Below are 56724 nucleotides of genomic sequence, written 5' to 3' on the forward strand. Positions count from 1 at the left end.
ACTTCGTAATCATGGGGTAACGGTAGTCCGGCTCGTATAGCCAATCCAGAGAGATTTTTACGAGGAAAAGTTCCGGCAATTGCCGGTCTGTTGGTTCCTTACAATCCTTGAGCTGTGAATACGCTCTTAGCTTCCGCGTTCTCCGGCGTGTCTGTTTTACGGGATAGCAACAGCCGGAATAAAAGGCTCTGCGGATTCATTAAATTCATGGCAATCGGTTTGGTAGTGTCGCTGACACAGGTGGAGGATCGTCTCTCTCTGCCTCTTGAATCTTTATAAATAGCAGTTGCCAGGTCTTCTTCAGTGATTCGTATTTTTTGATTTTTTCGAAGCATTTGTTCTATTTCTTCATCCATCATCAAATCTATACACGGAAGAACACCATCATCGCACCATTTGCCAAATGCGATATTGTCTAGTCGCTTGCTATTCTTCGGGGCTGCTTTTTTCTTTTCTTCGAAAAGCTTACGAAATGCTGCCTCCGCTTCTGTATATGGAACACTCGTATCTACGGTGAAAAATGTTAGAGGGGCTAGGGCTTCATCTCTATCAACTGGATCGTTCACAAATTCAGCCAATCGATCAAAGTCTCTTTCTGCGAGCAACGCGTCCAAATGTACCGCACTGCGCATGCCCCGACTTATTTCTTCTCGATATCGTGCAAGCACATCTTGAGTTGGAGTTGATCGCGGGTGCGTAAGGTCTTCACTACTTTCCATCATCATCGAAGACAAAACCTCTTCATCCAGCGCGCTATAGAATTCAACTTCTGGGTAAGGAACATCCTTCTCTAGTCGCGCATTGCATCTATGCAGCCATTCGCGTCGGATTGGATCAATCAGGTGTTCAGTCATATATAGATCGACGATTGACATAGCCCGTACAGGCCGAAGCCCCCGACTGACCAATTTAACTGTTGGGAAATCTATGTCTGGGTCGGTGAACTCTTTCACAACTGCATCAACAGGCACAATCGGATTTTGGTGAATCACAAAGAGCATTTCGCGAAGCTGAAACTCTTTGAGAGACATCATTTTCTCTGGCTCGGGAGAAACGTGATCCAGCGAATAAATCTCTCTCCAATGATTCATCAAGTCGATCCTAATGGACACTTGTTCCAACCACTGTCGCGGCAGAGTAAACTTACGCGTTTCATCATAGGCTTCGAGTCTGAACCACTCTGGAACGCTGAGCTTTTCATCTGCTTTACGATTTGCCATCTGCATCCCCTTCAACGCCCGTTGAGCTACTGCCTATGAGGCATCCGATCTAGCTTTCCGACCAAATCTTCAGCGCGGAGATGGGTGTAGCGCTTCAGCATTTGCATCGACTTGTGTCCACTAATCGCTGAGACTTCTTGATCAGAAAAACCGGCCTCAACAAAGCGGCTCACGGCTTCATGACGCAGATCATGAAAGCGAAAGTCCGTGATTCCTTGTTCCCGCTTGATGTCCTGCCACATCCTGTCGAACGCATACGGCCCTCGCTTCCCATTACGGCCAGGCTCCCCGAAAAAGATCAGATCGGTATCGATAGGGCGGATGGGATGCCCGAGCGCTTCGCGGAACTGGTTTACCGCCGCTGTACTGAGCGGCACGGTACGTGGACTTGTGTTTTTCGTATTCACTAAGCGTACGATCCGGCGGCTGATATCTACCTGAGGTCGGCGCAAGGTTACGATCTCCGAAAGCCTCATCCCGGTTGCTAGAGCTATGCGTACGATCCAGCTCATCATCGGGTTTGAGTAACGATCAACCGCATCGAGGAGCCGTTTCTCTTCATCTGCTGAGAGCCGACGGTTGCGCCCTGCACCAGGGGCTGGTCGCCTGATGTTCATCACAGGGTTGGATGTGAGTCCCACGCCCCATTCCTTGATCGCTACAGTGAATAAATGCCCGAGCAGGGCGAGATCAAGACGCACCGTATTGTTGGTTCTCGGCTGGGGACGACCATCGTCACCTTTGCGGTCTTCTCCGGCGAGGCGCGTGTCCCTGAACTTTGCGACGACTTCTGGAGTCAACGCGGCGAGAGAGTATTTGCCAAGGTGCTTGGTCAGGATTCTGGCACGCTTCAGGTCGGCGACCTGGGAGGTGGGACGCTTTGTCGGCACGATCTCTTCCAGATACCGCTTGAGCGCCGATTCCACTGTCAGGCGGCCGGCGGTTGCGCGCTGGATATACGCACCGCGCACCATCTCATCTTCGGTGCGGCGTGACCAGTCTTCCGCATCTCGTTTGGTACGGAAGGTCTTCACGGTTGTCGGCCAGCCGGACTTCCGGATGACCGCTTTCCACGTAGCGGAGGGGGTTTTAACGATGGTCGCCATGAATCTCCAGTACAGTGCCGAGCTGCATCACTGTACTGAAATTGTACCTAAGGCCTTCCGGTACAGTTCGAGACGGGTCAAACGAGCCGTCAACCCACTGGCCCGCTTCTCGTGTAAATCATTTATTTTGAATGAATTGGATCTGATTGATACTTGGTGCCGGGAGGGGGGGTCGAACCCCCACGAGGTTGCCCTCGGCGGATTTTGAGTCCAAAAAACCGCCTTTTTGCACTCTCTCGCACCGTGCCGCACTGAGCGGAACAAACTGCTTATTATCAATTACTTACATTGCATTTTGGGCTCGCACAGAATCGCACCAAAGCGCACCAAATCTCGGTACAAAGTGACACCAGTAGTGACACCAGAAATCACCCTTCGCCTCGGCGGACTTTCGGTCCGCCGAGGCACATAGAATGGCTTATTCTTCGGTCCCGTCGGTTGGTGTCACTTCTGGTGTCACTTAAGGAAGAAATCGCCGGTCTTTATGCGGGTTTTAACGACCACGCATCATTGATTCGAGAAGGATAGTCTACCCTCTTCGTTGATCGAAATCTCCGGGATATTGGAAGCAGGGAAATTTAGCGTGTAACGTGTGTGCTTCACTTCTCCTGAACGGATGAGGGCACCCACCTCCACCAGACCTGCCAGGTCACGAGTAGTGGTGGCTGGAGCCGTCCCCGCGATGGCGCTGTACTTCTTGGCACTCATGCCTCCCTCGAACCCTTCTGGCCCTTCTCGAAGCATCCGCAACAATACCTTCTCCTGTCTAGCGTTGATATGTCCCTTCACGGCGTCCAGCAGTTTCGCTTTATGAATGACGAAGTCGATCTGAGCGAAGGTTCGATACTGCGCCTCAAGGGCGATGGCGGAAAACCAGCGGAGCCAATCGGTGACATCGTTGGTCTTGTTTGCGTTCTCTAGAGCCCGGTAGTAGTCCGCGTGATGCACGAGAATCGAACGCGCAAGCGCGACGATGACGGGCTGTCCGAATCCCTGGACAAGCGCCTTTTCAGCAACAGCGCGTCCCATGCGTCCGTTCCCGTCCTCAAACGGATGAATCGACTCGAAGTAGAGGTGGGCGATGCCTCCTCGCGTCAGTGCCGGCAACGCAGATGCGGTTCCAGGCGCAGTGCCGTTGAACCACTCTAGGAACCTTCCCATCTCATGGCGCACGCGAGGAGATGGAGGAGCCTCAAAGTGGACTTTTGGAGCGTAGTTGGCCCCCGACACTACTTGCATCGGTTCATCACTTGTTCGATAGCGGCCAACATCTCGAAGGTCGGTCCTACCGGAGACCACCATCCGGTGCCAAGAGAACAACTGATCCTCGGTTAGGGCTTCATCAACACCTCGATAGAGTTCAACCATCAATTCCGAGATGCCTTGCTCAGCTGGCTTGACCTTGCGACGGTCTGAGAGGAAACCCAGTTGTCGTTGTATCGAAGACTGAACGCTGGCGCGATTCAAGATCTCACCCTCGATTTCGGAGGTGGTCAACGCTTCAATACTCATCGCTTCTACGAGTAGTTGCTGCCGAGCGTCCTCATCCAGATGTTTGGCCGATCCAATCAAGACTCCCGAGCCCCGCAAGAATGCGGCTTCAGCTTTCGCGAAGACCTTCTCTTCCCACCGAAAATCGGGCCAATCGGCTTGTTGCCAGTTCCAGCGCATGATTGATAAACGTGAATCCTATCCATCAATAATAAGCCATATTCTGATTGATAACATCCGCCGGGATATGCCCGATTGTTTTATTCGATCTTCAGGTCTTCATATCCGACTACGAAGCCATCGGTCCGATCTCTGGGAGGACCGCGAGGAATCGCCTCGCGTCTCCGTGTGGGATGCGCGGCTGCTTACATGTCGGACCCGGCTAAGGAGACTTACACAGGCGGTCGATTCTGTGACAATGTAGCGCTCTGACCAACTGAGCTACGTCCCCAGATTGTTTTCAACAACTTGGTTATATGTCACATAGAATCAGGCGTTTCGCAGCTTTCGCTATTTTCGCTTGTTTCTACCATTTCGCTGCTGTGGACTCAGTTTTGGGGTTGTCTGGACATCAAACAGAACTCCAAATTCCACGGCAACGACAAGATCAAGTCTTCCAGATGAACGCCGCTTTTGGTGTCGATGTCGCCCTCTCACAGGAGGAAAATCTACCCCTCAGGATCGGTAGTCCTCACCGACACGGAGCATCAATGACTCTGATGCCTTAACGGTTGCCCCTGACCGCATGCGAACCCAAGCGTTCAGCCCTTCCCTGCGGGCAGTTCAAAGCCGGAGAGCTGTTCCACCTGACGCAGAAACACCGATGGTTTCATCTGAAGCGAACCGCAGATGTCGAAGATGCTGCGGAGCGAGGGGTTGGTCTTTCCCAATTCGATGAGGCTGATGAAGGCACGCTCGTAGCCTGACTTTGCTGCCAGGGCCTCCTGGCTCATCTTCTGCCGTAACCGATGCTTCCGCAGCAGTTGTCCAAAGGCTGCGGATGGATCGAGTTTCGGATTGTTCTTTCCAGAAGATGCCACATCCAACTGTGGCATCGCAAGTATATTACGCGCTGCTTATAATACTTGCGGAAGCTCTAGCTGACGTTTGGAATGTCCCTATACTTTCGGTATCTCAGATAACGAGACCGTGTGTTGAGGCAACGAGGATGACTCGCAGATATTCATTGGCTATTCTGGTTCGGTGCAGCTAATCTCGGAGAGAATCCCCGGAGACACTTTTGATGGAGTTTTGGGCGCAAACCATCGGTCAAACGCGAAATGTGGAGGACCACGCACAATGCAGGTGAGGATGATTATCTTCCCAGGCGAAGACGGCCTTGACGTGGTGATCTGGGGCAGGTGGACGCAGGGATCGATGCGCTTTCGTCACTTCGACGAACGAACCGGCATGATTGCCATGCTGGAGAGCCTACGACTCCTCAGCTCAGAGGAGGCAAGGAAGCTAGAAGATTTTGTGTTTCTGGACCATTGCCCCATCTATTCGTCTCAGATCGAAGAGGCCGTACTCGCGGCCCACGGTTTCCTGCCAGCCTAAATGCCGTGACCTCTCACATGGAAGTAGTATCGCTACTGGGTGTCGCCAGAAGCTTTGCCTGCACTTCGATCATGTAATGCCACAGCCTCCCGGAAGGCTTTGATGAGGAATTGCCCCTCTTCCGTCAACTCCACTTTCCTTTGCCTCGGTTTGAAGATGTGGAAGTATAGCTGTGCTTCAAGCGCGGAGATTTGCTTTCGCAACTCGGTGTGCGGAATGCTTAAGTGTTCCGCTGCTCGCGCGTAATCCAACTCGTCTGCAAGGATGATGGCTGCTCGTTTCAGGCCGATTGCAATAAACTCAGACACTCTCAACTCCTCAATGTGGCGGCTGACCTGGGACAAGTAGATACATCGGTAGTTCTTCTGCTCTGTGTGACGGCTGGATGGAACCATCATCAATGCTAGCGACCGCTATGATTGTACTGGAAGTGTCATATTTCGGAAAGCCATGCCGCTCAACATTTTTGGGCGGCAGAACGGATCTTCGATTCGACACTGAGGGGGGTTGGCTTAGACATCCATAAATCTCAATGCCATTTCGACAGAACGCTTCATTTCTGATCTTGTTGCTCCGTTTACCGCCTGAACCGCAAGACCAGCTAGAAGCATGGAAATGTACTGAGCGAATTCAACGGGGTTAATCGACTTGTCCAAGTCTCCGTCTCGTTGAGCCTGCTGAGCACGCTTTCTTAGGGCAGCCTCACCCTGCGTCCGCCACTCAATCACCAGAGCCTTCGCAGATTCGGATTCCGTCCCGCAGGCTATTGCTCCCGTTATCGAGAGACATCCGTTCGGATTGCCGGGCGTCCCGAAGAAATCCGCGCTGTTTTGTAGCAGCGCGACTATCACTTCTCTCAACGTCGGCTGCGCTAAGGCTGCTCTGACGAATGACATAGGTCCCGCCCTGTAACGCTCGACCGCACGGCGAAAGAGGTTCTCCTTATCTCCAAATGCCGCATATATGCTGGAGCGGTTGATACCCATTGCTTCGCTCAGGTCTGCCATCGTCGCGCCTTCGTAGCTTTTCGCCCAAAAGACACGCATGGCCGCCTCCAACGCAGCGTCTTCATCAAAGCCGCGCGGTCTGCCAGTCCTGCCGCTTGTTTTCGTCTCGGCACTCATACAGGCTTTAGACGCACTTCTGGAACGAAAGGTCGAAAATAATTGCTGCTCACGGTAGCCAGCGGTTGAGAGCATTGCGGGTCTCGCGCAGAATTTCGTCGGAAAGCTTTTGGTCACTGACTGCACGGGAGAGCGCCACAGCTCCAACCATAGCCGAGAGACGTGCGATGTCCTCTCCGCGCTTACCGTCCATAGCCTTGATAATTTCTTTGAGCTGGATGGTGAAGGCCGTCTGGGCTTCGGGCTCGTGACGGAGTTCGCCGCAGAATGCGGCCATAGCGCAACCGAGACCCACGTTTTCGCGATGTTTCGGGCTGAGATAGCGGTCTAGCTGCTGTTGGCGCTCTTTCTGCGAGCCTCGACTATCCTGAATGCTTCGCAGAGTGCCCTGCATCGCATACTCGACGGCTGCGGCCACAAGAGCTTCCTTGTCCGAGAAGTGGCTATAGAAAGCGCCGTGGGTTAAGCCTGCGGCTTTCATGACCTCAGCGACAGTAACATCCTCAAAGCCACGCTCGCGGAAGAGGCGAGAGGCTTCGTGGATGATGCGTTCATGTTTTTCGGCGGTGTCTTCGGCGGGATAGCGCATATAGAACTCTCAGAGAAAAAGAATCTTGCAAATATGATTACCATCATACATGACGACCATCATATTTCAACCATTGGAATGTGCATGTGCGAATTGGCATTTGCAGAAATTCAACATAACCAGGAGCGATTCAATGAGACGTAGAGACTTCATCAAAAGCGGAGTTGTTTCAGGCTTGATAACTACTCTTCCCATCGCTGGTGCGGAAACGCTCCAGCAATCAACTACTGCTTCGACGAAGCCGGACGCACAGAAAAGGGCTAATTCACGAACGGACACATCGACACAGACTGAGCCTTCGGCCCCGTTTCCGCCTACCTACTACCGTACCGCAATGATCGAAGGGATTTCCGTATCCTACCGTGAGGCGGGTCAGCAAGGGAATCCAGTCATCCTCCTGTTACATGGTTGGCCGTCGTCGTCCCGAATGTATCGGAACCTCATTCCCCTACTGGCTAACAAATATCATGTGATTGCACCCGACTATCCTGGGTTTGGACACAGCGGAGTCCCACCCCGTGGCGAATACAACTATAGCTTTGATCGCATGGGTGAGATTGTAGAAGCCCTGATAGAAAAGCTTCAGATTGAAACCTTCGCACTTTACATCATGGATTTTGGCGCGCCCATCGGCTTTCGCCTGATGTTGAAAAAGCCTGGGCGTGTAACGGCGCTCATTGCACAGAATGCGCCAGCCTACCCCAGTGGAAGCGAATGGTTTAAGGTACTGGCGCAGTATTGGAAGGACGGCTTGCCGCAAAGCCGTCAGAATGCGCGTGCCTATCTCGATCCTGAAGCGATAAAGCAGCACTATCTGACAGGGGTTCGGGATGTTTCCCGAATCGATCCCGACGATTGGCTTATTGATACTTGTCTTATGAATCGGCCTGGTCTCGATGAGATTCATCTCGACATGCTCTACGACATACGAAGCAATGGTCCCGTTTTCAAGGCGGCCCAGGAATATTTCCGCACCCATCGTCCTCCGACCCTCATCGTGACTGGTGCTAACGATGTGGTTTTCTCGGGTGAATACATGAAGAGATACCTTGCCGACCTTCCCGGCGCGGAGTTTCATCTTCTCGATACCGGCCACTTCGCGCTGGAGGACCACTGCGATGAGATTGCATCTCTCATGCGTGACTTCTTGGAACGCACGGTGAAGAACGTATAGGCACTCCGTTCAAAGAAACGCTAGCGAGGGTGCTCGGCTCAAGAAAGCAGACGAACCCTCGCTAGCCAAATACAAGAAGTTAAAGCCTTCTGCGCCTCAACGCACCTTACCAGTTATCCGACCCTAAGAAGCACGCATAGCCGCATTCAGCGCCGTAGCTGTCAAAGCGCCTAACCCTCCCACCGCCTTTCCTCTCAGTGCCGATACCCCTTCAAATCTACTTCTGGAACGAAAGGTTGAAAATAATGCATCCGACTCAATCATGTCACATCTGAAACGATAGTTCCACAAGAAGTGCAATTCGTGGATTGTCCACATACAGCCATTCAATCCGCGCGGTTTGAACTCCCGCGCTGAACAATCAAGGAGTCGGATATGAGCAAGCTCAAAGGAAAAGTCGCCATCGTTACCGGTGCCTCAAAAGGCATCGGAGCTGGCATTGCGAAGGCCCTCGGTACGGAAGGTGCTTCTGTCGTCGTTAACTATGTGTCGAGCAGAGAAGACGCGGATAAAGTGGTGGCGGAAATCGTGAGCGCCGGCGGAAAGGCTGTCGCGGTAGGCGGCGATGTATCAAAGGCGGCAGAAGCTCAAGCCCTGGTCGATGCTGCGATCAAGAACTTCGGCCATCTCGATGTCCTGGTGAACAACGCCGGAACCTCTGATCTAAAGCCGCTCGACGCGGTGGGCGAGGCCGATTTCCATCGTGTGTTCAATATCAATGTCCTCGGGCCGATTTTGGTCACTCAGGCCGCGATTAAACACCTTGGAGAAGGCGCAAGCATTATTAATATCGGCTCCGGCGCAAGCCGCATCACCCCCGCGAATTCAACGGTATACACAAGTTCCAAAGCCGCCGTCGATGCCCTGACCGGAGTTTGGGCACGGGAGTTCGGTGCGCGCAAGATTCGTGTCAATTCGATCAATCCGGGACTGGTTGAGACCGAAGGCTCGGTTAGCAGGGGGTACATAGGTTCCGATTTTGAAAAGTGGATGATTGCGCAGGCTCCGCTCGGAAGGACCGGACGGGTCATCGACATCAGCTTGATTGCATTGTTCCTCGCTTCCGACGATTCTGCATGGCTTACGGGAGAAATTTTGCTCGCGTCGGGTGGCATTCGTTGATGGATGACGCTTCCTGCCTCCGGGTGTTCTGAAGGCTTAAGATCAGCGCCGGGGTAGCGGTAAGGCTACCCCGAAACACAAATGCTCGACTGTCACGTGGGCAATGCTTAAGGAGCGAATATGAGCAAACTCAAAGGAAAGGTCGCCATCGTCACCGGTGCCTCGAAGGGGATCGGAGCGGGGATAGCGAAGGTCTTCGGTGCGGAGGGCGCTTCGGTCGTTGTGAACTATGCGTCGAGCAGAGAAGGCGCGGATAAGGTTGTGGCCGAAATCGTGAACGGTGGTGGTAAGGCTGTCGCGGTACGCGCGGACGTAACAAAGGCACCGGATGCTCAAGAGCTGGTCGATGCCGCCATCACACACTTCGGACATCTCGATGTCGTCGTGAACAACTCTGGAGTTTACAAGTGGCAGCCGCTTGAGGAAGTCACGGAATCCGATTTCCACTGGATGTTCGACATCAATGTCCTTGGAACGATTCTGGTAACTCAGGCTGCCATCAAGCACCTCGGAGAAGGTGGGCGCATCATCAACATCGGTTCGGGCGTGAGCCGCACCACCTACGCAAATTCGACGGTGTACACGGGCACTAAAGCCGCAGTCGATGCCCTGACCGGAGTATGGGCTCGGGAGTTTGGTCCGCGAAAGATCCGCGTCAACTCGATCAATCCTGGACTGGTCGAGACTGAGGGCACGGTCAGCAACGGAAACATCGGCTCCGATTTTGAAAAGTGGCTGAGCACGCAGGCTCCTCTCGGACGGACCGGCCGAGTGACTGACATCAGCCCGGTCGCGCTGTTTCTCGCTTCCGATGATTCTGCATGGCTCACGGGTGAGCTTCTTCTTGCAACCGGCGGCATTCGTTGACCGATGCCGTCCCTAGCCTTTCGGAATTTTGAAGGCGTCCAGATCAATCCGGGTAGCGCGCCAATACTACCCCGAATCCAAAGGTCCGAGTGTCGCTCATGCAAAAGCTATCAGGAAAGATTGCCGTCATCACTGGCGGTTCTACGGGAATAGGATTGGCCACCGCAAAGCTCTTTGTGAGCGAAGGGGCCTACGTCTTCATCACTGGCCGTCGTCAGAAGGAACTCGACGAAGCTGTAAAGGAAATCGGCAGCAATGTCACCGGCGTTACCGGAGACATCTCAAACCTGGCCGACCTTGACCGTCTTTACGAGGCTGTCAAGTCAAAGGGTCGCCTGGACATCGTTTTTGCCAATGCGGGCGCTATGGAATTCGCATCTCTGGGCTCGTTCACAGAGCAGCATTTCGACAAGATATTTGACACCAATGTAAAGGGCACGGTGTTTACGGTACAGAAGGCCCTTCCATTGTTGAATGATGGCGCTTCGATCATTCTGAACGGCTCCGTTGCAGGCTCGAAGGGCACTCCTGGCTTCGGCTTATACGGCGCGAGCAAAGCTGCACTTCGCAATCTCGTGCGGGGTTGGACAGTGGAGTTGAAAGACCGAGCCATCCGCTCAAATGTTCTTAGCCCCGGCCCGACCGAGACGCCACTCGTCGCAGGCGTGCCCCCGGAAAGGGTCACTCAAATGATAGCCACGATCCCTATGGGGCGTATGGGCAAAGCCAACGAAGTTGCGAAGGCTGCATTGTTCTTGGCTTCAGATGATTCCAGCTACGTGACGGGTATCGAATTGTTCGTGGACGGTGGCCGGGCGCAGATTTGAGCGCTGAGGAAACCATTACGAGGCTACATTCGTTTGGTCTTGACCCAAGTAACCATTGGAGGAACCTCTTATGAGTGACAAGAAACCTGTCCTGGTAGTCGGTGCCACAGGATTGCACGGTGGCACAGGGCCTTTCATCGTGAAGGAACTGCTTCGCCACGGGATGCCTGTGAAAGCTCTTGTGCGCGGAGAAGACGAACGCTCACTCGCTCTAACAAAGCAGGGTGCGGAAGTTGTCGTTGGGGATTTGCGTGACCGCCGCACGCTCATCCCCGCTCTCGATGGCGTCGAATTGGCGTACTTTACCCATCCGGTTGCGGAGGGAATTGTAAACGCGGCTGCGAACTTTGCTTCTGCGGGGCGAGACAGGGGCCTAAAGCGACTTGTGTCCGTTTCAACGGGAACTGCGGCCCCTGAAAGCATCGGTCCTCTAAGCCGCGCAAGCTGGCTTGCGGAGGAGCTATTTGAAACGTCTGGTTTCGACTGCATCATTCTTCGTGTCGCTGCCTGGTTTTTTGAAAACTTAGAACTATTACACAGGCAAGAAATCTTCGGCGACGGCGTTCTTCGCTCATCTTGCCGAGACATACCCTTGAACTGGATGGCCGGGGTGGATGCTGCAAAGCTGGCCGTATTTGCTCTATTACAACCGGAGAGGTTCGCCCCGAAAGCCACCTATTTTTATCCTACTGGTGACGACAAGATGACCTACTCCGAAGCAGCGGCGATCGTTGGTCGCCATCTTGGTCGAAAGCTAACCTATGAGACCGTTTCGGCGGATGCCTGGTATGCGCACTTGATGGAGTTGAGTCGAAGCGATCGAAGAATAACCGACGGCTTAGCCCGGCAGGTAAGCATCGTGGGAGCTTCGCTCAAAGAAGGACTCCCTACAAATGAGCTTTTCCAATCCGTAACGGGTGAACAACCTATGACACTTGAGGAAGCACTAAGATCCTCATACTTAACCCTGGCGCTGTAGCTACCGGTCAGATGCAACGGGAGTGCGATCTGCATCGGCTGTTGGGGAAACCAATACGAGTTTCTTCTTTGCCGATTTTCTCGACCGGAGACGATGGATGGCTTCAAAGAGACCCGAGCGAATAATGTCTTCTCGCATTTCGGAAAGAGAAGTTAGAGCTATGGCTCGTTGCCTGACGTGCTACAGCCGACAGACAATCCTCCAGGAACTAGGAGCGGGGGAGAAGGTGCCTTTGGCTCAACTCCGGCGACATCTCTCCGTCACACCTGCAACGCTGTCCCACCATGTCGAACAGCTCGAAGCCGCTGGATTCATCGAGATTGAACGGATTGGCAAGCAAGCTTTCGTCAGTTTGAGGCGAGATACATTGCAGTCGTTTGGCGATTGGATCTTAGCTCTTGTCACTCGTCCTCCCACCCTTCACTAACCACGGTCTACGAGTCGCCAGAATGCGCCTACGGCGACGATAGAGTCAATGGCGCTATCTCCAGTTCCTGAAAGGATCATAATGTCGAATCAACCTCTGCTGCATACATACCAGATGGGCGACCTGGCTCTTCCGAATCGCATCGTGATGTCTTCGCTCACTCGGATGCGGGCCAATTCAACCAACCACGTTCCGACCGCTTTGCAAGCTGAGTATTACGCTCAGCGAGCTTCTGCCGGACTGATTATTTCTGAGGCTACCGCCATCAGCGTCGATGGGTTTGGATGGGCTAACACGCCGGGACTGTGGAGCAAAGAGCAGGTCGCGGGTTGGAGGCAAGTGACCGATGCCGTACACCAGCGTGGCGGAAGGATTATCGCACAGCTCTGGCACACAGGCGCAATGTCTCATCCGGAACTTCGGAATGGAGATTTGCCAGTATCCGCCTCTGATGTTGATCCGCTTCAAATCTCGGTAACGCCGACAGGACGTAAACCAACTGTAGTGCCTCGCCCTTTGACAAAGGAAGAGATTAGGGCGACTGTGCAGGATTTCGCAAAGGCGGGGCTAAATGCAATCGAGGCCGGCTTCGACGGCGTTCAGATTTTAGCCAACTATCTCTATCTGATTCCTCAGTTTCTCAACATGAAAACGAATCGACGAACGGACGAATACGGCGGCAATCTTGAGAACCGCGCACGATTCTTGTTTGAAATCGTTGAGGAAGTCGCGAGCGCCGTTGGCAATAAGCGCACCGGGATCAAGATCAGCCCGATGCATGAGGGCGGAGAGTTTAGCGCAAATGAGGAGACGCTTCCGGTAACGGAATATGCCATCCGCAAGCTAAATGATTACGATCTGTCGCACCTTTTGTTGATGGGCAATTCAACAGACTTTACGGGGACTCCCCTGGAGGCGCTTGCCGGAGACCAGATGTTTGAATACTTCCGCCCACTGTATAGCGGAACACTTATAGCTAATGCCAACATGGATCGAGAGCGCGGCAATCACCTCATCACCTCCGGATTGGCGGATTTGGTTGCTTTTGGGCGGGCATATATCGCCAATCCGGATCTGGTACACCGCTTTCAAAATGGAGCACCACTGGCTGACATCGACTGGGAAACGGTCTATGGATCAGACGGTGGTGGTTACTCCGATTACCCCTTTCATCAACCAATCGAATATACCGGCCAGCCAGCCTCGTCACTCTGAATGAAGTGGCGAACAATACATATAGAGAACAGGAGAGTGATATTAATGACGACGGACGAGCTGTTCGCAGCAGTGGCGGTGACCGGATGGAGACGCGCGATAGGGTTCACTGAAAGATTGTTGTCCTCGCTCAGCGATGAAGGGTTATTCCTGGAGGTGGCACCTCACCGAAACCGCGTCTACTACATCGTTGGGCATCTGACCGCAACCCATGATCGACTTATCGATATGCTCGAACTCGGACAGCGCCTCCACCCTGAATTCGATGAGTTGTTCCTCGATAATCCGGACAGGACATTCCCGGACGAACTCAGCCCAACGCAGTTGCGTGACGCGTTCAATACGGTGAATGAAAAGGTAACCCACGGCGTAGAAGCAATGTCTCCTCTCGATTGGTTGAAGCGACACTCTGCTGTTTCTGAAGAGGAGTTTGATACCGATCCTAAAAGAAACCGGCTCGCTGTACTGCAATCTCGCATTGGACACGTCATGTACCATAACGCTCAAATCCGGCTCTTAGCTACGTCCTGACTGCACTGGTCTTGGGCACATTCGTAAAGAAGGGCGGCGCTTTGCGCCGCCCCATACTGCAATGAATAAGCTCTTATCTAAAACCTAAGCCGCTTTTATCTGCTTCCCTTACGCATGTTCATAACTTGAAGACACAGGGCGTTCGATAGCAGAGTCGAAAATGGCACGGTGCTTTTCGACATAAGCCTGGACTGTCATGGGAGCCTGCCCCGTTAGTTCTCCGATGATTCCGTCCTGGCCTGCAAAAACTCCATTCTGGTAGTCCTTCGAGACCTCCGCAACATGCTGGTGGATAAACTCGCTCCAACCTTTCAGCTGCCCTTCCTGGATGAACTGCTCGGCGGTTACAGGCTCATAGTGGACCTCGAAACCCAGCGCCTTGCTCATCTCTTTCGCGATCTCGTGGTGGTTCATCTCTACCGGGCCGTGGACCGTGTAGCTCTTGCTGGCATGAGGCTCGGGATTCTTCAGGATAGCGGCCACCAATCGTCCGATGTCTTCTGCGGCGATAGGAGCGTGGCGTCCTTCGCCCATCGGAAGCTTGAGAGCACCGGTCGCGCGGAGTTCGGCGGGATCGACCAGGTATACAAGCCATTCCGCGAAGAAGGTTGGCTTCAGATGCGTTGTCGGGATTCCGGACCGGTCAAAGATGCGCTCCGCCACCCAGTGGTTAAGGGCGGCGTGGCTCTTTGCAGCGCGCCGCGCCGAAATTTGCGAAATGTTGAGGAGAAACTTCAACCCTGCCTCTTTCGCCGCAGCCGCAAAGTATGCAGTTGCGTCGATCAAACGCGGAGCCACTGGGTAGCAGAAGTAGGCACTCTCGATCCCCTCCATTGCCCGGACGATTCCGTCGAGGTCAAAGAAGTCCCCGACCACGACATCGGCTCCTAGCTCTCGGAGACTATCTACCTTCGGTCCTTCGCGATGGGCCAAAGCCCGCACGGGAATTCCCTGCTTTAGTAGAGTCTCAGTCGCGACATATCCTGATTTGCCTGTGGCACCTGTAATGAGAATTTTCGGCACTTTCATCAATAGCTCCTTATCTCCGGACCATTTAACCGGGATGATGTCAGAATAGTGGCGACCGCTAGCATTGTCAATCATAGCGACAGCTATCATTGAAGATACGATTCGAGAGACGCCATCTTTTCACTGATTTGTTGGCATTGATGGGATTGCGTCGTTGTTCTAACGCAATTCCCTAAGCAGCTTGGAACGGGTGACTGAAAGTATGCGGTCGGAGAATTCCGGGTCGTCTACAGCACGAGCCAGAATCATCGCACCGACCATCGAGGCAACTGTGGCAAGCATCTCGTCCTTGCGTGCGCGAGGCGTCCCTGTCGGCAGTTTCTCCGCCAACCGTGCCGCCGCGCCTTTGACGATGCGCGTGAAGGAGCGGCGAACGACCTCTCCTTGCCGGGGCATGTCACCTCCCAACGCGGCCATGAAGCAACCTGATCCCGGATTCTCCCGATGCTTTGGACTAAGGTAGCGGGAGACTAATCCTGAAACAGTATCCACAGGCGCGGCCAGGGGGCCTTCGCGCTCAAATCCGTCTTCGAGCGCTTCGGCGAGAAGCTTTTCCTTCGAGCCGAACTGACTGTAGAGACTTCCGTGCGTCATTCCCGCTGCTTGCCCGAGTGCGTCCACGCCGACTCCCGGTACGCCGCGTTCGCGGAACAACCTGGCCGCGCTCGTAAGGATCAACTCCCTGTTCTCGGCTGCTTGCTTCTTGGAAATCTTCATATAGGCCCTCCTGTGTCGCAGCGTCCGCCACCACTGTCTAATAGTAGCGGACACAATGATTGATAGGCTAGTCTTAGTCCAGTCCGACCAGTTCGTCCCACGACCCTATCGCGAACGGACAGCTATTAGGACCCATGAACGTTCAAGGCCGCTTACAGCGTCACCACACTTCGTTTCAGAACTTGGTGATCCAAGCCGGTAAAGGAGCCAAATACGCTGAGATGAAATGTTCCTGGACGTGGCATTGGGCTTCATGAGGTTCTAAACAAGCTGTGCGAATCGCGCTGAAGGCGGTCTGTGCAAACGATTAAATTGTTCTTCTTAAACGGAAAGGTCCATCGTGTCTCAAACTTGGCTAATCACAGGTAGCTCTCGCGGACTCGGGAGAGCGTTCGCAGAAGCGGTACTCACGGCGGGTCACAATTTAGTCGCGGGCGCCAGGAATCCACAACAACTGGATGATCTCAAGCACAAGTTTGGAGAGAGAATTCATCCGGTCGTTCTCGATGTGACCGATGAGGCCCAGGCTAAAGCCGCAGTCGATGCTGCCATGAGTCGATTTGGCGCTCTCGACGTTCTTGTGAACAACGCCGGATACGGCAACGTGGCTCCAGTCGAAGACACATCGCTCGCAGAATTTCGGGCACAAATCGAAACTAATCTCTTCGGCGTCATCATTATGACGAAGGCTGTACTTCCATACTTCCGGGAGCGCAGAGGCGGATATATCGTCCAGGTCACGTCAATCGCAGGACGGCTCGGCCCAATAGGACGTGCTCCCTATGCGGCCGCCAAGTTTGGCGTTGAGGGCTTTTCGGAGTCGTTGGCGAAGGAGATAGCACCGTTCGGGGTCAAGCTGACGATCATCGAGCCAGGAGGCTTCCGCACTGATTTCGCCGGTTCTTCTACTTCACTTCGTGAGGGCCGCTCGGAATACGCATCAACCGTGGGGGCCACCATTCGTTTTCAGCGAGACTACAACGGCAAGCAACCCGGAGATCCCGCCAAAGCGGCTAACGCTCTTCTCCAACTCGCTTCACTACCTGATCCTCCGTTACGGTTGCTGCTAGGCAGCGACAGCTATAACGCTGCCGAAGGCAGTGCTCTAGCCAAACTCGAAAGTGACAGGAAATGGAAAGAGCTTAGCCTTTCCACGGATTATTCGTCGTGAATACTTCATATGCCGTGCAGCAATGGGAGGACGAGGACAGACGAATCTAGGTGCATAGCGTATGCACGTAGGCGCGCTGTCCACGCTACCTGTAGCCGTGTACGCGGGATGAGGGTGCAGGGAGAAACCAAAGCGGGTTCTCCCTGCGCGATTTTAGCGGCAGCATAAAAGAAGGGGCGACTACGAGCCGCCCCCACCTGAGACTTGTTTGCTACGCTGCTTTCTTCGCGGCTTTAGTTGTGGACTGCGCCGTCTTCTTTGCTTTCTCTTTCGCGACGAACTCCTGCTTGACCTTGGAAGCGATGGCGTCGGTATCCACCTTATAGGCTGTGGCGGCCTCTTTGAGCACAGAAGGAGCATTGTTGCGGGCGGCGGCAAGAACGATGGTCAACTCGACCGTCAACCGTCCCAACATGCTCTCTTCGGCACGACGCAGGAAGGCGGCAAACAGCTTCTCGATGGAGTCGCTGTCCTTGGCCTTCTTGATGCCGTGCTGCTTGGCGACGATGGCGAGACGGTTCTCGTCCAGCATCGCGGCCAGCCTCTCGACGACAAACAGCAGGTCGCGTTTCATTAGCCGCACCGGGACGGCTGCGCCGATGGCAGAGAGTACGCGGATGCCGGTCGTCTCGGAGATGGCCTGTTCCTTGCGCCGCTTCTCCTGCTCGGCCTTCCACTTGGCATTATCCGCGACGTTCTGCGGCGTCTGCTTCTTGGCCTTGGGGTGATGCACCGGGCAGTCGGCGTTGGTGCATACCTTCTGCAAGGTGCCTTGCCCTTCGCCTTCGGCAACGATGGCCTCGGTGGTGTGCTTGCACGTTTTGAACATCGGAGACTTCGCCTGTTCCTTGTCCTTGGGCTTGTCCTCCCGAAGCTCAACATACTTGCTACGGGAGAGCACCGGGCTACCTTCCGCCTGTGGCCGGTAGTCGGTGCTGATTTGTACCAGCTTGGGCTTCGCGGCTACGATGACGGCGATGTGCGCCTGTACCTTCGCCTGATAGCAGCGCGGGTCGGTGCAGGCGTCCTGCTTGCCAAGGTCGGCAAACAGCAGCTTGTTATGGCCGGTACGTTTGGGGCAATCGACGCAGCTTCCGGCAGTGACGATAAGCTCTGCGCTGCGCTTGTCGAAAGGTGCGTCCTTCAACAGCAGCAGCACGTTCGTCTCAATCCAGAAACGCAGATTGCGGACGGGCAACAGTATCCGTGCAGGCTTATCGCCATTATTGGTGTAGACCTCTTTGAAGCAAGCGGTTAGACCTTGCTCCTGCACCTCCGTTGGCAACTTCGCCAGCAGCAGCGCATGGCCCACGCCGATGTCGTTGCGGTAGAACGCAGCGGCTACGGCATCGCAGAGGTCGGTGAGTTTGAGGCGTGTGGTGATGTAAACCGGCGTCTTGCCTACCTTCGCCGCCATCTGCTCGACGGTGTAAGTGGGATCGGACAGGGAGAGAAGCCGCTTATAGCCTTCGGCCTCCTCCATCGGGTGAACGTCGCGGCGCTGGAGGTTTTCGACAAGCTGCGCTTCGATGACTTCGGCATCACTCATCTCGCGGATGACCGTGGGAATGGTTTCTTTCCCGGCCAACAGCGAGGCACGATACCGCCGCGCCCCGAAAACAATCTCCAAGCGTTCGTCCTTGGGGCGGGCGAGGATGGCCTGATAGACGCCGACCTTGCCGATGGTTTCAGCCAATTCTTTCAGGCCGCTTTCGTCGAAGTGCTGACGCGGATTGGTGGGTGATTCCATGAGAAGAGTAAGGGCGACTTCCTGCGTTGCATTGTGGGTGGCGATGGCGGTTGTTTCCATGATGACAAGCTCCTTTCGAGCGGGTTGAGGGTGAATGGAGACAGAGCGGACACGCGCTGACCGTATCCGCTCCAAGAGAGCGGACTAGCAACGAATCGACTTGTCCGTGAAAGCGTCTGTGAATCTCTGTAAGCGCAGGTTGTTGTCCCACGTCTTCGCAAAGCGGACGTGCTGCTCGTGCAACTGAATCAAATGCACGTAATGGTCGCGGACGATGTTGCGGCTCCACTGCTCGACGGCCATGTAATCGTTACGCCAGTACCAAGGGTCAAGGTGTGCGCCTCCCGCGAGTCCAAGCTCAAAGCACATCTCCGGGTCGCGCATCGGGTCGCCGTTCTGTTCGCCATAATGAGCAACAGAGATTGCAGGCAGTCCCATCGGCCCCGTTCCGATGGCCTCGATGACAAGGGCCATATAGGGAAGGTTTTCAATCTTGAGGTAAAGCGTGGGCCGATAGCCTCCGGCCAGTTTGAGAATGTCGAGGATGGTCTGCATTACGCCACCTCCGCAAGTTCCGCAGTACCGTTGTTCGGCGGTGGCAACGTAACGAGGTTGGCGGCGTCTTCTTCCGTCTCTTCCGCAAACGTACTGCCGAGGATGAAATCAACGGCTCTTTGAGCGTTCGCGGCGGCGTGAACGATCAGGCGGTTATCCTCTTCCAGCTTGGAAATCCAGTTCTGGATATAGGCGGTGGTGTTGCGGTCGGTGTGCTCGTTGGCAATCTCCGCGATGGCGCAAAGGAAGGCCGCGCCCATCTCGGCTACTAGTTCTTCCTTGCTGTAGAGGTCATCACCAAAGCGGTCGCCAAAGGTGCGGTGGAGGCGGCTCTCGTGGCCGGTGCTGTGAATCAATTCGTGGAAAAGGGTGCTGTAGTAGTGGGGCGCATCCACGAAGCGGGAGCGGACGGGCATGTGTACGGAATCGTTAGAGGGCCGGTAGTAAGCGCGGCACTCGGTGGGGCTGTCGAGATGGAGCGCGGGGCGATTCTCCCATCCGGTAACGATGGCCTCGCAGGTTTCGTCCGTGTCGATCTCCGGGGCGGTCGTGGGCTGTTCAATCTCGGGTAGCGTGAGGCCGTCGCACTGCTCCACGTTGAACACGGTGTAGTAGCAAAGAACGAACGGGGCGCGGTCGTCTTCTTCGCCGTTTTCATCTTCCTTCTTGCGGTCGCGTAGCTGTTTGAAGAAAACAATCTGCGTCCCTTTCTCTCCCTTGCGTACATTGCCCTTTAGCTCCTGCGCCTGTTTGAAGGTGAGCCAGAAGGGGGATTGATAGGGGCTGGACCAAAGCAGAAATACATTGATGCCCCGGTACGGTTTGCCGGTATGGAAGTTGCGGGGGAACGGGCCTCCGGTAAAGTGCGGGGTCTGCCACGGCTTCTCCCACGGAATGACGCCAGCTTTCAGGCTGGCAAGGATGCGGTCGGTGACGGTCTGGTAGATGCTGGGCTTGGCGATGCTGGCTGACTTCTTCATGCTGCTTCCTCCCTGTGGTGGCTGTTGCCGTTGCACGTCCGCGTTGAAACGCGGCATGTACATGCCGAACGCCTCCTGGCGAAGGTGGGGGGTAGCAAGTGCAAGCCGAGGGGTATCCCCACCCCGGAACGCAGTGGAGGGGCGGAGCGCAGCGGAGGTCTGCACAAGCGAAGCGCGGAAGATTGGGGAGTGGCTTGCAGGCGCGAGGGGCGAAGCTCCCCTTAGCAGTTTTTGCTTGTTCTACCCGGTGGGGCGTTGCGGGGAGGGTGGACCTCCCCGCTGAGATTCTCTCTCGCCTGTCTAGGCTTTTCCTTTCTCTTTAGGGGTGTCCAGAGGGGATATTTCTCTTTTCGGAGGGAGCGCAGCGAGATCATGAAAGCAAACGGATTGCTGATCTCAGCCGAAGAATTTACCCAGCGGAATCCGATTTCCGCTTGCCGAACACGGCTAAATGAGTGACTCGGCGATTATTAGCTCATCGAGAAACGGAGGATTTTGGGGCGATTCAAGAGGAGTTCGGCACGGATATGCCTATTGTTCGTCTGATTGCTGCGCAATCAATCGAGTCGATACCGCACAAGACCACCGACGGCAAGTCTTACGTTTCTATTGAGGTTCCTTGGACTTTAGGAGATAGCGCTTCAGGGCGGGCAAGATAAGCGTGGTACGCTTACGCACGAAGCAGCGAGAACCCACCCAAAGCATATTGGAAGGGCGTGTATCGGCCGTCATTCGGGAGAGTACAGTGAGCATTTTTGACCCTTCAAAGCTATTGAGTTATGGCGCGATCGGATTGGGTTTTCTACTCGCGTTCCTCGCGTACCGCCTGTTGTCCGATGAAGGAAAGCGAGAACCCTACCCACGCAAAGAGATGGTCCGTGCGATCTACGCGTTTATGGTGTTCGCTTTTCTCTTGTCATTTCTGGGTTTTTCCAGCGAACTGGCGAAATCGCTTTATGTACCAAAGTCTCTGGCTAGTGCCCCTAATACAAAACCAGTCGACATGCAATCCAGCGACACCAAGCCGCTGGAACCTAAAGTCAGTACCTCGACGGTTGTGCCGGCGAAGAAGGTGGTGGCCGCGAGAGTCGTGAAATCGGTGGATTTCACGCTTCTGACTCCGGTGCTGAAATCACCAATAATTGGCTCAGAGCTCGATTCCTTTCCTAGGGAAATCACGTTTGAATGGGCGGAGGTTCCCGGAGCAGTTGCCTACAAGGTGCAGGCGGAGATACTAAAACCCTTGGACCCCAGCACCCACGCGTCCATATGGGTTCCTATCTGGCAAACTCAAGTTACTACAACGATGAAGCATGACCAATGGTCGGGCGGCGGACAGTATCATTGGCGTGTCATCGCAATTGATGAGAAAGGCCGAACGAGTCAGCCTTCTGACTGGTGGACCTTCAGTTTTCGAAGCTAATTGAAATTCGCTTGACGGCACCCGATGGCCCGGGGAAGATCAAAACGAACTTTCCGTCTGGCGAGCAAGAGCGGATCAGTTGTCCGGGCGCCTACTTGCCCGCCGGTGCAATCAAAGGATGGCAAACAAATGTATGGCACGAAAGTGGACCAGAATGTAGTTTTGGTTGCAAAGCCAACTAAGCTAGGGCCGATCACTATCTAGCATTCACAACGGGGCAGAGATTGTCACCCGTGGAGTTGGACCGCTTTGATAAGAAACTGCTTGTGCTCCCAATTTACTTAGGCTATCGTCACTGTCACTACATCCAGAGCAATCATGAGCCCTTATATGCATAAGTTTGCGGTCTCCCTGCCTAGCCTTCGCCTCTTTACTCTTAGCTTTGCGCTTCTGACATCCTTTCCTGCCTTATGTGCACCAACGGCGCCGACGAACTGCACCCCTCCGCGTGGGTACGGCCAAGCGGCTTGCACCGAGGTGACAGTCGGTGTCCAGACGTGGACCTATCAACGCCTCTACCCTCTTCTCTCTTCCCTATACAACGACCTGATGAACAGCACGGCGGCCCTCAATCCGAATGCCGCCAATGGTACGAGCACGGACGCGCTCATCCAGAGCCTCCAGGTTCAGTTCGGATATAGCCAATTGTCCGCAACACAGAATCAGGCAGCCGCTCAGATGCTGAGCGCAAACACATCGTTCCAATCGCAACTCATTCAACAGCAGGCGAGCCTCCTGCAGTCTTCCCTAGCAGCACTGCAGCAGCAGAACCAGGATCAGAACACATTGACGGCGGACACTAACGCAGCCAAACCGAGCGCTGTGCTCACGGCCGATCAAGCAGCATTAACAGCGGCGCAAGCTAACGTAAGCACCGTGGCCGCTCAGATGGCTCAAGTCACAGCCCAACTGAAGGCACCTACCTACGCACCTGCTTTTGCTTCAGCCGCTCCCGTCACAGCCCTTACAAATCCCACTGCTCTTTCGTCCAGTGCTGGCGCACCGTCGTCAGGTACTCCTGCGCCCAACTTCCCGGCGACCAAGCAGATCCAGAACGACGTGCAATATTATTGGACCCGGCTGCTTACTCTCGTGGGGGTGATGGTGAAGCCGGATAACGCTGACCGTGACGACCAGATCTATATGCTCCAGTTCGATACCGGGATCTTTCCGGTCAAGCGAAAGCACCAACTACTTGATGTGAGCTATTCGCTTCGATGCACCGACACGGGCAGGCCCGCTCCGACGGTGCTCGACGTCTTTCCGAGGATGGCGGCAGTCAACATCACCGATACTAAGTACCGCGATACTCAGACCGGCTTTGGAGCGCTCATCAGTTGGCTGGGCTTCGGCCTGAACGCCTCCTACAATCGAGAGCACCTCCGGATGTCGCAAGTTTTGGGACAGTCGTCCTACATCACAGGTTTTGGGGTTGGACAGAGCTTGTTCGGCTGGAAGTATGGGATCTCTCTGGGAGATGATGAACTCTCTTCAGATACCCGCACAACATTCGCTCTTGTGAGTGTCCCTAGAGGATGCGTGCCTCACGTGGATCGCCAGAGCACCACCTGGATCAGCAGTGATGGAAAGGAACAGAAACGTCAGGATGACCCTCCGAGCCAAGCCGAATTGAAGGCATGGGCAAATATCCCATCGTCTTCCATGACTGCGCCGACAGAGCTCGTCGCCTCGATTGAGTTCAATCGCCTGGAATTTGACCCATCAACGGTGACAGCAGCCTCCCCCGCCGTTGTCAGCGTCATTCTGACCCTTAACAAGGACATCGATCAACAGTTGACGGTCACGGCAAATGGCACGCCGATCAAGCGAGTACGAGACACAGAAGGCGGCGCGACAGGTACGAGCACGGTGACAGGAGTGCTTGAGTCCGGAACGCTTGGCGATAATACATGGACGCCGATCAGTGCACGAACGCTCCTGTTGAACCTCGACGGCACCTTATTTGGTGCGAGATTCCCTGAGATCATTCTCGCCGCCCCGACCGTCACCGATGACTTGACAGGCCAAGTCGCTGCGTCGCAAACATGCCCCGCGATTCTGGTTTCCGGAAAAACGCTTCTCGGCGGAGCGAACTGCCTGAATCATCTACCGTCACTTGCGTATAAGAAATCAACCACACGGACCGTGACAGCCGCACGGATTCTGCAAGGGCTCGCCGACGGCAAGCCCCGCATCATGTTCACAGTGCTCAGCCCGAACAATCCTCTGGCAGCGTCAGCCTCGACGTCGAGTTCGAGCATTCAGGTCGCATCTGATGCAACCAGCAGTGAATGGGGAGGGGCGACGGAGGTCTATCAAACTTCCGATGCCTCCTCACAGAATATGACACGGCTGGACTGTGATAGACCGCAGGGCTCCAAGCTGCTGTGCAGCATGCCGGCGACGCAGGGGACAGTCGATATTTCTTCTGGAGCAAAGTATCAGATCCTGGATTTGAACCACCAGCTCGACAGCAGCACAACCGGTCCATTAAGCGCCTGGGCCAGTCTGGATCCCTGCTACGACGCTAAAGCTAATGACACTCGGCCCGACACCTGCAAGATTCCGACCTACTGGAACATCATCGGTCCGCAACCCGTATCCAATGGTAGCGGCTGGGACCTGAAATTTGAGTTCGTGAATGTCGATACGTCGAACACTTTCCAGCCGAAGACTGCAACACTCGGGTCGCAGGCCCTATCGTTCGATTCAAATGGTGAGACACAGCCCGTCGCTCTCGATTTTGCGATTACACCGGCTTCGCTTGCCGCCCTTCAAGATGACATGACTCTCGTCTTGAGCGGCGCTCTAGTCAATCAGTCAGTCAGAATCACAAACCTTTGGTCGAAGTTAGCCCCAACAACAAACGCCCAAACGGATCTCACGAACTGGACGGGATCCAATCTCATCAGCGCCTATAACAGTGTGCAAATTGGCCTGAATGGTCCGCTCCACAAGATCGTGTGCACGAGAAATGTGTATTGTCAGCTTGACCCCTCAGAAACTGATGCGATGAAGAATGAGACGAAGTCTGGGCTGATTTACTTAGTAGCACACTCAACGATCCCAAACGCAAAAGATTCGCTTCCGGTGCCGCTCATGCTTAATGGAAGTGGAGCCATGTCGATCGCCACCTATACGCCGCCTCCAAAGCCGGGAGCAACCGGACCATCCGGTACGCCGGGAGCGCCTGGGAGCGCACCAATAACCAATCCCCAACCTACTGTCCCGCCTAGTAACAATCTGGGACCGGCCCCGCCCAATAATTCGAAGGTAGACGTCATTGGAACCCAAACCTTGCAGGCTCCTCCACAGTGAGCCTTCTGCTGGAACCGGCGTCTCGGGAGGCAAAGCCGGTAGCGAGCTGCACGGCGGGGATCGAGCAGGTGGCGAAAGACGCTCTGCGGCTGGAGACAGGGAGGAGCCATCCTCCCTCCACAGGAAGTCGGTCGTACTTACCAGCGATGCTGGAACCGAATAGGAGAGGCTAAAAAGATTACGTTCTGACTGCAGACGAGAATCGCGGTCAGGAAATCATTTCTACGGAGTTAAATATGACGTTGGATGAACTCGAAGCCAAGACCCCTGGAGCAACGGAACAGTGGAATCGTATCGCTCGCGACTCGTGGATTTATACGGTTACGCTGTTTGCGCTGTCCACCCCTTCGACGGGTGATGTTCTGACGCTGGCAGGGACCGGCACTCTCATCGCGTACAAAGACGCCCACTACATCCTTACAGCGGCGCACGTATGGCACAACGTTCTCAAGAAGGTCGATCAAGTCGGGATTACTCTCAGAGAAACATATGATCACACCTGCCTAATGGAACCAGCGACGATCGTCGCCTCCGGACCCGTTGTGCAGAACGATTGGACTGAGTGGGGGGCCGGATATCGTTTTTCTCCGCATTCCGGCTGTGCGCGTTGGCGAAATCAAGGCATTCCGGGTCTTCTATTCGTTGCCGTCTGAGGACAAATCACTCTTCAAGGATGAGCACGTCGAAGCGGGTCTACTGCTGGGTACACCGGAAGCGCTTGGTACCTACAAGAAGAACCATGCCAGTGTGCAAATGACGCCCTTTTGGGTCGCCCCGCCAATCTGCTATGTCGAGAATGGATTCGACTACCTCGACGTCAACGCGCGTCTGCCGCCTCCGAGCGATGTGAATAGCTTTGGTGGCGTGAGTGGTGGAGGCTTATGGAGAATAAAGGTCTACAGTGATCCGACCAATGGAGAGATTCATTCCGAAGCTATCCTCAATGGTGTGGCATTTTGGGCGTATGAGGTCAAAGGCGGCGCTGGCAGGGTTCGTTGTCATGGTTCAGAAAGTATCCGCGTTGCGCTAACTATGGTGTAGGAGATTGAAACGCTATGGCAATCGATGATCCAGTTGGGACTGTGATCCAGCAAGCCAAGGAAGACAAGGAAGCCGAGTCCTACCTGCCCGACCGATTAGCCAGACTGGGATTGTCTGCTGCTGTCGCGGCGGCATTTGCACACATGCCATTTGTCGCCCAGATTTTAACTAGCCTCCTGAGTAACAGTCCCGCTCGTTTTGAGGAACACTTCCTTCAAGTGGCTACCGAACTTCACGCGCAACAGAAGCGAATCGAGGACCGGATTTCCGATATGAATTATTACGAATCCGAAGAGTTTCATTCCCTGTTGACGCTGATTCTCGAAAGACTTCACGCGACTCATCAGAAAGAGAAATTGAAGATGTTTGGCGACGCTCTTGCCAATAGTGGGAGCAGCGATTTCAAGGGAGACGATACGGAGCAGTACATCAGGACGCTACGCGATCTGAGCCTGGAAGATTTGCAACTTCTTAAGGCGATCTGGGCGGCCAAAAAACTTCCTGAGCCTTATCGCAATCTTTCATTTAAAGAAAGCGCGAAGCCCAGCGTTGCTCGGTTGGTGGGTTTCGGCCTAATCAGTGAAGTGCATGGGCTTAAGAAATTCAATCTGACTGTTCCTGTTACCCCAACGTCATCCCAGTCGCCGGAGCGTTATGCGCGGGGGCTTGCTGACGCGTTTTCAAAGTATTTTGAGCAAGCTCCATTCACGACACGGCGCATATCGGATTTTGGAGAACGATTCCTAGACTTTATCTCCGCTGACGAAAGTGGCGATATGGCGTCTAATTCGTAACGCAATGGGATTAGCTGGAATGAGATTCAGTCGCCCGAAAATTTGCCTTGTTGGGATTTTCGCTACGCCGCCTGAACGCCGCCGTTCTGGCTCCGCTGTCCGGCACGTGCTTTAGGGTGCGCTGGTCTACAGCGGAGGCTTCCTCGTAGTCTCCCATTTTGCCTTTACAATTCGGAGATATTTCTCGAACTCCTCTCTGTCGTCGTACTTTTTTATAGCCCTCTGCGCTACTGACGGGAGCCCATCTAATGCAGTCACAACGAAGTCATCCGGGAGTTCGCCCCCGACAATGACTTCGACGAGCTTTCGGATGTTCCACGAGCCCAGGGACGATGGTTGTGCGAGGAAGTGACTGATTATTGCCTTCTTTCGCTCGATGTTGACGCGAGGGTAAATCTCTTTCAAAACCCTCCAAATGTAGAAATCCTTATTGTGCGACATCTGCTCTTCGACGCGTGGCCACGCAGCGTTCTCGTCTACCGTTAGCAGCAGGCCAATAACAGACTCCGTATCGAAATCCGAAAAGAATCTGCCCGTGCTTTCGAGTGCTACGACTCGATTAAAGGCTTGTTTAGAATCGAGTCCCTCTATGATTTGCGATATGTCCTCAGGTCTTACGAGGTCCGAGATGGTGTCAAGCACGTTTAGTCGCACGTCAGGAGAGTATTTCCTAATGGCGAGTGCCGCTACTTTGCCGGTCGGGAAGCGTGGTTTGGATGATGTGCGACGCGGATACAGTCCCGAAACCAAGTATGGAATTGAGGACTCGTGGACGATCTCTCCCAATATTTCGTAAGCGGTTGAAGATACATCCAATCTTCTGCTGCCCAGTGCCTCATGCAGGATTGGAAGTGCGCTTTGGCCGAGTCGAAGGGCTGGCTTGATGGCTTCCTCTTGATGGAGTCGGTTATTACTACCGAGCAGTTTCCGTAAAAGGGCTTCGTCTGTGTCTGAGGTTGAGGGCGCAGCATCCGGTACGTCGCCAATCTCCAATCGCGCCCAGAAGATCGCCTCGATTGCCTCGTCTAGATAGCGGTAGCGTTTCTGTGGATCATGCGCCATCATCCTGCTCAATATCTTGTCAAGCGGTTCCAGCCTTTTGTCTAGAACCGCTAATGGCGGTAGATTGGGTCGGGTTGGCGAGATTCCTGAGAGGAGCTCATAAAGAATGCAGCCGAGGGCATAGATGTCGGCACGAGCATTCACTTTCGTGGCGTCGCCATGACGTTGCTCAGGCGCATAGTAATCTTTGTTCATCAACCTCTCAGCCGGGAGTGTCAATAGACTATCGTCGGTAGACTCGGGCATGACATGCGCTATTCCAAGATCCGATACCTTGGGAATGCCATCAAAAATCAGCACATTCGGCGGCTTTAGGTCTCGATGAACAATTCCCTTGTGATGCAGGTAACTTACTCCCTGAGCTACTCGCAGGAATGTTTTGAGTTCGCGCAGGTTACCTATGCCGAAGCCGTGCGGCAATAATTCTCTCCAGGTCTTGGACGCCCGGCGCATCAGGTAAAACGGTATCTTGTAAGCGCCGACAGTGGCCGTCCCGATGCCTTCGGAGGCAAGGACGTAAGGATGGTCCACCTTAGCCGTCAGGTCAGCCTCGCGTTGAAACCTCTTGAGGGCTGATTCGTCTAGGTCACGCGCGTCGGGCGGGATATAGAATTTTGCCACCAGCTCTTTTGTTGCAGATTTGACGACGAAGGCCACTCCGTTACCGCCCCGCCCAAGCTCCTTCGAAACTTGATAGGTAGTCCGCTGCTTGTCCGCCTGAATTGTGGCCTTCGCAAGCTTGTTGATGATCCGGTTGCGATCCATTTGCCAAAGTCCTTCCTTCTCAGCCATTGTTCCGGGAGCGCCCTCCCGCGGCATGGCCTCTCTATCCGAGGGAGCTTGCGGAAAGTCTAAGAGGGCTGTGGGGCCGTGTAGAGATACCGTCTGATGGTATCTGATTTAGTGCTTTTTCCCCTGGCCACTACCTGTCGACACGCGGCCAGTCAGATTAAGGCCTGGGAAATACACCACCGACCTCTAACCCACATCCCAGGATGTCACCTATCATGTACAGGCCGAGTCACTCATCCAGTCCGGTTTTATGACCGCAAATCGGTCAGATGCGGATGAGTGCCGAAAGGCATGCGTTTCTGAAGGAGATTGGGTCAGGACAACGTGATCCTTGGATTGCTGATGTTAACTTCCAATCGTGGCCTCAGTCCTCATAGCTTGATTCAGCCGAACGCAGAGTGACGGGACCCTGCCTCAACTCAAGTCGCAGCTTGTTCATATCGGGCTGGGTCGAAAACGGATGCGATTGATCGTACCAATGCGTCCGAAGCCAGAGACTAAGATCACCGTCCATTCGCTCATAGATATATGTCGCCGAGGGGTGGCCGTCGCCTTGCTCCCTCAACCCGAAGGATTCCGCGGCTGTAACGGCAGGAGCGAAAGAGCATTCTTCAGCAGCCGTCGTTAGTGTCTTTGCGATGGCTTCGAATGCTTCCTCGAATTCTGTTCGTCGATCGTGGGAAGGATTTTCAAAAGTCATGCGAGCCATCCTAACAAAATGCACTCTCTTCGGCTCTCATTCTTTGCGGTACAGCATCATCTACATTTCGATAAGAATCTATCGGGCCACGAATGCTTTGAGCGGCAAGTATGCACTACACTGGGTGCAACGTCGTAAGTGATTGAATTTGTATTTAGATTCCTTTAACATGCGACGGCACTACCAAACTTGCACGGGGTAGTACCTGATGCCGTTGATGCCTCTCGATGAGTTTTTGCGGCTCTTTCCAATTCGCGCTTCGTCCCTGGCATGGTTCTTAGGTGCGGGCGCTTCTGCCTCAGCTCGATTGCCTACCGCGGGTGATCTAATTTGGCGGTTCAAGCGAACGCTGTACTGTACCAGCGCGAAGGTTGATCCAAGGACCTGCGATGACCTCGGCAATGAGGTCGTCCGTGCGCGTTTACAGCGATACCTCGATGGTACGGGCAAATATCCTGCGTTGAATGCGCCTGAGGAATACGCCTCCTATTTCGAGCAGACCTATCCTGCTCCTGAAGATCGGCGACGCTTTATCGAAACGATGTTGCAGGGGGCAACACCCTCGTTTGGGCATCACATTCTCGCTGCGTTGATGAAGGCAGACAAGACAAGGCTGGTGTGGACGACAAACTTTGATCGGTTGGTGGAGGATGCCGCGGCGACAGCCTACGGTTCCACATCTGCATTGACTGTCTCCACGATTGACTCCAGCGCAGTCGCTATCCGTGCGCTCAACGATGGAAGTTGGCCATTGCTGGGAAAGCTCCACGGCGATTTTCAGTCTGTGGCTCTCAAAAATACGACCGATGAGCTGAAAAACCAAGAAAGTGCGCTACGGGCCGCGCTCATCGAATCATGCAAGCGGTTCGGTTTGATCGTCGCTGGTTACAGTGGGCGCGACGAGAGCGTGATGAATGCCCTCGAAGAAGCGGTCTCCTACCCTAATGCCTATCCAGGTGGACTGTTCTGGGTGTTGCGTTCCGGTTCACCCGTATACTCCCGCGTAGAGGCGCTTGTGGCTCACGCGCAAAGTGCCGGCATCCAAGCGGCCTTGATCGAAACAGAAACATTTGATGAGTTGATGGGCGATTTGGCACAGCAGGTCGAAGACCTTCCGTCCGGCCTCTTGGAAACCCTTAATAAGATGCGGTCGAAGGTCAGCAATGTTTCGCTCCCGGCACCAGGAACTGGCTGGCCTGTAGTGAGAATGAATGCGGTCCCAATCTTAAGCTGGCCGAAGGAGTGCCGGAAATTTGATGCCAAGATCGGGGGAGCCAAGGAGCTACGCGAGCTACTTCGAGCGGAGACTGCAGAACTTGTTGCTGTGCGTTCTCAGCATGGCGTCCTAGCGTTTGGCGCCGATGCAGAAGTTCATCGCGTGTTTGCTGCCCACAAACCAGACAAGTTAGATCTGCATTCGATAGAAGCAAGCCGATTGTGGCGGGAGACAAATGAACTGAACCTCCTGCGGAATGCTTTGGTTCATGGATTGATTCAGAACATGCCTCTGATCGTCTGGGCAGGAAGGGGTGTTCACGAGATTCATATTGACCCTGCGTCTGCGAATGCGCCGCAGCTTGCGCCGCTTCGCACCGCACTCAAGGTGATTGCCGGAACGGTACCGGAGACGGACGTGAAGTGGTCTGAGGGTGTGTCGATCCGTATCGAATATCGGTTGGGGCGTTTATGGATGTTGCTGGAACCTACGGTTTGGTTCGAGAAGACCAAGAGCGACGACGAGCGATACATCTGCGGAGACTTCGTGAGGGAGCGGCAAGCGCGAAGATATAACCGGGTTGCAGACAGCATTCTCAATGCCTGGTTGCAGGTTTTGCTGCCCGGAACGCAGGATGCCGAGATTCGTGCCTTTTATGGTCAGGCGGGAATCGAGGCGCGCTTCGTGATTTCACGACGGACGGCATTTACGAGGAGGAGTTTATGAAGCAAGATCGTTCGGCGCTTCCAGGATATGGGAAATCTGCGGAACCCCTCTTGCTCTTCAGTCCAGAGCGTCCGGGGGATCGTGATGTGCATCCGTTGCGTGGGCTTGTCCAATACGGCCCGTACAGCAAGAACTTTATCAATAGAGTTTTTGATCCAATCCGAGTAGCCACGATATTTCCCGACGGCATGAATGCACGCGTGAGAGCATTGTTCGATGAATTTGAACGCTCTCATAACCCACAGGAGCGGAAGGACTATCTGATTCCGTTTCCGGGCTTCCGTACAGTCTTTGGCATCAATCTGAAGCCTGCTGCGGGTGGATTGCACGTTGTGATCCCAGAGAACGCCGATGAGATCATCCACAGTAGTTCCCATCCTCATATCGCACTTGCGCAACTAATCACGGATGCGATGACACGGTTAGACACCCGGCGCAATGAGTATGATGTGCTCCTGATTGTGTTGCCCGACCGATGGGAAGATGCCTTTGAGGGAGAAGACGATGGGTTTGACCTCCATGACCACATCAAGGCAATCAATGCGTCTCGCGGAACGCCGACTCAATTCATCACCGAGAGCGGCGCATTGGATTACCGATGCCGTGCGAGTGTCATGTGGCGGTTGAGTATTGCACTGTACTGTAAGGCGGGTGGCATACCGTGGAAGCTTGCCGATGCGGACCCTACGTCGGCGTTCATTGGGGTCAGCTACGCGCTCAAATTCGATCCGAGCGGGAAGGTGACTTTCGTGACGTGCTGCAGCCAGGTCTTCGATGCGGATGGAGCGGGACTCGAATTCGTTGCGCATGAAACCCGCGATGTACATCAGGACGGTGACAATCCGTTCCTAAGCCGTAGCGAAATGAGGCGTATCATGGCCCGCAGTCTCAGTCTTTATCAGAGGCGGCATGGTGGCCAGTCTCCGCAGAAGATCAGTGTTCACAAGACGACGGAATTTAAGAAGGATGAAGTCGAAGGCTGTTTCGATGCCTTTGACTCGATTGCCGAAGTGGATCTCTACCAGATCAAGCAGGAGGTTCCGTGGCACGGCATTCTCTATGAGAACGCAACTTCACCTGCGATGTATCCCTGTGAACGCGGGCTCTATCTTCCTGTGGATGAGAGAGAACTATTGGTGTGGACACAGGGGGACGTTCCCCAGGCGTCCAGTGGAAAGCACTTCTACAAGGAAGGCAAAGGTATTCCGCATCCCATCGCCATCCGACGATTCGGCGGACACGGGAGCTGGGATGCTCCGGTTCAGTCAATCCTCGGGCTGACCAAGATGAACTGGAACAATGACCAACTCTATGACAGAATGCCGATCACATTGCAGTATGCCAGCAAGCTCGCTGCGACTATGAAATCTATGCCGATTGTCTCCTCACGTCCTTATGAGCTTCGTCTGTTCATCTAAAACAAAATTGCTGGATTGTGCGACTTATTTGAGACCGATCTGAAATTGAATCCCTGAGTATGAGAATTCAACTCGGCTGACTTGTGATTGAGAGAAGAATGCAGTGATGGAGATATATGAAAGGACACTCGGGAGCGAGTGTTCCAACCCATCGGTTGGACGAAACCTGGCCTGCGGCAGCTCTAGAAGGGTGGAAACCGTCGGGCGAAATCTTCGACGCTTTATGGGAGCGAGTTTTAGACTTTATCGGAGTGCGGCGCGCTTCATGTTCGTTTGGATTCCAAGCTCGAACTCATCGACGAGCTCTGTCACGATCTTCGTGATTGTGCTGAAAAATTCGAGTCATCTGCTAGCATGGGCCTTCGATAGTTAAAGGATAGGTGTCTATGGGAATTGCGCTGATCTTGGGCGCTGGCGCGAGTCGAGGTGTAAGTTACGCCAAGACCAGGGATGTTCCATCTCCATTGGATCGGGATTTCTTCGACCTCCTGCAACGATTGGAGCCCAACGGGAAGGACGAGCAACAGATCGATAGAACGCTGCGGTGGGTGCAACAACTCCCGATAGAGTATTGGCGGTCCATGGAGAAGTCTTTTTACACGTTGCATCTCAGGGCGTATCTAAGGGACAAACTCAACCGGCCATCTCAGGGGAAGTTGATCCCGAAGGATGATGAAGACGTAGTCAGTACGTTCGTCATTGCGATTGGAGCGTTGCTTCGAGCCGCGCACGGCACCGAAACGTGCGACTTCCATAGGAAGTTGCTGTCAAAGCTCTACCTCAATGATGTCGTCGTTTCCTTTAACTATGATCTTGTAGTCGAGCGAGCGATGAAAGCGTTGCCGCGCTTCAGTTCGATCCCGTTTGGCAATTGGCTCTACGGGTTCTCGAACCGCCCGAAGAAGTGGTTAGGTCCGACCGTCTTCAAAATGCACGGGAGCTTCAACTGGACAATGCCGGAGACAACGGGTGGCAGCTTTGGGGTACGAACCCGAGGCTGGCCGGAGTTGGAGAGTGCTCCAGGCTTCACACGCTTCAAGCGGGAAGGAACTTCGTATCCGATTTTCTTGCCATTCTGGGACAAGCGGGTCGAGGCCGATCCCTGGAGAGAAGTGTGGGTAAAAGCCTTCGAGAATCTTGAAAAGATCGACAGCGTGATCGTGTGGGGCTATTCCTTGCCGCCTACCGACGTGAAAGCGCAACTTGTATTCCAACTCGCGCTTTCAGACCGAGTATTCAATCTTTGTGTGATCGATCCTTCAGGGCCTGTGAGGGATCGATGGAGAATGATGCTCCCTGATGCGAAATTCTGGGAGTTCGAGACGGTTGAGAAGTTCTTCGATAACGTGCCGCGCTGGTGGCGAGACCATCCGGACGGCGATCCGGAGGACTAGATGAATCGGATGCATACCGTCATCCGATTCAGGTCCGTCCCGGATTTACTGCCATTTGGTGGGATCATTCGCAATAGAAATGGCGGGAACGGTTTCCAGGTAGAGCCGTTTGTCAACGGAGTGTCCTTTTTCTTGAAGCTTCGCCACCAGAGAGTCGTAGTGCAAATACCCGCAAATCGCAATCGTCGTCCCAGAGGCGGATTGAATCAACTTCTCGACCCAGGCGTCCTCCCGGATGTCGTCTGAGGAAACCCTCACTGTGATTGCCTCTTCAAACATGCGGGGACGATTGCGCTGCTCTTCCAAGATTCCAGCACTCTGCTTCTCTTCGATTGTCATATCGAGGTTGTACCAGCGCAATCCATACTCTGCGGCGAGTCTCTGAGCGACTGAGGAGTAGCCGATAGCCTCGTGGTATTCCTCGGCAATCGCCGTAAGCGGCTCAACATAGCGGACGCCAATCCAAGCTCGCAGAAGGCCCTCAAATCCTGCTTCTGAGTGTTGCATTCTGTGATCAGTGCCGATTACCACAAAGTTCAACGCCTCGATCTCCAACGCTGCCTCTCATAGCTGATCGCTCCTTACGAAGGAAACGATCGCCGGTTTCGTATCCACTCACTTTGTGGCTGATTTCACCGGTATGACTTTTTTCCCGATTGCGGGCATCGAAACGACCTTTTGAGCGCCCGCCTTTTTCAATTCCCGTTGCTCGAACGTAGGCTCTTTGCTCTCCCGTTTATTTGCGAGATACGCATTCCACCAGTTCTCATCGACTTTCTTCTTGTTGCGAAGCTGTTGCACCGCAGTGGTTGGATGCACGATGGCCACGTACTTGTAACGCTGGTTGCCGACTTGCAGCGTCCGGATAAATCCGTTGTCCTCTAAAATCTTCATACGCTCCAGCCAGGTGCGGACTGCACGGCTGCCCACATATCCCGACGCGAATGCGTGCTCCGTCTCATGCCCCATCTCGATGACGCCTTCGCCGCGTTGTCGGCTGAGCAATTCCAAATATACGGAGGAAGGATCATGCTTCTTGCTAATCTCCTTCGAGGAAAGAAGCGCCAGTACAAGCGGAAGTGTACGAGGCACCGAGAACCAACCCTTCTCTCCTTCGCCGGTCCAAAGATCTTCCTTGGCAAAGTGCTGTACCCGAATTTCCTCTCGACGTTTTGCTACTCCTGATTTGTCGGTCATAATCGTTCACTCCCTATCCATCGGCCATGCCACGAAGCGCGCTTTCGTGGCATGAAACCTTCGCAGGACGGCAACCCTCACGATGGGAGAACGTCCTGTCGATGGTTCAAGTATCCTTTGTTGGGCGAGCCATATCAACGACATAGGTTCGCACAATGGGAACGCAATACGCTGATGATAGCTCCGTCCGCTACGGAATCGGCTCTTTTCTGCACTTGGGCACACGCAGTTCGCGATTAATCGCGATCCTAGAGCCCTCAAAGCCCAAAAATGTCACTGAAAATGCGGCGGCGGAGTGCGAAGGAGCGGCGGATCGGTGTCCAACGTGTCTGGTGTGTCCAGCATGTCCATAGGTGTCCAGCGGTTCCTGGTGTCCACGTATGGGGTGACGAGGGGAAGCGGGTGGACCTTATCTCTCATGAACGAGGGGGTGAGCGTATCGGGCGAACCTATGCTGCGCTATCGGGCCGCCGTCCCAATTGATTGGCTGGCTCACGCCGATTAGCCCGACTCGCTATCGAATCAGTCGGTGCTCGAACGCGGCATCGCGGTGTTCCGCATCGCCAAGAATCCACTCCGTCTCGACCTTCCCGCTCGTCAGGGGCCAGTGCGTGAACTGGAGGTAAGGGACTTTGGGAAACCAGTTCGGATCGAAGGCAGTGGCGGGTTCAGGATGGAGCAGGCCGACGACTCTCGACTCATTGGGATGGATGGTGATCAACAGAATGGCGGAGATGCTCTGTCGGCGCGGGGTAATCATCTGGTTGCCGGAGGCATCTAGCAACCCCAGACTACAGAAGGCAGCGTGGGCGAAGTCCGTCGTCACGTACTCAGGCCGCCCATCCAGCGGAACATTGATCTGGGGGGCGGAGGTCATCAGGTATTGAGCGGCCATGCGATCCATGAGCAGACCAGCGAAATCGTAGTCCGACGTAATGGCGAGGACTCCCGGTAGACTGCGGCCTCCGAGTTGCCGGGCCTTGTTCTTCGCCGAGGAGAGCAGCTTTTCGGTGATGAGGCCGAAGGCACCGCCGCCTGCGCCGGTCATCGTCCGCGGGAGGGCGGACTTCTTCGACATGGAGTCCGAGTCTAGCGAGGTGACTTCCACAAGAAACGAATCGGTGGACGATGGATGGCAGAGGAAATCTGGCCCTCCGGTGCCGGGGTCCTCAAAGATGTCAGGATTCTGCTTTTCCGCCCGGAGAAGAGAAAAGACAACGGCCTCTGCCTCGGCGGCCTTTTGGTCCGACAGATATCGCTTCTTGTACTGCTCGAAGTGTTGGGCGTATTGCTTATTGCGGGACAGAAAGCGCCAGTAGATCTCGACGATCTCATTGACCGACACCCTCGGTGCTGTTACTGATTGCCGCATACGCTTGACACCTGCTTTTATTGTAGTTGCCGCCCAAATGGGCAGACCGAGCGCAGCGTATCAAAGTTTCGATAGAAACTCCATGAGTGCGGGATTGTCCCGCCAGCGACGCTTGCCGCGTTTCGGACTGAGCTTGTCGAGTTGGGGACGAAAACGGTCTGGTGTCAGCTTGAGGAAGCGGGAGGAGGCACTGAGATTCATGTAGCCCATATACACCGAGAGGGCCGGAATCATCCGGTTAAGGTCAGCACCATGGCGATGCCAGGACGTGAGGCGGTGAACGGCAAATGTGTAGCGCAGGTCGTGCATACGAGGCGGCTGAGTGACGCCGTCGTTGCGGGTAATTCCCGCGCGGAGACGAAGCCGCTGAAAGGTGCAGTTCAGATAGTCTTCGGCTAAACGCTTGCCATCTTTGTGCAAAAAGAATTGCCTGCTTCCAGGGCTTTTTCCATGGTGGGAGTTGCAATAGCTTCTTAGGATTTCGTGCATATCTGAGCCAAGCGGGAGGGTCCGGGTAGGCTCCAAACGGTTGTTTCTGATGATAACCACCTTGCGTTTTAGGTCGATGTCGTCCCGTGTGAGTCTCACTGCCTCGCTCACGAGAGCCCCTGTGCCGTAAAGGAACAACAGGAAGGTGCGCAAGGTGCGCCCATCAATCCGACAACTGGGGTTAGCTTGGGAGGTGCGTATGCTTTTGAGCAATCGGCGAATCTCTTCCTGCGAATAGATGTAGGTGATGTTGGGTCGTTTCGCAGGCCGGCGTGATGGCGGCATCGGAAGAGAGCACATCAGGTCGCGTGCTACCCAGAAAAGGAAAAATTGGCGAAGCAGGTTGTACTTGGCAACCCAGGTGAGGTCCGAGGTGCGTGGGCCATCGAGAAAGTTTCTGATCTGGTCGGGGCGAATCGTGTCCAGCGAAACATCGCCTATCTGACGGCAGAAGGAAAGGAGGCGGCTGCTTCCGGTGGTGAAGCTCATCCCCGCGGTCCGCTTCGCTTCCACGTACTGTTCGATGCTTTGATGGAGTTTCATTGGACGCCTGCCAAGCTGAAGGCGGCAACTTTACGAAGCGACCGCGTATCATAGCGGGCATAGATACTGACGGAATTGAGATCCCGGTGGCCCAGAAACTCCGCGATCTCCTGAAGTGACGAACCTTGATGCAGGAGCCGCGTAGCGCAAGCGTGGCGAAGAGCATGGGGTCCAAACGTCACCGATTCGACACCGATACTCTTCATTTTGTCGCTGACAGCTCGCCATAATCCCTGCAATCCAAACGGAAGATAGGGCGGGACTAACGAAACGAAGAGGTGCCGACAAGCGCATTTCGGACGACCGTGTTTCAGATAGTCGATGATGGTTTCGCCTACCTCATATTGAATGGGGTAATGCTGAAGTCCTCGATTCTTGGCTCGACGTACCAAGAAGGTCTCGCTGCGCCAATCGAAGTCGCTCAGTTGCAAGCGTGCCACTTCGCTTCGACGCAGTCCATAGACTGCCAGCAACAGGAGGATGGCGCGTGCGCGGAGTCCCTTGGTTCCGGCATCTCCTGTAGTTCTTATCAGTCTTCGCACGTCTTTCCATGCCGGTCCCCGGGCAGGCCCGCGATACTGCGTAATTCTGGGACTGCGAATTCCGGCCGGAAGACCGAGAACGCACCAGCCCATGATTTCCGCGTGTGCGAAGAACGAGCGGAACGCCTGGCATAGAGCTGCAATGGTGTTGTTGACGAGGCCGGACGCGCGCTTTTCTGCCAGGTATTCCAGCACATCGGGCAAGCGAACGGTTTCGAGTGTGCAGTGCCTGGGAGAAAGCCACCGTAAAAAGGCTGCCGTGATCCTGCTGTAGCCTTCAATCGTGGCCGCAGCAAGACCGTGAATTGAGCGCAAAGCATTGGTGTAGTGTTCGATCTCCGCAGCAAAGGGCCGAAGCGAAGTTAGCGCGAGACTGCCATTGAAGGTGAACCACTGTTTCGCAGCGCGGACGAAATACTCCGTGGTGCCTTGCATCTGACATCTTCTGTCTGGTCCGACGTAGGAAGCCCAAACCTGACCCGCTGCTGCTTCAATTTCTTCAAGAGAAAAACTGCGAAGCTCGGTGAGTTCCATGATGCGAACGATGTGCAGCAGATAGGCTGCCGTCATACGCATCGACACGCGGCACCGCCCGCCCGCTGAAAGGTATTTCAGAAATTGCTCTCGCTCTTTCAGCAAAGGAGCGCTGATATGACGTAGGCGAACACTTGGTAAGTGGGAGAGTCCGTCGATCATGGCCTTATCCTCCATCAAAAATCACATAGTACGTCCTACTTATTAACGGCAATACTTGACCGCATACCTAACCAATTGTGTTGACTCAAATATTGGCAGTTGGAGAAATCAGGTTAGAGGGATGGGCCTGCTGCAACCATTTGCTCGACTGAGAGAGATGAAGATTTGGTAACGACATGGCTTAGATTCGACGCAAGCGAAGCAGCGGAGTCCGTATACAGTTGGGCATCGTATGCGGCGCGAGAAATAGAAACATATGCAAACCTGTCGTTGACGAGGTTTGGATGAACCTTGCTGTCGATGTTCACCAATACCCGGTCTGCGGTAAGTCCCTGGGAACTGTGGCTGGTGACAGCGTAGCCGTGGTCGAAGTGCCGCATTTGGTTGGCGTCGAAACTGACGGATTTACCGTTGTCCATCTTCACGGAGAGATGGCCGTCTTTGTCGATGCGCTGCACCGTTCCGAGGTCGCGGTTGGCAACACCTAACTCTTTGGACGGGGCAGTGAAACTTAGACGGTCGCCCACGGCAAACTCCCGTTCCAGCTCACGGTAGACGGTCACGCCGTATAACCTCGCGGGATTGTAGGTGACAGTTTTTCCGTCCTCTTTTTGAACGGTTAGCAGGTTGTGTTTGGGTTGGGTAGCAATGACCTTCGTATAGCTTTGCTTTTCAATGCCGATGTCCTGACTGCCGCGCGGGTAGTGGAGTACGTCATTCACGGCATAGCGAGCGGCCCAGGTCCTGTCGGCGCCGGTCATGTCGGAACGGGGAGCAAGGACACGCATTGCGTGATCCTCCGAAGCGACCGTGCCGTGAGCTTGCAATTCGGAACGCACGGCCTGATTGATCTGACGGCGCGAGGCGTTGTCGGGCGAGACGACGATGGTGTTATCCGGGTTGGCAGCGTAGCTCCGCGCAATCGCCGCGATACGCTGCTGTGCATCGGCAATCTCCGTAACGCGCCCCTGTTGTTCCAACAGGGCGATGCCCTCGGCGACTTCGCCACGCGACAGATGCTCGACCGCTTTAAGCAGTTCCGGGGCATCTCGTTGACGCACGATCTGGTCAAGCTGGGTGGTCTTCATCCCGGCATTGACCAACTGCTCGAAAGGTTTGCCCGCTTCGACGCCCTGATGCTGGCGGGTGTCCCCGATGAGCAACACGCGGTCGTTGGATTCGAGTTTGGCGAGGAAGTCACGCACCTGTTTCGTACTGGCGAGACTGGATTCATCGACCAAGTAAAGGTGACCGTCGGAGCTTGGCTGGCGGGTACGGGCAAGGAAACCCTGTAGGGTGTCGGCAGAGATGCCAGCGTCGCGGAGCTGGTTGGCGGCGCGGGATGTCGGGGCGAAACCTTCGACGACATAGCCGCGTTTTTCGGCTGCTTCACGAACCGATTTCAACAGGGTCGTCTTTCCGACACCAGCCCGTCCCTCCAGCCCTTGCACGACATCGCGTGAGGTCAGAATATCCTCGGCGGCGGCCCGCTGTCCGACGTTCAAATGCTGCTGCTTTTGGGTATGGGCGACGGCAGCTTGTATGGACATGATCTGCTCGGCGCGACCCTGCCCCTGCTGCATCTTGCGTAGGATTTCTCTCTCGGCGCGGATCGTCTCTGCGGTCGTGAAGCTCCGGCCGGAGTCGTGCTTTTGTCCTGGCACAAGCTGGAACTCCCCTGCGGCAATGCGGGCCTCAAACCCGGCGCGAACTTCCGAGTACGTTGTTTCACTCATGCCGCGCCGCAACGCATCGCGGTAGAGGTCGCGTTCGTCGGTGACGGCCTCGCGTTCAAAGCTGCGATCGCGGGCATAGGTGACAGCCTGCCGTGCAACCTGTTGCGAACTCTCCCGGTCATGTTCGGGCGCGTATTCCTGGCCACGCCTCCGCGCTTCCGTGACAACTCCGTCGGCCTGGTTGCCGAACTCGGCGGCGATCTGCCGATGGGCGGCCAGTACGTCGGCGGGCGAGTGAATTTCCTTGCGGTCACGGGTGGAGTGCGCGGCGATCTGCGCGGCCTCCGGCCCCTGATAGCCGGTCTTTTCCAGATGCTCGCGTATCTGCTGGCTGCGCGGGCTGGAAGCGTCTAGGTACTCCTGCGAGTAGCCTTTGATCTCTGGTGCGCCACTGCGCCCCGGTTCAATTTCATAACCGAGGCCACGCAGCCGGTAGGTCAATTCCGATTGATACACGGCGGTCGCAAACTGCTGGCTGTCGAATAATCCCTGGGGCTGAAGGGCGCGGGTGCTGCCGTCGCTGCGCTCGGTCACATTAAAGATGACGGCATGGGTATGGAGCTGCGGCGCGGCGTAGCCATCCACCGGACGGGCGGTATCATGTTCAAATTTGGCGGCGACAAATTCACCAGTCGTCTCGGCCGGACGATTGCCGCTGATGCGCGCCTGGGTGTATCGCTCCAGTTCACTCAGGGCGACGTTGACGGCTTGGCCGTGCGCTTCGCGGACACGGTGATCTCCGCCTACCAGTGCGGTGAGCGATACGGATTTGGGCGCTGAGAAAGTAGCGTCCCACCCGGCGCGATGCTCCACGGGGGCGACAGATTTCCCATCCGCCCCGGTGTATTCGTGAACCGGGCGATGGATGACGAGCTGTTCGGCGGTGAGGGGATGCTGGCCGTTCGCCAGCAACGCGAAGTGTTCTTCGTGAACGCCTCCGGCGAGACCGAACCTTTCCGCCAGTCTGCCATGCCACTCGCCCTGTGTTCGGTCGTTATCCTTCCAATAGTTCTGTTCCGGCGACGTGAACTCTTTGGTGTGATACGTCTGCGCCTGCGATGCCGATAGTGGTTTGGATATGGTTAGCATGGTCAGTCGCCCAGAGAGAATCCCGTTTCTATCGGTTCATCTTCGCTGGCATCGTCAACGCTGGGAGTCGCCATGTCCGCAGACTTCGACGGCTTCTTCGTCAGGGTCTTCGGCTCGAACGTCAGCTCGTCGTCCTCCAACGGGCGCGGCACGAAAGCAGGCTGGGTGGCAGGGATATTCCGGTACTCGAAGGAGAAGCGGGCAACATGGTTTCCCAACTTGAGGAAGGCGTGTTTGTCAGGGAGGCCGGAGACTTCGGAATCGAGGACCAGCGGTTCGACCTGGCGCTCTACCGTGAAATTGTTGCCTGCCCGCAATCCGGTGGAGTGCGTCTCCCGCAGCCGCTCGATCTCGATTTTGCCGATGGCGTTCGACACCCATTCGGCGGCCTTCGGCTCCGTGGTTCGCAGGAAAATCTTGGTCGTCGGCTGTGACAGCATAACCTCGGCCAGATGTCCGTAGATCATCTCAAGCTGGGCCTTGCCCTGAAAGCCGAGGACCAGCGGATTCTTTGACTTCCGGTTCTCCGTGATAGCGGTATGGAGTTGCGGTAGCCGCTGCAAGCTCGCCAGCTCGTCCAGCACAAACCACACGGGATGCTGGCTCTGCTTTGGCTCATTCAGGAGACGCAATACGAGCAAGTCGATCCATAAGCTGTGTAGCGGTCGCAGCGCTTCGCGCTCGCTGGGCTTGGACGTAATAAAGATCCATCCTTTACGATGCTCTGCCCATTCGGTGGCGCTCCAATGGCTCTCGGCGGTCTCCTTCTTCGGCAGCATTCGCAGGCTGTCCGCAATCAATCCAAGCGAGGCGAGGACGCCGTTCCGTTGTTGCTGCGCGCCCTTCGCAATCATCATCGCCATCTCTGTGTTCTGCACGCGACGGTCGATCTCATCGGGGTTCGCCATCCACTCGACCAACTCCTGCGGACTCGGCCCGAACGTCAGCAGGTGGGCAAAAATCTTCTGCGGGGTTTCGGTGAAAAACTCGCCCTTCTTGTCCGTGGTCGGCTGATAGAGTGACGCGGCGATGGCTTTGGCCTCGGCACGGCGGCGCAACTCCTCGGATGGCCCCCAATAAGGGCAGCGAGCATCCAGAGGATTCAGGATGGTGTCTGTACTCGGGTCGTAGAATCGCTGTACGAACTCGCACGCGGGGTCGTACACGATGGCAGAGTGGCCCCTTTCTCTGATCTGGACAAGGAGCTGCATGATGAGCCTCGTTTTGCCTGTGCCGGTATCGCCCATCAGCTCGATGTGCTGGCCTTCGGCCCGCTGGGGAATACGCATGAGGTCTTTCGATTCGGTGGTTTGGAAGCCGACGCCATCGCCTTTGATGGCCCGGTTAAATCCCTTCGGCGATACCAGCACCGGCCCTTTCAGCAGGCGGCCATACTTCATCTCCTTAAGCCGTTGCACGTCCTTCCGCACGGCGAATGGGAGCTGGAAAAGAAAGGCTGCCAACCCGGACCACAGTGGCGCTCGGAAGATTTCAAGAAAGCTATTACCTTCATAAACGAAGAGACGCAGATACGCATGAAGCGGTCGATTCTGGTAGCTGACGCTTGCTCCCCGGTACAGGAGAACAACCCCCGACGCACGGGCTGATTCCGAGAGCGCGAGAGGAATCGGTTTGCCGATCGGCTGCGGCGTGGAGCCTGGTTGCACGTCGGCCTCGATGACAGGACGGGTATGATGTTGGCGGTCAGCTACGGTGACGAGCTGATAATCGCTTGTCTGACGCATCGTGCTGAGGACGCCTGTTTCGAGATAGCAGGAGAGGTAATAGCGTTGCAGCGGCGTCATGGCAAAGGCAAGGTGGAGATACATGCAGAGGCCGGCGACGACGAGTGAAACGAAGACGGCTCCAAAGCTGTAAACGGGATAGTGGGGAGGGCGGACGATGGTTTCTTTTCGTCCCCATTGTGTGTCGGTCATGGCTGTTCCGTAGTCCCTTCTGCGTAGCTGGCGAGCATGTCCGCCGCCGCTTTCCGCTTGTTAGTTTTCACGTACCGGAGCATTTCTTTGAACTGCTCCGGCGTCATCTTTTCGCCCCGCAACAGTGGCTCCAGCGTGTTGATTAGGAGCAGACGGAGTCCAGTGATCTCGCCGAAGAGTGGCGCTGTTCCCGTCCGGTTTTCTGATTCGCGCACCTCGCGTAAGACAACCTCGCGCACCCACTCGCCAAAGCCCGCGTTGCGCGACTCGCAGAATCGTTCGACTTCAGCAAACTCCAGTTCTGTAAGTTTGGTGTTGAGCGTCATGTTGCGTTTCTCCCGCCCTCTCACCTTGCGGTGCGGCTGCCGAGATTCAGTTGAAAGCAACGTCATAGCGATCACCATTTCTGTCTATCGGTCGGAAACTCTTGAGTTTCCGAAACCGTGCTATCTCGAATGAAGTCAGCGGGTAACTCCCGAGTTTCTTGGGAAACTCAGCAGCTCCCTACGAGGGGTGGAGTGTCAATCTTCTTCCGGCGCAAAGCGCCGCTGTGGTCCTGCCACGGATTCCGATGGAGGATCATGCCTTCGATCCCGCCACAACTGCCGGGGTTTGCACGGAGGACTGCACCCCGATTGCAGGCTTCTTCGCAGGCGGTTCCGCTGCATCATTGGTCGCTGCTCTACGGACGCGCAAGGTGGGCGTGATGCGTTGCGCGTTCGGCGACTTCAGGAACTCCTGAAAGTCGCGGTCTTTGGAAAAGACATAAGCAAGCGCCTGCTCGACCACTTCATCGGCGGAAGCGTGGATGAAAGCGGCGTACTGATCGACCTGTGTAGCGGTCGTATCGGTCAGCCGAATCGAGGCGCTGAGGTGGCGGGTTTGGACGACTTCTAGTAGGGGCATTACGTTCTCCTTTGGGTGATGAATCAGGCGGACATCTTGCGGACAATCATGCGTTGCGCGGTGGTGGCAATCTCCCGCGCACGAGCGGAACAAAGTGAAGCGGGAAGCTCAAAGCGACGACGGGATTCGAGCATCGTAATCACGTCGTCAATGCGGATGCCTTCGATGAGCCAGAGGCGGGCCGATGCAATATCGACTGTGCGCTGCGCGTAGTAAAGCGGGTTGGGCTTATCGGAGCGGCGTGATGCCAGCTCCCGCGTGAGCTTCACGGCATCTTTGCCGTGGGCAAGCTCATGGGAAACCCAAGCCCAATCGTTCTCCGAATTGCTGTGCTTTCCAGGCTGCTTCCGGGGCGGGATGGCAGGGTCGAAGAGCATGGCATCGACCGCCGCAGCATCAAGCCGGAAGTCGGCAGGAGTCCAGACGGAATCGCAGGGAAACTCGACCGTGACAAGATGCGCGGGAGAATACTTGCGATTGAGGAAACCGGGGATGCGAAGTACCCGGTTGCAGTCGGTGCAAGCGGGATCGCCACCAAAGGCGATGGCGAGCAGCTTGAGGGTCTGCTCCTGACGCGCAAAGTCGAAACCATCGACACGCCAAAGCACCTGATACTTGCCGGGTGACGTGCACAGGATCACGGTCGGCGTGGGCACTGCATCCGACGCCAGGAGCGCAGCGAGGCGGACATCTCCGTCCGTATCGATGTCTATATATAGATGGCGAACGGATGCGATGCTCTCTTTGGTGCGCTTGCGGCTGCCGTAGTGAAGCGGATTGGCAGCGACATAGACGTTTGCGCCACCGTGGTTTTCGTGGGCGAGCCAACGGAGATACGTCGGCGCAAGCGCCTGTTCCAGTCGAACGATCCGCTGGGCTGGACGTTCGGCGTTGTCCCTGCGGAGCAGGAGAGCAATGGTGTCGTCCATAGCGAAGGAACGGGTGAGGAAGTTAGCGGCGGTTTGGTTCATCGTTGCACCTCAGAAAGAAAAGCGATGGAAGTCCGGCACTGGCAGGGCTTCCATCGCGGTTACGACAACCCCTAGAAGGGGATGTCGTCCGACGGCTCCGGCTCATTGTCGAGGTCTTCCGGGGCGGCCTTCTCCGCCCGGTCGAGTTTGAGGATGGAAGTGACCCGCACGCTGTCGGAGCGTACCGGCTTCTTGGCCTTCTTGGGCGTGTACTCGGTGTGGCGAATCTCACCCTCAACCTGGACGTGTGCGCCCTTGGTGAGCGTGGCCGCGAACTCACCGAACTTGCCGAAGACGATGCAGCGATGCCATTCGGTATGCGAGACGTACTCGCCGGACTCTTTGTTCTTGTAAGAGGACTTGGTAGCGAGGGAGAACGTGGTGAACTTCTGGTCGTTCTTGCCGGTGCGAACTTCTGCGTCGTTGCCGATGAAGCCCATGAGGATTGCTTTGTTCTGATACATGATGTGTCTCCGTTTTTGAATTCCCGATCTTGCTCGGGTCACACCTGGCGAAGCCTAGCGAGTGGGGCCGACTCCCAAGTGCCAAGGGTGCATTTTCTGGAGCGGGGACCAAAGCGCATTCCAGCTTGGGGGAGGAGTCCAGAAAAAGCAGAACCCGCCGTGCCGCCGGGCGTCGGTTTGCCCCCGAAGCAGTGACCGAGTACAGAAGCGGGATTCGTAGTTGGAGACACACGGCTGAACAATGAACTCATCCGCTTCCCGCCGATGACGTATGCCTGCAATCCAGATTCACTTTCCCCGTCCAGACCTCCGGCAAAGAGCCGCATATCGCAACCTGATTCGCGTGTCTTCTGTTCGGCGCGGCTACGCTCAAATGCACATCGTCTGCTTGAGGGCTTGTTCGTCACGTTGAGGCCAAGAATATCCATTGCATCGCTCCAATAGCGTTCGGTTCAATCCGCAATCTCTGGCCGCCAGCCGCGCACGATGGACTGGAACTCAGCATTGAAGCCGAGAGTGTCGGGATAAGCATTGGTACGAGAGATGTAGCCGAAGACGATTACCATGTCATCGGCAATCGAGTCGTCAACGCCCCACAGGTTCGTAAGGTCAAAGCCGCCGCAACTGCCAGCGTTCCACCATGCCAGTAGAAAATCAGCGACTCGCCGTGCCTGCCCGGTATCGCTTTGTGCAATCGAAACCAGACGTTCGAGAGCTGCCCTTTGTTCTGTGCTCATCGTTGCTGCTCCTTTCAAGCGACACCAGCCGAAGCACGATAGATGTCTTCGGTCTCGAAGGACTGTTCGGCGTGGTTGTATCCGGTGACGTGAATCAGTTCACGGACGCGGCGTTTGCCAGTGTGATCGCGTTCGCAATACAGCACGAAGTCGATGGCTTCTGCCGTCTCCGAACGCACGAAGGCGTGATTGAGATTGGGCCTGGCACTCAGGGCCAAATCGGAGAGGCGATTCAAGGCGTCCCACGCGCTCTTCGCGTGGATCGTCGAGAGCGTTCCGCCGTGGCCTGTGTTCATGGCTTGCAAGAGGTCGTAGCCGCACTCGTCGCGTATCTCACCCATGACGATGCGGTCGGGACGGTGACGCAGCGCTGCGGATACGAGTTGACTCATCGTGATGGCAACCTGGCCGGGGATCGCTTCGACCGCTTCCCAACGGATAGCGTTGGGATGTGCGACCTTTAGCTCTGCTGGTTGCTCAATGACGATCAACCGTTCACGCAATGGAACGTGGTCGAGCAAGGCTTTCATCAAGGTGGTCTTACCGCTGCTTGTCCCGCCGCTGATGATGCCGTTCTTTCTCTCTCCAACCAGTTGCACTACGGTATCCCGAACCTCCTCCGGCAAGCTGCCCGATGCAATCAATTCCTCGGACGTATACCAGCGGTTGAACTTTCGGATGGTCATGGTGATGCCGTTGACCGATGCGGGCGGTCCCACGACGGCAACGCGCGAACCGTCGGGGAGCCGGGTGTTGAGAATCGGGTTCTGATCGGAGAGGTTCTGGCCGAGCTTCCGGGCGATCTGTTGGGTCGCCGCGAGGAGCGTGTCAGTCGTCAGTGCAGAGGCAAGAGGGATGTGTTCTACCATCCCATTGCGATCGGCAAACACCCCCGTCGTTCCATTAACCATCAGGTCGGAGATGGTGTTGTCGAGGATAAGCCTCTGCATCTCTTCGGGGAAGAAACCGAGTACCAGATCCCAGCTCATCGGACGGCCTCTGCCGGGCTTCCGCTGGCCGGTGCTCCGGGCACTATTGGGGGCGCTGTCGTCTGTTGAGGGGCCGCAGGATCAATCGGCTCGACCGACAACCTGTTTTCGTGGAACTCAGTGATGGTGAGACCGAGCGGATTGATGGTCTCGAACTGTGGAAAGGTCTGCGCGGCGAGACTCACTTGCGCCGGGTTAATGTAGTAGGTCACAGAGAGTACCCAATGCTCTTTACGCGGCTGTCTGGAGTTACGCGGGGAATATATCTTGGTGATGTTGACGAGCGCCGTGCCGCGTGCAATCGTCGCGCCTTTGAAGGTCTCCTGCGACATGGAGGTGATGGTGACTCCATCTACTTCAACATCACTCTGCTCGATCTGATTGGCGAGCACTTGCGAGACCAGATGCGCCGCGTTGTCCTCGCCCATGTACTGATTGGCGAGCTGGGTGGACAGAAAGTAGTAGTTCATCGGGTACTTCTTCGCGATGGTCTCCCGGTTGATGGTGTAGCGATAGTTGGCCCAATCGGTGAGGTAGGTCCGCACCTCACCCTCTCGCGGGCTGTAGTTGAGGTCGCTGTACTGGATGGCTTGGGCGCGGCCAATGTCTTCAATGCGGATGTAGCGATTCTGAACAGGCCGGTCGGCGAGCGAAACGATCACTACAAACGAAGCGAGAAGAAGCAGGCTTTCGGTCGTGATGACCATTCGGCTCAGTCTGCGTTCGGCATAGAAGCCGACGTATTTTTCATGGGCAATCTCATCGGTGAGGAACACCTGCTTGGGCGTAAGGGTTTCGGACATCACAGCATCTCCTTGGGGCGATAGGGCTGGTGCGCGTGGTCACAGATGAAGTCCGGCGACAGCGGTTGATGTGGCCGGGGATGGAGAATCCATCCGTGATGCTTTGGCAGCGTCCCGAGGATGCGGCAGAAGAGTATGAGCACCAGCACCAGGACGGCGAGAAATAGACAGGCGGCGAGCCACCGAAAGATGAACCGAAGGCGGCGAGGGACGCAGAGATAGGCGTAAAGGAGGGCGAGCATCAGGCAGCCGCCGCCACTGCTGCCGCCCGCATGAGTAGTGCCTCGGCTACCTGCATGACTCTTCCAGCGGCACCAGAGCCGCCGCCAAACAAAGTCTGCGTGATGGTTGGAACCATCGCCATGTTAAGGACGAAGGCGATGAATACGGCGATAACCCCGTAGAAGTTGGCAATCCACATGGGGAGCGAGTAATCGCCGTTGAAGGTTTGCTGGAGGAAGGTGATGAGGAATCCCGACCACACGAAGATGAACGCGGAAGCCACGGCGCGAATCATCGCAAAACTCAAGAGAACATCGACGAAGTTGTAGAACTTACCGCGAAATGTCCGGCTCATCAGAAGCGGAACGAAGAGCGGGCCAAAGAGGGCCGACACCCCGTAGAAGATGAACGAAGAGCAGTTGACCAGAAACAGAACCGCACCAGCCAAGCCAACGACGATGTAGACGAGGAGATAGGTTCCGATCTCCAGCGGGGCAAGGTAGCTGGGTTGCGGGGTGCCATTCAGGGCCGTACTCAGGGCATTTTGCAGTTGCGTGAGCGAATTTTGGTCGAGCGCGGCAACGATGACCTGCGCGAAGTAGGAGAACAGGTGATTGAACCCGAAGCTCGCGCCTGGGATCGGCGTCACCCAATAGTTGATGATGAGCAGGCAGATGATGAGCTGCATCAAAAACTCCACGAGGTCGCCGATGCGAACCGGCTGGGCGCTGAGGCTGATCGTCATGGTCGAGATGTTCCAGTGGGCGACCATGCGGACAAGTTTGATGAGGCTGACGAAGGCTAAGAGCGTCATGCCGATGGACGAGAGCGCATCGCCGTTCGCGGTCGTGAGATTGGTCAGATTGTTGGTGAACTGATAGAGCCAATCGACACCGGGACCGGCTTGCAGGAAAAAAGCAAGGGAGGCCATAGGATGAAGAATCATTGTGTGGGTACTCCCTTGTGTGGAAGTGAGTTGATGCTGCGGTTACTGTTTGGGCGCAGTGGCCGATTTCTGGGCGCTGCGTTCGCGGATTTTCTGGACGGCTGCTTTGTCGTCACGGTCGATCTGCGCCGCCTTCTCTCGTTCGTCCGCGAGCTTGTGTACGTCTACGGCGGTCTGGTGGCTGGTGCGAAGCTGATGGGCGATAAGGACGCCAAGAGCAGCTACGGCGGCCAGAATCCCGACCAGGAGCTTCGTCCTGAGTGCTTGTTGCATGGTGCCTCCTCGTTATGGAAGGTAGGTCTGCCAGGTGCCGGAGCTGTTTGCAGGCGCGGAGGAGAAGGTCGCCCGTTGCTGCTGCACCAAGGCGGCGTTGTTGATCTCATCCGCAGCGGCGGTGCGCTGGGCCATGTTCTGCACGGCGGCCTGAGCCGCCTGGCACGCATGGAGTGCGCCCTGCGCCTGCGTCTCGTTCAGATGGTGAGCGTTGCCGATATTGACGAGGTTGAGCTGTTCGAGTTCGGTAGAGGTAAAGGAACTGGTATCAAACTGTGATTGGGTAAGCGACCCTTGGGGCTGTAGATTATTGTTTCGTTGCCAGTTGTAATCCCCAACAGAGTTAAGGCATTGACTCGATACGCCGTCCATCGCTTCCATGCGCGTGAGCGTTGCGAGAGCGTGGCTGGTTCCGAGTACCTGGCTGCTTAGAAATGAAGATGAGGTTGAGTTGAGTCCGAGGTTCATCAGCTTCCAGACCATGCTCCCGGTGCCGGGTGCCTGACCGTTCATCGCCGACTGCAACCCGGTTGTCTCGCCGTATTGATTGGCGAAGCTCGCCATCGTGAGCTGCGACTGGATGGTTTGCCAGATGGATTTGCTGCTGAAGTTTTTCAGGTTGTTGGAGAGCATGTTGTAGGTGGTGATGGCCTGCTGGTAGTCCTTGTCCGCAGTTGCGAGCAACTGAATCGTATTGGCGAGTTGCTGCTGCCATGTCACGCTGTTCTGGATGTTCTGCTCGATCTGTTGGAGGGCGTGGGCTGATTGGGTAGGGTCGAAGACTATGCCCGATCCGAACTGTGCCTGACTGGGCAACGCGGTGAGGAAGAGGAGCGCAGAGACGAACGCTCCTATGCGAAGTTTGCTGAGACTTAGCTGCATGAGTAGCTCCTGAAATTACATTGCGGGTTCGACGCGATGCTCTGCGTAGGAAGGAATGAGAACGTCACGGCCTATGTAGACCCGTGCGCGAGAGCCTTCCTTGAGCGTGATGATCGGAAGGCGGTTGAGAAAGTGGTTGAGAATCTGCTCCCCCTCTTCACTGGTCTGGGACGTGACACCGTTGCGAATCTGAGCCGAGGGATCAAGGATGTTGTTATTTCCGATCTGTGCGAGACCTCCTAACCCGCCAATCGCGGCAGCGACGGCGAACGTCTGGAAATAGCGGTTGTCTACCTTCGTGGCAAGCCCTGTCGTACCTAATGGATCAAGGCCGGCGAACTTGTCGAGATCGACGGAGAATCCATCCGGGCATATTGCACGGTGGAAAGAGACAACCATCTTGCGAGCCTGACTGGAGTTGACGGCCTGCACGCTTCCAATTAGCCGCGTACCCTGTGGCAGCAAGAGTTGCTGGTGGTCGTGCGAGTAGTAGTCCGTCGTAAGCATGATGAGGATAGGACCGGCGAGGCCGCCGTCGATATGGTTGGTCACGACTCCCTCAAAGACACTGCCCTCGAAGATCCGGTACAGCTTGCCGTCGTAGCTGTCGAAGTCGTATTTGTCGATGGCAGCGTCTTTCGGCTCTGGCTTCTCCGGGGTATCCGTAGCAGGCTTGGCGGTATGGTGATCCTCGCCAGCGATCGGCGCGGACGCCGCACCGGGGTGCGCTGACGTTGATGCAGTTTCAACTTGTGAGAAGTCCACTGCGACGGTATCGCTGTTGATGGCGTCCTGGCGTTGCTTCTCCCGTGCTAGTTGGGCTTGTTTTGCCTCGGCCTGCCGTTCGGACATCTGCGACGTTGCCTGCGGTGCGTTTGGATTGCCGGGGCCATACAGGGCAGCTCTCTGCGCGGGCGTCATCGGGGGAGCACCCGATGCTTCGGGGCCGGGTGTATCAGCTCCTTGGATCGCCGCAAGCAAGGCAGCCGTCGCCGCTTGTTGCCGCTGCACTTCCTGATCCTTCTTGGCGACTTGCTCCTGTTGCGTCTCGAACGAATTGACCTGTTGTGGATTGGCCGTAGCGGGTCTCGCCGTCAACTGGCTCTTGAGCGGTGCGGTCTTCTTGGTGGCCGTCACGACACTTGAGATCACGAAGACCAGCAGAATGATGAAAAGCAGGATGAGGAGCGGGCGCGTCTTATTGATCGGCGCGGACGCCTCCGGTTGCTCAGGGACGGTTGCAGGAGGATTCTGATTTGTTTCCGGCATGGTTAGTTCCTTTCCCCTGTGCGATGGAACTCAACCTTCTGCTTGCCGATAGCGAGATAGCCGTTCTCCAACTCCTTTGGCACGGTGTACAGTCCGTTGTTGTAGTCGAAGTTGATGAGAGAGGGCTTCTTGTCTTTCACCTCATACAGAGCCGGGGTCTCCTGAAATTGCCCACGCAGATAGGTGAACTTGTCATCGCGCCAAATCTGCTGAATGCCAAGCGCCGCGCCCTTTTTCTGATCCCAGGTGTAGTCAAAGTGCAGTGTGCCGGGATAGCTGGCTTTGAAGGTCTCGGCTGCGGAGGCAACCGCCTTGTGGTCTGCCTCCGCAGCCTTCTTCGCGTCGTCGGCCTCTTTCTTAAGCTGCGCCTCCTTCGCCTCTGCCTCCGCTGCCGGGATAAACGTCGGCGCCTTTGCGATGTTGTCCGCGGCCTTGGCATCGCTCGACGAGATGTAAATCTTTGAGTCGAAATGCGGATCGCCCTTGTCGCTTGAAATCTCACGCAACTCGATCGTGTACTCGTTGCCGTGATCGGAGACGATGTGAACGTCGGTCGTCTCATCGGCGATCTTTGGTTTGATGGACACGTACCGGGAGGCCACATGGCCTGCGTCAAATATCCAACTGTTCGTATCGCCGCCGAATACGGTTACAACCTTCTCCCCTGTGGACAGCTCAAACAGCGTCGATTGGAGCAGGCCGACGCGGACCACAGGTGGAGGTGCAGAGTCGGTGATGACGAGGGATCGAGGTGCGCTGGGCTGGAGATGCGGTGTCTGAGCGAAGCCCGCCGTGCTGATGGCTGCGGCGGCTATGGGCAAGAACAGGCGTGGCTTCATGGATGATCCTCTTTCCGTGGTTTGAGAGTGGGGTGCTGCTATGCCGTCTCGCCCTGGGCGAAACGCTCGATGCCTTCATGGAGTCCATACATCTCGACCAGCCTGGAACGTCGAACCTTGTCCTTCGGCTTGGTCGAAAACTTGGCGTAACTGCGGGAGTCGAGGTTAAGAGTGACAACCTTCGTGATTCCATCGCGCCTTACATATAGCCCCTCGCGTGGCCGCAGACTCTCGAAGAGGTCTAGCTGCTCGTCACTCAGCTTGAATAACTCGCCATAGAACTTTCGGTTGAACGTCGCATCGGGAAGAAATAGAAACGACGTGCAGGAGTTCACAATCGAGTCGGCGTTTTCACCGAGGTCGTTTGCGGACTGGCCGATCATGGTGACGCCGCCGAGGTTCTTCCGTACCGTCTTGATCGAAGCCAAGGCACCTTCGAGGAGCTGCTTATTCTTCATGTTCGAGAAAATCTCTTCGATCAACACATGCTTGGGGACGCCAAGGTTCTTCTTGTCGTAGACAATCTCGTCGATGCGGCGCAGAATCCAGACCATGAGAGGTTCAATTAGGTCGGCATACTGCTTGTTGTTCACTCCCTGAAAGTCGAAGCATTGGAGCCTCGACATGGTAAGGCTGTCCTCGGCGTTATCGAAGATGGCATGATAGACGCCCTGGTCCTTCCACTTCGCCATGTAGCGGTCGAGGTGTTTGGGAAGCGTAAGGTTCCCAAGCCGCCGCATGGCTTGCGGCAGGTTATAGATACCCCTTACGGATTTGAAAACCTCGTCATCGTCCTCGGGACCGATGGTCGCGCCTGAGTTCGTGAGGAGTAACTTGACGAACGAATGAAGAAAGGCGATGTTGGTCTCGGTCGGCTCAAGCGCGAATGGATTGATGCGCGGCCCATCTTTGCCAACGCGATCTATCCGGCCACCATACAACTCGACGACGCTCTCGTAGCTGCCCCCGATGTCGAAGATGAAGGTGAAGCCGCCGTACTTCTGCTCAAGGCTTAACATCTGGTTCGCGTGAACACTTTTGCCCGTGCCCGTAGGACCGATGATGAGCTGCACCCGCACACCATTCACATAGGCATCCTGAAAGTAAGGCGTCCGCGTCCGTGTCTCGAAGATATTCAGGTACTCCGCATCCAAGTCCTCGGAATGTATGTGCCCGATGTGCGGCGCGAACACAGAGGACAGCCGGGCGTGATGATCCTCACGCAGCCACAAGGGATAAACGTTGAACTGCCTGTTGCCGGGGAACATCGCATAGAACGCAGAGAGATTGCCATAGGTCTCCTCGATGATGGGAGCCCTCGCATCCACAAACAGGCGATGGACGCTGGGTATAGCGGAACGCAGCTCCGCGGCGGTGCTGGCAGACAGCAGTAACCGCAAGGCATAGTCGCCCTGGGCCAGTTTGTCGAGCGATGAGACCACTTCCGTCAGGCTCTCTACGTTGCCCGCGACGGCTTTGGCGGTTGCTGTGGTTTCAAGTGGTGCCGTGTTCCTGCCGCTCATCAGGCGTTGGAAGGGAGATAGCTTGAAAAACTCCAGAAACTTCTCTTGATTTGTTACCTCTTTCCGGGTGGCGCTGTCGGGCCGGGGTCTCCAGACGGAACAGAGGACACTATTGCAATCAAGGTCCATCAGGTTCGTGAACAGGCATGGACGGGAAATCTCCGGCGTATTGATAAGAGGAAACATCTGCACATAGCGGCGTCCGATGCGGAGGTAGTCGCTATGCCACTCGACCGGGGCGGTGACGAGCTGCCGGTCAACCCCGGCATCGGAACGTAGATGGGCTTCCGACGCCCACTCCTCCAGATTGAACAAGTAGCTGAAAAATTGGAACGTCTGCCTTTTGTCGAGCAGCTTCAGGCCGATGGAATCGCTCATGTGCGCTTCGAGGATGGTCGCGGCTTTTTCCAACTCGAAGAGCTGGCGGTCGGTGGAGCCTTTATGTTCCTTCGGCTTTTGGCTGAATAGACGGCCAGCGTCAGGCTCGATGGTCAGACACCAATGCAGGTCGATTCGGCGAAATCGGGCTGTCTTTTCAAGAAACTCGATCCTATCTTTTGCGAAGGATGCAGTAACCGGGTCCGCATATTGCGCCTGCCGGGGTAGATCGAAACCAGCTAGTACGCGGGTGTATTGATAGAGGCACGAGTCCTGCGGTAGTCCGCGCAAGGCGGCCTCCACGCCGCGCACGCGCACATCAAGATCCTCATCAGTACGGCTCTCAGGGTCGATGCCGTCCAGACTGAACAGGCACCCGTAGCCTCCACCCTTGAGCGCGAAGATATGAGGGCCAACGAAGTGCGAGAGGGGCATGATGCCGCTCGCGGCTCCTGCTTTGGTAAACCACGGTGCGTTATTTGCGAGGGTCATAGTAGCTCTTCTGTTTCAGGCTCAACGCCCACAGTTGAAACATCTTAGGGTGTTTGCGAACGACCAGCCATGCGCCGATCATCAGTGCGGGAAAGGTGAAGATGGCGAGCCATTTGAAACCGGCAAGGAAAACCGTTACCGTGACGAACACAATGGACATCCACGCTGACAGTTCGAGACCTAATTTGGTCCTGGGTCTGTTCAGTGCGCCATTGATCGGTAACGGTTCTCCCCGCTTCGTCATCGATGCACCTCCTACATCGATTGACCTGTTAAACTGCCTATCCAGCCCGCTCCCCAGCCGAGCACTCCGGCACCGAACAGCGCACCGAAGAGTCCTGGGATCGCATCCTGAAATCTCCCGCTCATCATGCGAATTCCAGCGAAAATCAAGCCGCCGAAGCAGATGATCGCGCCAGCATAGATGGCAAAAGTTTTGAAGGTTGTCATAAGCGTTTGCGCCCCAGAGAAGTCCATCGTTCCCTGGGCATGAGCAACGCCTGCGAACGTGAGCGCGACAAGTGTCGGCCCCATCACACGCGCTGCGTGAAGTAGTTTTCGGGAAATGAGCTGCACTCGCCGCCTGCGAGACGAGCAATGAGAGTGGGCTGTACTGCGGGGATTAACAACACTGCATACTGAAGACATCGGCACCTCCATCGACTGGTCTCAGTCGGGAATATGCCGGAGCTTAGTGTCGATGGTTTCTACTCGTCCAATACTTGTTTGTTATAAGCCCATCTCTTTTCGAGATGGGGACGCTATTTGCGTTTATCCACGACCGCAAAGAGGTCTATCTGATCGCCGTCTTTCTCGGCGGATGTCTTCCGCCCCTGTGTCCGAACACGAATCGACGCGACTGGCTTCTTCTCGGGTATCTGCGTGGATTGCCGGAAGTGATTCAGCAACTCTTCCATGAACAAGTACAGCGCTGGATTCTCATTGTCTGCCCGCACGACAAGCGCTGTGTCGATGGTCCAATCCACGCCTGCAATCGGTCTGGTTACGAGTCCATTCATCAGCGTGCGTCTGGCTCGCATGAGCGAATAGCAGTGGCCTTCTCTCACCATCCATTGAACGTGCTCAATGTTCTGCGTCGGTTCGCAGGGACGTG

General features: G+C 55.5%; 56 protein-coding genes (1 of these 56 cut by a window edge). 18 read left to right on the forward strand and 38 right to left on the reverse strand.

From position 1 onward, the window contains the following. Positions 1-98: 98 nt before the first annotated feature. From OHL19_RS15440 to OHL19_RS15455, 4 genes are all read right to left on the reverse strand, one after another. Positions 99-1220, reverse strand: coding sequence for a DUF6387 family protein (locus tag OHL19_RS15440; RefSeq protein WP_263358615.1), 1122 nt, complete (start codon positions 1218-1220; stop codon positions 99-101). Positions 1221-1246: 26 nt separating this feature from the next. Then, positions 1247-2326: a site-specific integrase gene (locus OHL19_RS15445; RefSeq protein ID WP_263358616.1), complete on the reverse strand. Its 1080-nt coding sequence runs from the start codon at positions 2324-2326 to the stop codon at positions 1247-1249. A 507-nt stretch (positions 2327-2833) separates the two neighbouring features. Then, positions 2834-3997 carry a Fic family protein gene (locus OHL19_RS15450; protein WP_263358617.1) on the reverse strand — a complete coding sequence of 388 codons (1164 nt, stop codon included), beginning with the start codon at positions 3995-3997 and terminating at the stop codon, positions 2834-2836. Between the two features lie 581 nt (positions 3998-4578). Further along, positions 4579-4872, reverse strand: coding sequence for a helix-turn-helix domain-containing protein (locus OHL19_RS15455; RefSeq protein WP_263358618.1), 294 nt, complete (start codon positions 4870-4872; stop codon positions 4579-4581). 256 nt (positions 4873-5128) lie between these two features. Here OHL19_RS15455 and OHL19_RS15460 point away from each other — a divergent pair, with 256 nt between their 5' ends. Next, positions 5129-5374, forward strand: coding sequence for a hypothetical protein (locus OHL19_RS15460; RefSeq protein WP_263358619.1), 246 nt, complete (start codon positions 5129-5131; stop codon positions 5372-5374). Positions 5375-5406: 32 nt separating this feature from the next. On the opposite strand, the gene OHL19_RS15465 is transcribed toward OHL19_RS15460, so the two are convergent. The 3 genes from OHL19_RS15465 to OHL19_RS15475 form a co-directional block, all read right to left on the reverse strand. Next, positions 5407-5682, reverse strand: a complete 276-nt coding sequence (locus tag OHL19_RS15465; protein ID WP_263358620.1) for a LysR family transcriptional regulator — start codon at positions 5680-5682, stop codon at positions 5407-5409. A 204-nt stretch (positions 5683-5886) separates the two neighbouring features. After that, a complete protein-coding gene (locus OHL19_RS15470) occupies positions 5887-6420 on the reverse strand; it encodes a TetR/AcrR family transcriptional regulator (RefSeq protein WP_263358621.1) in 534 nt (177 codons plus the stop codon). Positions 6421-6547: 127 nt separating this feature from the next. Continuing rightward, complete coding sequence (locus OHL19_RS15475) at positions 6548-7087, reverse strand: TetR/AcrR family transcriptional regulator (RefSeq protein ID WP_263358622.1); 540 nt, start codon at positions 7085-7087, stop codon at positions 6548-6550. Positions 7088-7220: 133 nt separating this feature from the next. On the opposite strand from OHL19_RS15475, the gene OHL19_RS15480 reads away from it, so the two are divergent. From OHL19_RS15480 to OHL19_RS15510, 8 genes are all read left to right on the forward strand, one after another. Continuing rightward, positions 7221-8261: an alpha/beta fold hydrolase gene (locus OHL19_RS15480; protein WP_263358623.1), complete on the forward strand. Its 1041-nt coding sequence runs from the start codon at positions 7221-7223 to the stop codon at positions 8259-8261. Positions 8262-8636: 375 nt separating this feature from the next. After that, the gene (locus OHL19_RS15485; protein WP_263358624.1) at positions 8637-9383 is read left to right on the forward strand and encodes an SDR family NAD(P)-dependent oxidoreductase; all 747 of its coding nucleotides are present in this window, start codon (positions 8637-8639) and stop codon (positions 9381-9383) included. Between the two features lie 120 nt (positions 9384-9503). Then, a complete protein-coding gene (locus OHL19_RS15490; RefSeq protein ID WP_263358625.1) occupies positions 9504-10250 on the forward strand; it encodes a glucose 1-dehydrogenase in 747 nt (248 codons plus the stop codon). A gap of 98 nt (positions 10251-10348) precedes the next feature. Further along, entirely contained in the window at positions 10349-11077 is a 729-nt protein-coding gene (locus OHL19_RS15495; RefSeq protein WP_263358626.1) for an SDR family NAD(P)-dependent oxidoreductase, read from the forward strand. Between the two features lie 70 nt (positions 11078-11147). After that, complete coding sequence (locus OHL19_RS15500; protein ID WP_263358627.1) at positions 11148-12056, forward strand: NmrA family NAD(P)-binding protein; 909 nt, start codon at positions 11148-11150, stop codon at positions 12054-12056. A gap of 160 nt (positions 12057-12216) precedes the next feature. Then, positions 12217-12483: an ArsR/SmtB family transcription factor gene (locus OHL19_RS23140; protein WP_396126785.1), complete on the forward strand. Its 267-nt coding sequence runs from the start codon at positions 12217-12219 to the stop codon at positions 12481-12483. Between the two features lie 81 nt (positions 12484-12564). Further along, positions 12565-13698 carry an alkene reductase gene (locus tag OHL19_RS15505; RefSeq protein ID WP_263358628.1) on the forward strand — a complete coding sequence of 378 codons (1134 nt, stop codon included), beginning with the start codon at positions 12565-12567 and terminating at the stop codon, positions 13696-13698. 45 nt (positions 13699-13743) lie between these two features. Next, the gene (locus tag OHL19_RS15510; RefSeq protein ID WP_263358629.1) at positions 13744-14229 is read left to right on the forward strand and encodes a DinB family protein; all 486 of its coding nucleotides are present in this window, start codon (positions 13744-13746) and stop codon (positions 14227-14229) included. 108 nt (positions 14230-14337) lie between these two features. Here the strand turns inward: OHL19_RS15510 and OHL19_RS15515 are convergent, their stop codons facing one another. Both OHL19_RS15515 and OHL19_RS15520 read right to left on the reverse strand, forming a co-directional pair. Continuing rightward, positions 14338-15258, reverse strand: a complete 921-nt coding sequence (locus tag OHL19_RS15515) for an NmrA family NAD(P)-binding protein (protein ID WP_263358630.1) — start codon at positions 15256-15258, stop codon at positions 14338-14340. 159 nt (positions 15259-15417) lie between these two features. Beyond that, positions 15418-15975 (reverse strand): TetR/AcrR family transcriptional regulator, encoded by a 558-nt coding sequence (locus OHL19_RS15520; RefSeq protein ID WP_263358631.1) that lies wholly within the window; start codon positions 15973-15975, stop codon positions 15418-15420. 340 nt (positions 15976-16315) lie between these two features. Between OHL19_RS15520 and OHL19_RS15525 the strand changes: the two genes are divergently transcribed. Beyond that, positions 16316-17146 carry an oxidoreductase gene (locus OHL19_RS15525; RefSeq protein WP_263358632.1) on the forward strand — a complete coding sequence of 277 codons (831 nt, stop codon included), beginning with the start codon at positions 16316-16318 and terminating at the stop codon, positions 17144-17146. A gap of 211 nt (positions 17147-17357) precedes the next feature. On the opposite strand, the gene OHL19_RS15530 is transcribed toward OHL19_RS15525, so the two are convergent. The 3 genes from OHL19_RS15530 to OHL19_RS15540 all read right to left on the reverse strand — a co-directional run bounded on the left by OHL19_RS15530 (position 17358) and on the right by OHL19_RS15540 (position 20431). Further along, entirely contained in the window at positions 17358-18956 is a 1599-nt protein-coding gene (locus OHL19_RS15530; RefSeq protein WP_263358633.1) for a ParB/RepB/Spo0J family partition protein, read from the reverse strand. An 84-nt stretch (positions 18957-19040) separates the two neighbouring features. Continuing rightward, positions 19041-19451 (reverse strand): DUF6908 domain-containing protein, encoded by a 411-nt coding sequence (locus tag OHL19_RS15535; protein ID WP_263358634.1) that lies wholly within the window; start codon positions 19449-19451, stop codon positions 19041-19043. Continuing rightward, positions 19451-20431, reverse strand: a complete 981-nt coding sequence (locus tag OHL19_RS15540; protein WP_263358635.1) for an ArdC family protein — start codon at positions 20429-20431, stop codon at positions 19451-19453. The genes OHL19_RS15535 and OHL19_RS15540 overlap by 1 nt, the downstream gene beginning before the upstream one ends. Before the next feature lie 745 nt (positions 20432-21176). On the opposite strand from OHL19_RS15540, the gene OHL19_RS15545 reads away from it, so the two are divergent. The 5 genes from OHL19_RS15545 to OHL19_RS15565 all read left to right on the forward strand — a co-directional run bounded on the left by OHL19_RS15545 (position 21177) and on the right by OHL19_RS15565 (position 27007). Beyond that, complete coding sequence (locus OHL19_RS15545; protein WP_263358636.1) at positions 21177-21854, forward strand: hypothetical protein; 678 nt, start codon at positions 21177-21179, stop codon at positions 21852-21854. Positions 21855-22184: 330 nt separating this feature from the next. Next, complete coding sequence (locus OHL19_RS15550) at positions 22185-25172, forward strand: hypothetical protein (protein WP_263358637.1); 2988 nt, start codon at positions 22185-22187, stop codon at positions 25170-25172. 236 nt (positions 25173-25408) lie between these two features. Then, complete coding sequence (locus OHL19_RS15555; RefSeq protein WP_263358638.1) at positions 25409-25825, forward strand: hypothetical protein; 417 nt, start codon at positions 25409-25411, stop codon at positions 25823-25825. Further along, positions 25773-26213, forward strand: coding sequence for a hypothetical protein (locus tag OHL19_RS15560; RefSeq protein WP_263358639.1), 441 nt, complete (start codon positions 25773-25775; stop codon positions 26211-26213). Before OHL19_RS15555 ends, OHL19_RS15560 begins: the two co-directional genes overlap by 53 nt. A gap of 14 nt (positions 26214-26227) precedes the next feature. Next, positions 26228-27007, forward strand: coding sequence for a hypothetical protein (locus OHL19_RS15565; RefSeq protein WP_263358640.1), 780 nt, complete (start codon positions 26228-26230; stop codon positions 27005-27007). A 126-nt stretch (positions 27008-27133) separates the two neighbouring features. Here the strand turns inward: OHL19_RS15565 and OHL19_RS15570 are convergent, their stop codons facing one another. Both OHL19_RS15570 and OHL19_RS15575 read right to left on the reverse strand, forming a co-directional pair. Continuing rightward, positions 27134-28861 (reverse strand): serine/threonine-protein kinase, encoded by a 1728-nt coding sequence (locus OHL19_RS15570; RefSeq protein ID WP_263358641.1) that lies wholly within the window; start codon positions 28859-28861, stop codon positions 27134-27136. A 364-nt stretch (positions 28862-29225) separates the two neighbouring features. Further along, on the reverse strand, positions 29226-29561 hold the full coding sequence (locus tag OHL19_RS15575) for a hypothetical protein (RefSeq protein WP_263358642.1): 336 nt from the start codon (positions 29559-29561) through the stop codon (positions 29226-29228). 208 nt (positions 29562-29769) lie between these two features. On the opposite strand from OHL19_RS15575, the gene OHL19_RS15580 reads away from it, so the two are divergent. The 3 genes from OHL19_RS15580 (at position 29770) to OHL19_RS15590 (ending at position 34315) form a co-directional block, all read left to right on the forward strand. Beyond that, a complete protein-coding gene (locus OHL19_RS15580) occupies positions 29770-31503 on the forward strand; it encodes an SIR2 family protein (protein ID WP_263358643.1) in 1734 nt (577 codons plus the stop codon). After that, positions 31500-32921 (forward strand): argonaute/piwi family protein, encoded by a 1422-nt coding sequence (locus OHL19_RS15585; protein ID WP_263358644.1) that lies wholly within the window; start codon positions 31500-31502, stop codon positions 32919-32921. The genes OHL19_RS15580 and OHL19_RS15585 overlap by 4 nt, the downstream gene beginning before the upstream one ends. 386 nt (positions 32922-33307) lie before the next feature. After that, a complete protein-coding gene (locus tag OHL19_RS15590) occupies positions 33308-34315 on the forward strand; it encodes an SIR2 family protein (RefSeq protein WP_263358645.1) in 1008 nt (335 codons plus the stop codon). A gap of 45 nt (positions 34316-34360) precedes the next feature. Here the strand turns inward: OHL19_RS15590 and OHL19_RS15595 are convergent, their stop codons facing one another. From OHL19_RS15595 to OHL19_RS15710, 24 genes are all read right to left on the reverse strand, one after another. Continuing rightward, positions 34361-34822, reverse strand: a complete 462-nt coding sequence (locus OHL19_RS15595) for a hypothetical protein (RefSeq protein WP_263358646.1) — start codon at positions 34820-34822, stop codon at positions 34361-34363. A 108-nt stretch (positions 34823-34930) separates the two neighbouring features. Continuing rightward, positions 34931-35512, reverse strand: coding sequence for a hypothetical protein (locus tag OHL19_RS15600; protein ID WP_263358647.1), 582 nt, complete (start codon positions 35510-35512; stop codon positions 34931-34933). Positions 35513-36026: 514 nt separating this feature from the next. Then, a complete protein-coding gene (locus OHL19_RS15605; protein WP_263358648.1) occupies positions 36027-36884 on the reverse strand; it encodes a hypothetical protein in 858 nt (285 codons plus the stop codon). 60 nt (positions 36885-36944) lie between these two features. Then, on the reverse strand, positions 36945-37916 hold the full coding sequence (locus OHL19_RS15610; protein ID WP_263358649.1) for a tyrosine-type recombinase/integrase: 972 nt from the start codon (positions 37914-37916) through the stop codon (positions 36945-36947). Further along, the gene (locus tag OHL19_RS15615) at positions 37913-39154 is read right to left on the reverse strand and encodes a site-specific integrase (protein ID WP_263358650.1); all 1242 of its coding nucleotides are present in this window, start codon (positions 39152-39154) and stop codon (positions 37913-37915) included. Before OHL19_RS15615 ends, OHL19_RS15610 begins: the two co-directional genes overlap by 4 nt. A 113-nt stretch (positions 39155-39267) precedes the next feature. Then, entirely contained in the window at positions 39268-41979 is a 2712-nt protein-coding gene (gene mobF, locus OHL19_RS15620) for a MobF family relaxase (protein WP_263358651.1), read from the reverse strand. Positions 41980-41981: 2 nt separating this feature from the next. Next, positions 41982-43916, reverse strand: coding sequence for a type IV secretion system DNA-binding domain-containing protein (locus OHL19_RS15625; RefSeq protein ID WP_263358652.1), 1935 nt, complete (start codon positions 43914-43916; stop codon positions 41982-41984). Next, positions 43913-44242, reverse strand: a complete 330-nt coding sequence (locus tag OHL19_RS15630; RefSeq protein ID WP_263358653.1) for a hypothetical protein — start codon at positions 44240-44242, stop codon at positions 43913-43915. Before OHL19_RS15630 ends, OHL19_RS15625 begins: the two co-directional genes overlap by 4 nt. A gap of 253 nt (positions 44243-44495) precedes the next feature. Beyond that, positions 44496-44822 (reverse strand): hypothetical protein, encoded by a 327-nt coding sequence (locus OHL19_RS15635; RefSeq protein WP_263358654.1) that lies wholly within the window; start codon positions 44820-44822, stop codon positions 44496-44498. 23 nt (positions 44823-44845) lie between these two features. Next, positions 44846-45793, reverse strand: a complete 948-nt coding sequence (locus tag OHL19_RS15640) for a RepB family DNA primase (protein WP_263358655.1) — start codon at positions 45791-45793, stop codon at positions 44846-44848. A 71-nt stretch (positions 45794-45864) separates the two neighbouring features. Beyond that, complete coding sequence (locus tag OHL19_RS15645) at positions 45865-46257, reverse strand: single-stranded DNA-binding protein (RefSeq protein ID WP_263358656.1); 393 nt, start codon at positions 46255-46257, stop codon at positions 45865-45867. A 452-nt stretch (positions 46258-46709) separates the two neighbouring features. Further along, positions 46710-46994 carry a DUF7673 family protein gene (locus tag OHL19_RS15650; RefSeq protein WP_263358657.1) on the reverse strand — a complete coding sequence of 95 codons (285 nt, stop codon included), beginning with the start codon at positions 46992-46994 and terminating at the stop codon, positions 46710-46712. 14 nt (positions 46995-47008) lie between these two features. Next, entirely contained in the window at positions 47009-47983 is a 975-nt protein-coding gene (locus OHL19_RS15655) for a CpaF family protein (protein WP_263358658.1), read from the reverse strand. Then, entirely contained in the window at positions 47980-48786 is an 807-nt protein-coding gene (locus OHL19_RS15660; protein WP_263358659.1) for a VirB8/TrbF family protein, read from the reverse strand. Before OHL19_RS15660 ends, OHL19_RS15655 begins: the two co-directional genes overlap by 4 nt. Next, positions 48786-49028 carry a hypothetical protein gene (locus OHL19_RS15665; RefSeq protein WP_263358660.1) on the reverse strand — a complete coding sequence of 81 codons (243 nt, stop codon included), beginning with the start codon at positions 49026-49028 and terminating at the stop codon, positions 48786-48788. Before OHL19_RS15665 ends, OHL19_RS15660 begins: the two co-directional genes overlap by 1 nt. Further along, a complete protein-coding gene (locus OHL19_RS15670; protein ID WP_263358661.1) occupies positions 49028-49954 on the reverse strand; it encodes a type IV secretion system protein in 927 nt (308 codons plus the stop codon). Before OHL19_RS15670 ends, OHL19_RS15665 begins: the two co-directional genes overlap by 1 nt. 42 nt (positions 49955-49996) lie before the next feature. Beyond that, positions 49997-50227 carry a hypothetical protein gene (locus tag OHL19_RS15675; protein ID WP_263358662.1) on the reverse strand — a complete coding sequence of 77 codons (231 nt, stop codon included), beginning with the start codon at positions 50225-50227 and terminating at the stop codon, positions 49997-49999. Positions 50228-50239: 12 nt separating this feature from the next. After that, entirely contained in the window at positions 50240-51109 is an 870-nt protein-coding gene (locus tag OHL19_RS15680; protein ID WP_263358663.1) for a hypothetical protein, read from the reverse strand. 15 nt (positions 51110-51124) lie between these two features. Beyond that, positions 51125-52378: a TrbI/VirB10 family protein gene (locus OHL19_RS15685; protein ID WP_263358664.1), complete on the reverse strand. Its 1254-nt coding sequence runs from the start codon at positions 52376-52378 to the stop codon at positions 51125-51127. Between the two features lie 2 nt (positions 52379-52380). After that, entirely contained in the window at positions 52381-53217 is an 837-nt protein-coding gene (locus OHL19_RS15690; RefSeq protein WP_263358665.1) for a TrbG/VirB9 family P-type conjugative transfer protein, read from the reverse strand. Positions 53218-53255: 38 nt separating this feature from the next. Continuing rightward, complete coding sequence (locus tag OHL19_RS15695) at positions 53256-55610, reverse strand: VirB4 family type IV secretion system protein (protein ID WP_263358666.1); 2355 nt, start codon at positions 55608-55610, stop codon at positions 53256-53258. After that, positions 55594-55854, reverse strand: a complete 261-nt coding sequence (locus OHL19_RS15700; protein WP_263358667.1) for a VirB3 family type IV secretion system protein — start codon at positions 55852-55854, stop codon at positions 55594-55596. The genes OHL19_RS15695 and OHL19_RS15700 overlap by 17 nt, the downstream gene beginning before the upstream one ends. Before the next feature lie 11 nt (positions 55855-55865). Further along, entirely contained in the window at positions 55866-56258 is a 393-nt protein-coding gene (locus tag OHL19_RS15705; protein WP_263358668.1) for a hypothetical protein, read from the reverse strand. A gap of 113 nt (positions 56259-56371) precedes the next feature. Further along, a protein-coding gene (locus OHL19_RS15710) for a LysR family transcriptional regulator (RefSeq protein WP_263358669.1) crosses the window boundary here: on the reverse strand, positions 56372-56724 show its end. The gene runs 664 nt beyond the window's last position; only the last 353 of its 1017 coding nucleotides appear in the window; its start codon lies off the right edge, out of view — the gene reads right to left on this strand; its stop codon occupies positions 56372-56374.

Source organism: Acidicapsa ligni, assembly GCF_025685655.1.
Lineage (GTDB): Bacteria > Acidobacteriota > Terriglobia > Terriglobales > Acidobacteriaceae > Acidicapsa > Acidicapsa ligni.

Excerpts from the sequence above, each read along its gene's own strand:
- OHL19_RS15440 (WP_263358615.1), bottom strand. The coding sequence starts at position 1,220 with ATGGCAAATCGTAAAGCAGATGAAAAGCTCAGCGTTCCAGAGTGGTTC.
- OHL19_RS15445 (WP_263358616.1), bottom strand. The coding sequence starts at position 2,326 with ATGGCGACCATCGTTAAAACCCCCTCCGCTACGTGGAAAGCGGTCATC.
- OHL19_RS15450 (WP_263358617.1), bottom strand. The coding sequence starts at position 3,997 with ATGCGCTGGAACTGGCAACAAGCCGATTGGCCCGATTTTCGGTGGGAA.
- OHL19_RS15455 (WP_263358618.1), bottom strand. The coding sequence starts at position 4,872 with ATGCCACAGTTGGATGTGGCATCTTCTGGAAAGAACAATCCGAAACTC.
- OHL19_RS15460 (WP_263358619.1), top strand. The coding sequence starts at position 5,129 with ATGATTATCTTCCCAGGCGAAGACGGCCTTGACGTGGTGATCTGGGGC.
- OHL19_RS15470 (WP_263358621.1), bottom strand. The coding sequence starts at position 6,420 with ATGCGTGTCTTTTGGGCGAAAAGCTACGAAGGCGCGACGATGGCAGAC.
- OHL19_RS15475 (WP_263358622.1), bottom strand. The coding sequence starts at position 7,087 with ATGCGCTATCCCGCCGAAGACACCGCCGAAAAACATGAACGCATCATC.
- OHL19_RS15480 (WP_263358623.1), top strand. The coding sequence starts at position 7,221 with ATGAGACGTAGAGACTTCATCAAAAGCGGAGTTGTTTCAGGCTTGATA.
- OHL19_RS15485 (WP_263358624.1), top strand. The coding sequence starts at position 8,637 with ATGAGCAAGCTCAAAGGAAAAGTCGCCATCGTTACCGGTGCCTCAAAA.
- OHL19_RS15490 (WP_263358625.1), top strand. The coding sequence starts at position 9,504 with ATGAGCAAACTCAAAGGAAAGGTCGCCATCGTCACCGGTGCCTCGAAG.
- OHL19_RS15495 (WP_263358626.1), top strand. The coding sequence starts at position 10,349 with ATGCAAAAGCTATCAGGAAAGATTGCCGTCATCACTGGCGGTTCTACG.
- OHL19_RS15500 (WP_263358627.1), top strand. The coding sequence starts at position 11,148 with ATGAGTGACAAGAAACCTGTCCTGGTAGTCGGTGCCACAGGATTGCAC.
- OHL19_RS23140 (WP_396126785.1), top strand. The coding sequence starts at position 12,217 with ATGGCTCGTTGCCTGACGTGCTACAGCCGACAGACAATCCTCCAGGAA.
- OHL19_RS15505 (WP_263358628.1), top strand. The coding sequence starts at position 12,565 with ATGTCGAATCAACCTCTGCTGCATACATACCAGATGGGCGACCTGGCT.
- OHL19_RS15510 (WP_263358629.1), top strand. The coding sequence starts at position 13,744 with ATGACGACGGACGAGCTGTTCGCAGCAGTGGCGGTGACCGGATGGAGA.
- OHL19_RS15515 (WP_263358630.1), bottom strand. The coding sequence starts at position 15,258 with ATGAAAGTGCCGAAAATTCTCATTACAGGTGCCACAGGCAAATCAGGA.
- OHL19_RS15520 (WP_263358631.1), bottom strand. The coding sequence starts at position 15,975 with ATGAAGATTTCCAAGAAGCAAGCAGCCGAGAACAGGGAGTTGATCCTT.
- OHL19_RS15530 (WP_263358633.1), bottom strand. The coding sequence starts at position 18,956 with ATGGAAACAACCGCCATCGCCACCCACAATGCAACGCAGGAAGTCGCC.
- OHL19_RS15535 (WP_263358634.1), bottom strand. The coding sequence starts at position 19,451 with ATGCAGACCATCCTCGACATTCTCAAACTGGCCGGAGGCTATCGGCCC.
- OHL19_RS15540 (WP_263358635.1), bottom strand. The coding sequence starts at position 20,431 with ATGAAGAAGTCAGCCAGCATCGCCAAGCCCAGCATCTACCAGACCGTC.
- OHL19_RS15550 (WP_263358637.1), top strand. The coding sequence starts at position 22,185 with ATGCATAAGTTTGCGGTCTCCCTGCCTAGCCTTCGCCTCTTTACTCTT.
- OHL19_RS15555 (WP_263358638.1), top strand. The coding sequence starts at position 25,409 with ATGACGTTGGATGAACTCGAAGCCAAGACCCCTGGAGCAACGGAACAG.
- OHL19_RS15565 (WP_263358640.1), top strand. The coding sequence starts at position 26,228 with ATGGCAATCGATGATCCAGTTGGGACTGTGATCCAGCAAGCCAAGGAA.
- OHL19_RS15570 (WP_263358641.1), bottom strand. The coding sequence starts at position 28,861 with ATGGCTGAGAAGGAAGGACTTTGGCAAATGGATCGCAACCGGATCATC.
- OHL19_RS15575 (WP_263358642.1), bottom strand. The coding sequence starts at position 29,561 with ATGACTTTTGAAAATCCTTCCCACGATCGACGAACAGAATTCGAGGAA.
- OHL19_RS15580 (WP_263358643.1), top strand. The coding sequence starts at position 29,770 with ATGCCGTTGATGCCTCTCGATGAGTTTTTGCGGCTCTTTCCAATTCGC.
- OHL19_RS15585 (WP_263358644.1), top strand. The coding sequence starts at position 31,500 with ATGAAGCAAGATCGTTCGGCGCTTCCAGGATATGGGAAATCTGCGGAA.
- OHL19_RS15590 (WP_263358645.1), top strand. The coding sequence starts at position 33,308 with ATGGGAATTGCGCTGATCTTGGGCGCTGGCGCGAGTCGAGGTGTAAGT.
- OHL19_RS15595 (WP_263358646.1), bottom strand. The coding sequence starts at position 34,822 with ATGCAACACTCAGAAGCAGGATTTGAGGGCCTTCTGCGAGCTTGGATT.
- OHL19_RS15600 (WP_263358647.1), bottom strand. The coding sequence starts at position 35,512 with ATGACCGACAAATCAGGAGTAGCAAAACGTCGAGAGGAAATTCGGGTA.
- OHL19_RS15605 (WP_263358648.1), bottom strand. The coding sequence starts at position 36,884 with ATGCGGCAATCAGTAACAGCACCGAGGGTGTCGGTCAATGAGATCGTC.
- OHL19_RS15610 (WP_263358649.1), bottom strand. The coding sequence starts at position 37,916 with ATGAAACTCCATCAAAGCATCGAACAGTACGTGGAAGCGAAGCGGACC.
- OHL19_RS15615 (WP_263358650.1), bottom strand. The coding sequence starts at position 39,154 with ATGATCGACGGACTCTCCCACTTACCAAGTGTTCGCCTACGTCATATC.
- mobF (WP_263358651.1), bottom strand. The coding sequence starts at position 41,979 with ATGCTAACCATATCCAAACCACTATCGGCATCGCAGGCGCAGACGTAT.
- OHL19_RS15625 (WP_263358652.1), bottom strand. The coding sequence starts at position 43,916 with ATGACCGACACACAATGGGGACGAAAAGAAACCATCGTCCGCCCTCCC.
- OHL19_RS15630 (WP_263358653.1), bottom strand. The coding sequence starts at position 44,242 with ATGACGCTCAACACCAAACTTACAGAACTGGAGTTTGCTGAAGTCGAA.
- OHL19_RS15635 (WP_263358654.1), bottom strand. The coding sequence starts at position 44,822 with ATGCCCCTACTAGAAGTCGTCCAAACCCGCCACCTCAGCGCCTCGATT.
- OHL19_RS15640 (WP_263358655.1), bottom strand. The coding sequence starts at position 45,793 with ATGAACCAAACCGCCGCTAACTTCCTCACCCGTTCCTTCGCTATGGAC.
- OHL19_RS15645 (WP_263358656.1), bottom strand. The coding sequence starts at position 46,257 with ATGTATCAGAACAAAGCAATCCTCATGGGCTTCATCGGCAACGACGCA.
- OHL19_RS15650 (WP_263358657.1), bottom strand. The coding sequence starts at position 46,994 with ATGAGCACAGAACAAAGGGCAGCTCTCGAACGTCTGGTTTCGATTGCA.
- OHL19_RS15655 (WP_263358658.1), bottom strand. The coding sequence starts at position 47,983 with ATGAGCTGGGATCTGGTACTCGGTTTCTTCCCCGAAGAGATGCAGAGG.
- OHL19_RS15660 (WP_263358659.1), bottom strand. The coding sequence starts at position 48,786 with ATGTCCGAAACCCTTACGCCCAAGCAGGTGTTCCTCACCGATGAGATT.
- OHL19_RS15665 (WP_263358660.1), bottom strand. The coding sequence starts at position 49,028 with ATGCTCGCCCTCCTTTACGCCTATCTCTGCGTCCCTCGCCGCCTTCGG.
- OHL19_RS15670 (WP_263358661.1), bottom strand. The coding sequence starts at position 49,954 with ATGATTCTTCATCCTATGGCCTCCCTTGCTTTTTTCCTGCAAGCCGGT.
- OHL19_RS15675 (WP_263358662.1), bottom strand. The coding sequence starts at position 50,227 with ATGCAACAAGCACTCAGGACGAAGCTCCTGGTCGGGATTCTGGCCGCC.
- OHL19_RS15680 (WP_263358663.1), bottom strand. The coding sequence starts at position 51,109 with ATGCAGCTAAGTCTCAGCAAACTTCGCATAGGAGCGTTCGTCTCTGCG.
- OHL19_RS15685 (WP_263358664.1), bottom strand. The coding sequence starts at position 52,378 with ATGCCGGAAACAAATCAGAATCCTCCTGCAACCGTCCCTGAGCAACCG.
- OHL19_RS15690 (WP_263358665.1), bottom strand. The coding sequence starts at position 53,217 with ATGAAGCCACGCCTGTTCTTGCCCATAGCCGCCGCAGCCATCAGCACG.
- OHL19_RS15695 (WP_263358666.1), bottom strand. The coding sequence starts at position 55,610 with ATGACCCTCGCAAATAACGCACCGTGGTTTACCAAAGCAGGAGCCGCG.
- OHL19_RS15700 (WP_263358667.1), bottom strand. The coding sequence starts at position 55,854 with ATGACGAAGCGGGGAGAACCGTTACCGATCAATGGCGCACTGAACAGA.
- OHL19_RS15705 (WP_263358668.1), bottom strand. The coding sequence starts at position 56,258 with ATGTCTTCAGTATGCAGTGTTGTTAATCCCCGCAGTACAGCCCACTCT.